This window comes from Pigmentiphaga litoralis (assembly GCF_013408655.1).
GTDB lineage: Bacteria > Pseudomonadota > Gammaproteobacteria > Burkholderiales > Burkholderiaceae_B > Pigmentiphaga > Pigmentiphaga litoralis_A.
This window is the reverse complement of record NZ_JACCBP010000001.1, coordinates 4,271,509-4,327,396: the sequence shown is the minus strand read 5'-3', so window position 1 is coordinate 4,327,396 and position 55,888 is coordinate 4,271,509. Positions and strand designations below refer to the sequence as shown.

The 55,888-nt window shown below is 65.3% G+C and carries 55 protein-coding genes, 2 pseudogenes and 1 riboswitch (2 of these 58 running past the window's edge); of the genes and pseudogenes, 21 read left to right on the top strand and 36 right to left on the bottom strand.

Annotation, left to right across the window (positions count from 1 at the left end; genetic code table 11):
- Together HD883_RS19705 and HD883_RS19700 are read left to right on the top strand one after the other, a co-directional pair.
- Positions 1-663 carry the 3' portion of a fumarylacetoacetate hydrolase family protein gene (locus HD883_RS19705; protein WP_218863523.1) on the top strand. 198 nt of this gene lie to the left of the window's left edge, so 663 of the gene's 861 nt are visible here — the last part of the coding sequence; the start codon falls outside the window, past its left edge; the stop codon is at positions 661-663.
- 81 nt (positions 664-744) lie between these two features.
- The gene (locus HD883_RS19700) at positions 745-1,689 is read left to right on the top strand and encodes a Bug family tripartite tricarboxylate transporter substrate binding protein (RefSeq protein WP_179582323.1); all 945 of its coding nucleotides are present in this window, start codon (positions 745-747) and stop codon (positions 1,687-1,689) included.
- Between the two features lie 14 nt (positions 1,690-1,703).
- Here HD883_RS19700 and metW read toward each other — a convergent pair whose 3' ends face one another.
- The 3 genes and pseudogenes from metW to HD883_RS19685 form a co-directional block, all read right to left on the bottom strand.
- Positions 1,704-2,306: a methionine biosynthesis protein MetW gene (gene metW, locus HD883_RS19695; RefSeq protein WP_179582325.1), complete on the bottom strand. Its 603-nt coding sequence runs from the start codon at positions 2,304-2,306 to the stop codon at positions 1,704-1,706.
- Positions 2,303-3,574, bottom strand: a complete 1,272-nt coding sequence (gene metX / locus HD883_RS19690; protein ID WP_179588442.1) for a homoserine O-succinyltransferase MetX — start codon at positions 3,572-3,574, stop codon at positions 2,303-2,305. Before metX ends, metW begins: the two co-directional genes overlap by 4 nt.
- Before the next feature lie 10 nt (positions 3,575-3,584).
- Positions 3,585-3,665: riboswitch (SAM riboswitch) on the bottom strand.
- 120 nt (positions 3,666-3,785) lie between these two features.
- Positions 3,786-4,589 (bottom strand): annotated as a pseudogene (locus tag HD883_RS19685) (LysR family transcriptional regulator); the annotation flags it as partial.
- A 153-nt stretch (positions 4,590-4,742) separates the two neighbouring features.
- On the opposite strand from HD883_RS19685, the gene HD883_RS19680 reads away from it, so the two are divergent.
- From HD883_RS19680 to HD883_RS19665, 4 genes are read left to right on the top strand one after another with little or no spacing between them, the layout of a single operon-like run.
- Complete coding sequence (locus HD883_RS19680) at positions 4,743-5,297, top strand: TRAP transporter small permease (RefSeq protein ID WP_179582327.1); 555 nt, start codon at positions 4,743-4,745, stop codon at positions 5,295-5,297.
- On the top strand, positions 5,294-6,571 hold the full coding sequence (locus HD883_RS19675) for a TRAP transporter large permease (protein WP_179582329.1): 1,278 nt from the start codon (positions 5,294-5,296) through the stop codon (positions 6,569-6,571). The genes HD883_RS19680 and HD883_RS19675 overlap by 4 nt, the downstream gene beginning before the upstream one ends.
- A gap of 41 nt (positions 6,572-6,612) precedes the next feature.
- A complete protein-coding gene (locus HD883_RS19670) occupies positions 6,613-7,620 on the top strand; it encodes a TRAP transporter substrate-binding protein (protein WP_179582331.1) in 1,008 nt (335 codons plus the stop codon).
- Positions 7,621-7,622: 2 nt separating this feature from the next.
- Positions 7,623-9,314 carry a GMC family oxidoreductase gene (locus HD883_RS19665; protein ID WP_179582333.1) on the top strand — a complete coding sequence of 564 codons (1,692 nt, stop codon included), beginning with the start codon at positions 7,623-7,625 and terminating at the stop codon, positions 9,312-9,314.
- Here the strand turns inward: HD883_RS19665 and HD883_RS19660 are convergent.
- The 21 genes from HD883_RS19660 to HD883_RS19560 all read right to left on the bottom strand — a co-directional run bounded on the left by HD883_RS19660 (position 9,262) and on the right by HD883_RS19560 (position 30,025).
- A complete protein-coding gene (locus tag HD883_RS19660) occupies positions 9,262-10,053 on the bottom strand; it encodes a helix-turn-helix transcriptional regulator (protein WP_257022329.1) in 792 nt (263 codons plus the stop codon). The genes HD883_RS19665 and HD883_RS19660 overlap by 53 nt on opposite strands.
- Before the next feature lie 69 nt (positions 10,054-10,122).
- On the bottom strand, positions 10,123-11,856 hold the full coding sequence (ptsP, locus tag HD883_RS19655; protein WP_257022328.1) for a phosphoenolpyruvate--protein phosphotransferase: 1,734 nt from the start codon (positions 11,854-11,856) through the stop codon (positions 10,123-10,125).
- 2 nt (positions 11,857-11,858) lie between these two features.
- Positions 11,859-12,128, bottom strand: coding sequence for an HPr family phosphocarrier protein (locus HD883_RS19650; protein ID WP_179582335.1), 270 nt, complete (start codon positions 12,126-12,128; stop codon positions 11,859-11,861).
- Between the two features lie 2 nt (positions 12,129-12,130).
- Positions 12,131-12,544, bottom strand: a complete 414-nt coding sequence (locus HD883_RS19645; RefSeq protein WP_179582337.1) for a PTS sugar transporter subunit IIA — start codon at positions 12,542-12,544, stop codon at positions 12,131-12,133.
- Complete coding sequence (gene gshB / locus HD883_RS19640; protein WP_179582339.1) at positions 12,544-13,518, bottom strand: glutathione synthase; 975 nt, start codon at positions 13,516-13,518, stop codon at positions 12,544-12,546. Before gshB ends, HD883_RS19645 begins: the two co-directional genes overlap by 1 nt.
- Before the next feature lie 116 nt (positions 13,519-13,634).
- A complete protein-coding gene (locus tag HD883_RS19635) occupies positions 13,635-14,942 on the bottom strand; it encodes a methyl-accepting chemotaxis protein (RefSeq protein WP_179582341.1) in 1,308 nt (435 codons plus the stop codon).
- A 231-nt stretch (positions 14,943-15,173) separates the two neighbouring features.
- Complete coding sequence (locus tag HD883_RS19630) at positions 15,174-15,881, bottom strand: ABC transporter ATP-binding protein (RefSeq protein WP_179582343.1); 708 nt, start codon at positions 15,879-15,881, stop codon at positions 15,174-15,176.
- On the bottom strand, positions 15,874-16,638 hold the full coding sequence (locus tag HD883_RS19625; RefSeq protein ID WP_179582345.1) for an ABC transporter ATP-binding protein: 765 nt from the start codon (positions 16,636-16,638) through the stop codon (positions 15,874-15,876). The genes HD883_RS19630 and HD883_RS19625 overlap by 8 nt, the downstream gene beginning before the upstream one ends.
- Positions 16,635-17,723 carry a branched-chain amino acid ABC transporter permease gene (locus tag HD883_RS19620; RefSeq protein WP_179582347.1) on the bottom strand — a complete coding sequence of 363 codons (1,089 nt, stop codon included), beginning with the start codon at positions 17,721-17,723 and terminating at the stop codon, positions 16,635-16,637. Before HD883_RS19620 ends, HD883_RS19625 begins: the two co-directional genes overlap by 4 nt.
- Complete coding sequence (locus HD883_RS19615) at positions 17,720-18,580, bottom strand: branched-chain amino acid ABC transporter permease (protein WP_179582349.1); 861 nt, start codon at positions 18,578-18,580, stop codon at positions 17,720-17,722. Before HD883_RS19615 ends, HD883_RS19620 begins: the two co-directional genes overlap by 4 nt.
- Positions 18,581-18,622: 42 nt before the next feature.
- Positions 18,623-19,426, bottom strand: coding sequence for a GntR family transcriptional regulator (locus HD883_RS19610; protein WP_179588445.1), 804 nt, complete (start codon positions 19,424-19,426; stop codon positions 18,623-18,625).
- Between the two features lie 306 nt (positions 19,427-19,732).
- A complete protein-coding gene (locus HD883_RS19605) occupies positions 19,733-20,473 on the bottom strand; it encodes an ABC transporter ATP-binding protein (protein ID WP_179582351.1) in 741 nt (246 codons plus the stop codon).
- Positions 20,457-21,401 (bottom strand): ABC transporter ATP-binding protein, encoded by a 945-nt coding sequence (locus HD883_RS19600; protein WP_179582353.1) that lies wholly within the window; start codon positions 21,399-21,401, stop codon positions 20,457-20,459. The genes HD883_RS19605 and HD883_RS19600 overlap by 17 nt, the downstream gene beginning before the upstream one ends.
- A 19-nt stretch (positions 21,402-21,420) precedes the next feature.
- Positions 21,421-23,301, bottom strand: a complete 1,881-nt coding sequence (locus tag HD883_RS19595; RefSeq protein WP_179582355.1) for an ABC transporter permease — start codon at positions 23,299-23,301, stop codon at positions 21,421-21,423.
- Positions 23,302-23,325: 24 nt separating this feature from the next.
- The gene (locus tag HD883_RS19590) at positions 23,326-24,459 is read right to left on the bottom strand and encodes an ABC transporter substrate-binding protein (protein ID WP_179582357.1); all 1,134 of its coding nucleotides are present in this window, start codon (positions 24,457-24,459) and stop codon (positions 23,326-23,328) included.
- A gap of 108 nt (positions 24,460-24,567) precedes the next feature.
- Positions 24,568-25,470 (bottom strand): LysR family transcriptional regulator, encoded by a 903-nt coding sequence (locus HD883_RS19585; protein ID WP_179582359.1) that lies wholly within the window; start codon positions 25,468-25,470, stop codon positions 24,568-24,570.
- A gap of 21 nt (positions 25,471-25,491) precedes the next feature.
- Positions 25,492-26,457, bottom strand: a complete 966-nt coding sequence (locus tag HD883_RS19580; protein ID WP_179582361.1) for a tripartite tricarboxylate transporter substrate-binding protein — start codon at positions 26,455-26,457, stop codon at positions 25,492-25,494.
- A 9-nt stretch (positions 26,458-26,466) separates the two neighbouring features.
- Complete coding sequence (locus tag HD883_RS19575) at positions 26,467-27,255, bottom strand: alpha/beta fold hydrolase (protein WP_179582363.1); 789 nt, start codon at positions 27,253-27,255, stop codon at positions 26,467-26,469.
- 202 nt (positions 27,256-27,457) lie between these two features.
- Entirely contained in the window at positions 27,458-28,864 is a 1,407-nt protein-coding gene (locus HD883_RS19570; protein ID WP_179582365.1) for an ammonium transporter, read from the bottom strand.
- A gap of 21 nt (positions 28,865-28,885) precedes the next feature.
- Positions 28,886-29,224 (bottom strand): P-II family nitrogen regulator, encoded by a 339-nt coding sequence (locus HD883_RS19565; RefSeq protein WP_179582367.1) that lies wholly within the window; start codon positions 29,222-29,224, stop codon positions 28,886-28,888.
- 54 nt (positions 29,225-29,278) lie between these two features.
- On the bottom strand, positions 29,279-30,025 hold the full coding sequence (locus HD883_RS19560) for a TorF family putative porin (RefSeq protein WP_179582369.1): 747 nt from the start codon (positions 30,023-30,025) through the stop codon (positions 29,279-29,281).
- A gap of 269 nt (positions 30,026-30,294) precedes the next feature.
- Between HD883_RS19560 and HD883_RS19555 the strand changes: the two genes are divergently transcribed.
- Entirely contained in the window at positions 30,295-30,627 is a 333-nt protein-coding gene (locus HD883_RS19555; protein ID WP_179582371.1) for an accessory factor UbiK family protein, read from the top strand.
- Between the two features lie 104 nt (positions 30,628-30,731).
- On the opposite strand, the gene dmpG is transcribed toward HD883_RS19555, so the two are convergent.
- Together dmpG and HD883_RS19545 are read right to left on the bottom strand one after the other, a co-directional pair.
- On the bottom strand, positions 30,732-31,745 hold the full coding sequence (gene dmpG / locus HD883_RS19550) for a 4-hydroxy-2-oxovalerate aldolase (RefSeq protein ID WP_179582373.1): 1,014 nt from the start codon (positions 31,743-31,745) through the stop codon (positions 30,732-30,734).
- 9 nt (positions 31,746-31,754) lie between these two features.
- Positions 31,755-32,705 carry an acetaldehyde dehydrogenase (acetylating) gene (locus tag HD883_RS19545; RefSeq protein ID WP_179582375.1) on the bottom strand — a complete coding sequence of 317 codons (951 nt, stop codon included), beginning with the start codon at positions 32,703-32,705 and terminating at the stop codon, positions 31,755-31,757.
- 123 nt (positions 32,706-32,828) lie between these two features.
- On the opposite strand from HD883_RS19545, the gene HD883_RS19540 reads away from it, so the two are divergent.
- On the top strand, positions 32,829-33,320 hold the full coding sequence (locus HD883_RS19540) for an Lrp/AsnC family transcriptional regulator (protein ID WP_179582377.1): 492 nt from the start codon (positions 32,829-32,831) through the stop codon (positions 33,318-33,320).
- Between the two features lie 6 nt (positions 33,321-33,326).
- On the opposite strand, the gene HD883_RS19535 is transcribed toward HD883_RS19540, so the two are convergent.
- The 3 genes from HD883_RS19535 to HD883_RS19525 all read right to left on the bottom strand — a co-directional run bounded on the left by HD883_RS19535 (position 33,327) and on the right by HD883_RS19525 (position 36,467).
- Positions 33,327-34,466 (bottom strand): DSD1 family PLP-dependent enzyme, encoded by a 1,140-nt coding sequence (locus HD883_RS19535; RefSeq protein ID WP_179582379.1) that lies wholly within the window; start codon positions 34,464-34,466, stop codon positions 33,327-33,329.
- A 54-nt stretch (positions 34,467-34,520) separates the two neighbouring features.
- Positions 34,521-35,552, bottom strand: a complete 1,032-nt coding sequence (locus HD883_RS19530; protein ID WP_179582381.1) for a tripartite tricarboxylate transporter substrate-binding protein — start codon at positions 35,550-35,552, stop codon at positions 34,521-34,523.
- Positions 35,553-35,834: 282 nt separating this feature from the next.
- On the bottom strand, positions 35,835-36,467 hold the full coding sequence (locus tag HD883_RS19525; RefSeq protein ID WP_179582383.1) for an HAD family hydrolase: 633 nt from the start codon (positions 36,465-36,467) through the stop codon (positions 35,835-35,837).
- 247 nt (positions 36,468-36,714) lie between these two features.
- Between HD883_RS19525 and HD883_RS19520 the strand changes: the two genes are divergently transcribed.
- Positions 36,715-37,671 (top strand): LysR family transcriptional regulator, encoded by a 957-nt coding sequence (locus tag HD883_RS19520; RefSeq protein WP_179582385.1) that lies wholly within the window; start codon positions 36,715-36,717, stop codon positions 37,669-37,671.
- A gap of 161 nt (positions 37,672-37,832) precedes the next feature.
- Here HD883_RS19520 and HD883_RS19515 read toward each other — a convergent pair whose 3' ends face one another.
- The gene (locus HD883_RS19515) at positions 37,833-38,684 is read right to left on the bottom strand and encodes a hypothetical protein (RefSeq protein ID WP_179582387.1); all 852 of its coding nucleotides are present in this window, start codon (positions 38,682-38,684) and stop codon (positions 37,833-37,835) included.
- A gap of 223 nt (positions 38,685-38,907) precedes the next feature.
- On the opposite strand from HD883_RS19515, the gene HD883_RS19510 reads away from it, so the two are divergent.
- Both HD883_RS19510 and HD883_RS19505 read left to right on the top strand, forming a co-directional pair.
- Positions 38,908-40,446 carry a YifB family Mg chelatase-like AAA ATPase gene (locus HD883_RS19510; RefSeq protein ID WP_179582389.1) on the top strand — a complete coding sequence of 513 codons (1,539 nt, stop codon included), beginning with the start codon at positions 38,908-38,910 and terminating at the stop codon, positions 40,444-40,446.
- Between the two features lie 100 nt (positions 40,447-40,546).
- The gene (locus HD883_RS19505) at positions 40,547-41,191 is read left to right on the top strand and encodes a LysE family translocator (RefSeq protein WP_179582391.1); all 645 of its coding nucleotides are present in this window, start codon (positions 40,547-40,549) and stop codon (positions 41,189-41,191) included.
- On the opposite strand, the gene HD883_RS19500 is transcribed toward HD883_RS19505, so the two are convergent.
- From HD883_RS19500 to HD883_RS19490, 3 genes are all read right to left on the bottom strand, one after another.
- Positions 41,188-42,195, bottom strand: coding sequence for a fumarylacetoacetate hydrolase family protein (locus HD883_RS19500; RefSeq protein WP_179582393.1), 1,008 nt, complete (start codon positions 42,193-42,195; stop codon positions 41,188-41,190). The two genes, HD883_RS19505 and HD883_RS19500, sit on opposite strands and share 4 nt — an antisense overlap.
- 91 nt (positions 42,196-42,286) lie before the next feature.
- The gene (locus HD883_RS19495) at positions 42,287-43,111 is read right to left on the bottom strand and encodes a helix-turn-helix domain-containing protein (RefSeq protein WP_179582395.1); all 825 of its coding nucleotides are present in this window, start codon (positions 43,109-43,111) and stop codon (positions 42,287-42,289) included.
- The gene (locus HD883_RS19490; protein ID WP_179582397.1) at positions 43,108-44,058 is read right to left on the bottom strand and encodes a LysR family transcriptional regulator; all 951 of its coding nucleotides are present in this window, start codon (positions 44,056-44,058) and stop codon (positions 43,108-43,110) included. Before HD883_RS19490 ends, HD883_RS19495 begins: the two co-directional genes overlap by 4 nt.
- A gap of 104 nt (positions 44,059-44,162) precedes the next feature.
- Between HD883_RS19490 and HD883_RS19485 the strand changes: the two genes are divergently transcribed.
- Positions 44,163-45,167: an SDR family oxidoreductase gene (locus HD883_RS19485; RefSeq protein ID WP_306455856.1), complete on the top strand. Its 1,005-nt coding sequence runs from the start codon at positions 44,163-44,165 to the stop codon at positions 45,165-45,167.
- Positions 45,168-45,241: 74 nt separating this feature from the next.
- On the opposite strand, the gene HD883_RS19480 is transcribed toward HD883_RS19485, so the two are convergent.
- Positions 45,242-46,174: a LysR family transcriptional regulator gene (locus HD883_RS19480; protein WP_179582399.1), complete on the bottom strand. Its 933-nt coding sequence runs from the start codon at positions 46,172-46,174 to the stop codon at positions 45,242-45,244.
- 344 nt (positions 46,175-46,518) lie between these two features.
- On the opposite strand from HD883_RS19480, the gene HD883_RS19475 reads away from it, so the two are divergent.
- The 9 genes from HD883_RS19475 to HD883_RS19435 all read left to right on the top strand — a co-directional run bounded on the left by HD883_RS19475 (position 46,519) and on the right by HD883_RS19435 (position 55,176).
- Positions 46,519-46,911, top strand: coding sequence for a PRC-barrel domain-containing protein (locus HD883_RS19475; RefSeq protein ID WP_179582401.1), 393 nt, complete (start codon positions 46,519-46,521; stop codon positions 46,909-46,911).
- A gap of 297 nt (positions 46,912-47,208) precedes the next feature.
- The gene (locus tag HD883_RS19470) at positions 47,209-48,120 is read left to right on the top strand and encodes an AEC family transporter (protein ID WP_179582403.1); all 912 of its coding nucleotides are present in this window, start codon (positions 47,209-47,211) and stop codon (positions 48,118-48,120) included.
- Positions 48,121-48,215: 95 nt separating this feature from the next.
- Entirely contained in the window at positions 48,216-48,767 is a 552-nt protein-coding gene (locus tag HD883_RS19465) for a sigma-70 family RNA polymerase sigma factor (RefSeq protein WP_179582405.1), read from the top strand.
- The gene (locus HD883_RS19460) at positions 48,764-49,504 is read left to right on the top strand and encodes an anti-sigma factor (protein ID WP_179582407.1); all 741 of its coding nucleotides are present in this window, start codon (positions 48,764-48,766) and stop codon (positions 49,502-49,504) included. The genes HD883_RS19465 and HD883_RS19460 overlap by 4 nt, the downstream gene beginning before the upstream one ends.
- A gap of 87 nt (positions 49,505-49,591) precedes the next feature.
- A complete protein-coding gene (locus HD883_RS19455) occupies positions 49,592-50,434 on the top strand; it encodes a DUF4394 domain-containing protein (protein ID WP_179582409.1) in 843 nt (280 codons plus the stop codon).
- A gap of 179 nt (positions 50,435-50,613) precedes the next feature.
- The gene (locus HD883_RS19450) at positions 50,614-51,366 is read left to right on the top strand and encodes a FadR/GntR family transcriptional regulator (protein ID WP_179582411.1); all 753 of its coding nucleotides are present in this window, start codon (positions 50,614-50,616) and stop codon (positions 51,364-51,366) included.
- A 235-nt stretch (positions 51,367-51,601) separates the two neighbouring features.
- Entirely contained in the window at positions 51,602-52,567 is a 966-nt protein-coding gene (locus HD883_RS19445; RefSeq protein ID WP_179582413.1) for a Bug family tripartite tricarboxylate transporter substrate binding protein, read from the top strand.
- A gap of 110 nt (positions 52,568-52,677) precedes the next feature.
- Positions 52,678-53,961 (top strand): amidase, encoded by a 1,284-nt coding sequence (locus HD883_RS19440; RefSeq protein ID WP_179582415.1) that lies wholly within the window; start codon positions 52,678-52,680, stop codon positions 53,959-53,961.
- A 132-nt stretch (positions 53,962-54,093) separates the two neighbouring features.
- Complete coding sequence (locus tag HD883_RS19435) at positions 54,094-55,176, top strand: AbrB family transcriptional regulator (RefSeq protein ID WP_179582417.1); 1,083 nt, start codon at positions 54,094-54,096, stop codon at positions 55,174-55,176.
- 58 nt (positions 55,177-55,234) lie between these two features.
- Here the strand turns inward: HD883_RS19435 and HD883_RS19430 are convergent.
- Together HD883_RS19430 and HD883_RS19425 are read right to left on the bottom strand one after the other, a co-directional pair.
- Positions 55,235-55,489, bottom strand: a pseudogene (locus HD883_RS19430) (YkgJ family cysteine cluster protein); the annotation flags it as partial.
- A gap of 139 nt (positions 55,490-55,628) precedes the next feature.
- Positions 55,629-55,888, bottom strand: partial view of a hypothetical protein gene (locus HD883_RS19425; RefSeq protein ID WP_179582419.1) — the end only. Its footprint extends 304 nt past the window's final position; the window shows 260 of its 564 coding nt (coding positions 305-564); its start codon lies off the right edge, out of view — the gene reads right to left on this strand; its stop codon occupies positions 55,629-55,631.

Below are 55,888 nucleotides of genomic sequence, written 5' to 3'. Positions count from 1 at the left end.
TCCAGCGTCACATTCCTGAGCCCGGTCGCCAACCCCGGCAAGCTGGTCGCGGCACCGGTCAACTACCTGAAGCACCTGGAAGAAGCGCAGACCGATCCGGCGCTGCATCACCAGAACCAGATCGCCACCATCCACCGCGCGGGTCTGTTCCTGAAGGCCACCAGTTCGCTGGTGGGCTCGTCGCACGGCATTGAAGTGGCCCTGCCCGATCGCCGCACCGACCACGAGATCGAACTGTGCGCCATCATCGGCAAGCGCGCCAAGAACGTCAGCAAGGAAGAGGCGCTGGAATACGTGGCCGCCTACAGCCTGGGCCTGGACATCACCATTCGCGGTCCGGAAGAACGCAGCCTGCGCAAGTCGCTGGACACCTATTCGGTGCTGGGGCCCTGGATGGTCACGGCCGACGAAGTGCCCGATCCGGACAACCTGGACTTCTCGCTCGAGATCAATGGCGAGGTGCGCCAGCGCGCCAATACGCGCGATCTGATCCTGGGCGTGGCCGAACTGATCGAGCTGGCCTCCCGCTTCTACACGCTGGAGCCGGGCGACATCATCTACACCGGTACGCCGGAAGGGGTTGCCCCTATCTTGCCGGGCGACACACTCCACGCCAGTATCGAAAAAGTAGGTGAATTTACGGTCGAGGTGCGTGCCGCCTGATCGACACCCACCCCTACAACCAAAATAGAAAGGGATGACATGGATCGGAGACAGTTTGTACAGAGCGGCCTTGGCCTTGCCTTGGCTTCCACGATGGGGCCTGCCTTTGCGCAGGCCACCAGCGGCGCGAAGTGGCCCACCAAGGCCGTGCGCCTGATCGTGCCGTTTCCCGGCGGGTCGGCGCCCGACGTGATCGTGCGGCACGTCGCCCAGGTATTGGGCAACAAATGGCAGCAGACGGTCATTGTCGACAACCGCCCCGGCGGCAGCGGCGTGATCGGGCTCAACAACCTGCTCACGTCGCCGGTCGATGACCACACCTTTGCGTTCACGCAAGGGTCGGCCATTTCCATCGTGCCGCGCACGATCAAGAACATTCCGTTCAACATCGAACGCGACTTCGTGCCGGTGTCGTTCAGCATGCTGGCGCCGCTGGTGCTGGCCGTGCCGGTGGACTCGCCATACAAGTCGGTGCAGCAGTTCATCGACGCCGCCAAGGCCCGTCCGGGCGCCCTGCCGGTGGCCGACGTGGGCGTGTATTCGTATCCACATCTGGCCGGTGAATTCTTCGGCCTGAACGCCAACGTCAAGTTCCTGCACATCCACTTCACGGGGGGCCCGCCGGCCATCCAGGCCACCATCGGTGGTCACACCGAAGCGGTGATCGAAGGCATGGGGCCGATCCTGCCCTTCGTGCAAAGCGGCCGGCTGCGGGTCTTGGGATCGTTCGGCAGCGAAGCCTATCCCGGTCTGGAAAAGGTCGAGCTGATCAGCAAGAGCGCACCCAAGACGGTGATCGACGGGTGGTTCGCCACCATCGCCCGCAAGGGAACGTCGGCATCGGTGATCGAACGTTTGAACGCCGACATCAACCTGGCCATGGACGCGCCCGAAGTGCAGCGCGCGCTCAAGGAACAGGTGCTGTTCGCGCACAAGGGCCCGCCGTCGGACCTGAAGAAGTGGATCGACGACGAAAACGCCAAGTGGGGGGTGGTGATGGACCGGCTGGGGATCAAGCCGGAATAAGGCGGGGCGGGATCCTATCCCGCCGCAAACCGGTACACGGCCAGGGTGCTGCGCAGTCCGGGCGCGACCGTCACTTCGCGATCATTCGCGAACGTGGCGCGTTCCAGGATGCGCAGCCCCAGCTTGCGGGCCAGGTCTTCAAAGTCGGCCAGCGTGCACAGGTGGATGTTCGGCGTGTTGTACCACTCGTAGGGCATCTGCTTGCTGACCGGCATGCGGCCCCGCAGGATCGACCAGCCATGCGTCCAGTGGCCAAAGTTGGGGAAGGACACGATGCCTTCCCGGCCCACCCGCATCATCTCTTGCAAAATGCGTTCGGTGTTGTGCACGGCCTGCAGGGTCTGCGACAGCACCACCGTATCGAAGTGGCCGTCCTGGAACAGGGCCAGCCCGTCTTCCAGGTTCTGCTGGATCACGTTCACGCCGCGACGCACGCAGGCGATCACACTGGCATCGTTGATTTCGACACCGACCGTGCGGGCATGCTGCTTGTCGCGCAAATGGGCGAGCAAGGTGCCATCGCCGCAACCCAGGTCAAGCACACGCGATCCGTCGGCGATCCAGCTCGCAATGCGGGCCAGATCGGGGCGGATGCCATTGCGGTGGCCGCTGCTCATGCGCGATCCCCCAATCCGAGTTGCATCGCAATCTTGTCGTAATAGCCGCTGACCACCGCGTGATAGCGGCTGTCGTCCAGCAGGAAGGCATCGTGCCCGTGCGGCGCGTCGATCTCGGCATACGTGACCGGCAGGCCGTTGCTGAGCAGCGCCTGCACGATCTCGCGCGAGCACGACGGCGGAAAGCGCCAGTCGGTCGCGAACGACGTCAGCAGGAATTCCGCCTTGACCGGCGCCAGCGCCTTGGCCAGGTCGCCCCCGGCATTCTTGGCCGGGTCGAAATAGTCCAGGGCTCGCGTGATCAGCAGATAGGTATTGGCGTCGAAATACTTCGAGAATTTTTCGCCCTGGTAGCGCAGGTAGGACTCGACTTCGAATTCGACGTCGTAGCCGTAATGGAAGGCGCCATCGGCTGCCGGCGCACGCTGCGCGCGGCCGAATTTTTCGGCCATGTCGTCGCCCGACAGGTAGGTGATGTGGCCGATCATGCGCGCCACCGACAGGCCATGGCGCGGCACCGTGTGGTGCGCGTAAAAGTCGCCGCCATGAAAGTCGGGGTCGGTAATGATCGCGCGGCGCGCCACTTCGTTGAACGCAATGTTCTGCGCCGACAGCCGCGGCGTGCTGGCCACCACCACGCAGTGCGCCAGACGGTCCGGATAGGTCACCGCCCAGCCCAGCGCCTGCATGCCGCCCAGCGATCCGCCCATGACCGCGGCAAACCGTTCGATGCCATACAGGTCGGCCACACGCGCCTGGGCATGCACCCAGTCTTCTACCGTCACGACCGGGAAGGCCGCGCCGTAAGGCTTGCCCGTGGCCGGGTCGATGCTGCCCGGGCCGGTCGAACCGAAACACGATCCCAGGTTGTTGATCCCGATCACAAAGAAGCGGCGCGTATCCAGCGGCTTGCCCGGCCCGACCATGTTGTCCCACCAGCCCACGTCCGACGGGTCATTGGCGGCGATGCCCGCCACGTGGTGCGAGGCATTCAGCGCATGGCACACCAGCACCGCATTGCTGCGGTCGGCGTTCAGGGTGCCGTAGGTTTCGACCATGAGCGAATACGGGCCGAACGACGACCCGCTGGACAGCGCCAGCGGCTCGGTAAATTCGATCAGGCGGGCTTCGACCACCCCCACAGAGCCCGGGTCGCGCGCAGGCGATGGCGAGGCAGCAGGAACGTGAGGCTGGGGGGGAGCGGTAGGGACTGGGGCGCCTGGAGCTGGCGCAGCCGGGTGCGGGGCAAGCGCCGCGGACGGGCGCACATCGGGTGAAGACGAAGACACGAAGAGCTCTTTAGCAGGATTTTTATGAGGCGCCCGCAAGCGGGTCAGGCAAATCGGCGCCGGAACCCTGGAATTGTAGCATCGGGGGGTGCAGGGCCTTGTCGAACGGGGTGACCCCGGCCGGGCGGGCGGCCTCCACATGCTGGCGCAGCGCCAGCTGGAAGGGCGAGAACGCCTTGTCTTTGCGGTAGACCAGGTAGAGCGGAATCGTCATCTCCAGGCCCGGCGTGCGCACCGCGCGCAGCTCGCCATGCCGCAGGTCCTGTTCCACCGACGACCTTAAAAAGAAGCACACGCCCACGTCGCGGCGCACGGCTTCCTTCTGCGCTTCGGGGTGGCCCAGTTCCAGCACGATGCGGCGCGACGGCACGCCGTTGGCCCGCAACTGGCCTTCTTCCAGTTGCTGCATGACCGTGCTGTTGGACGTGCTGACGAACGGCAGATCGGCCACCGCTTCACGTTCCACGCTGTCGCCCACCCAGCGGCTGGTGGGCGCGCTGACCAGCCACAGGGGCTCGATCCACAGGGGCTGGGCGGTCAACCCGTCCAGGTTCTGCGTGGGCGCAATGAGGGTGACGGCAAAGTCGCAGGCGCCCGTGCGCGTGGCTTCCAGCGCCACCTGTGGGTTGGAGATCGCCAGCTGCACCAGGCCGTCCGGATGCGCTGCATGAAAGTCGCAGACGATGCCCGGCACCTGGTAGGACCCGGCGCTCATGGACGCAGCCACCACCGCCTTGCCGGGCCCGATGTCGGTCGCGCCGCCCAGTTCGCGTTCCAGCTCGCGCGTGCGCGTGACGGTTTCGCGCGCCCACTTCAGCACGCGTTGCCCGGTGGGCGTGAGCGCAATGCCCCGCCCTTCGCGGCGGATCAACCGCGCGCCCAGCGTGGTTTCCAGGCTGCGGATATGCGCGGTCACGACCGGCTGCGACACGCACAGAAAGTCGGCGGCGCGCGTCACGCTCTGAAGTTCGGCCACGACGCAGAACACTTCCATCTTCTGCAGGGTGAGATGGGAATCGAAGCCACGCACGGACGTCTCCTGGGCGGTGCGCGGTCTCATAGCCGCGCGCCTATGGTTGGTGCCCCCATTTTGAATTGGACGTATGCATCGCGCCTACCTAGGATCGGCCCCATCTATGGAGACACCATGGCACTCGATAACACCAGCAAATGGGTAGAGGGCATCCACCGGGCGGCGACCGTACTCGAGGTCACGCTGGCCGCCGCGCTGATCGCGGCAGTGATCATGAACGTGATCAATATCGTCGCGCGGTATGTGTTCGGTCAGTCGCTGACCGGCGTTGATGAATGGCAGATCTATCTGCTGGTCGCCATGGCCTTTGCCGGCTCGGTGGTGGCGGCGGTACGGGGACAGCATCTGCGCATGGACGTGCTGACGCGCTATTTTCCCCGCACGGCGCAACGCATCGTGGGCGCGGTCGAAGCGGTTGGCGCGGTGCTGCTGTGCGGCTTTGTGTGCGCCGTTTCCACGCATTACGCGACCCGCATGCACGCCATCGGCAGTGTGAGTGAAAACGGGTACATTCCGATGTGGCTGCCGCATTCGATCGTGGCGCTGGCTTTTGCAGCCATGACGCTGGTGGGCCTGGCGGACCTGGTGCTGCGGCTGATGGGGTCACGCCTGGTGACCCGCCCGCCTGCGGTCGAAGCGGCCGCGCCGGTGCCGGAGGCCGCATCATGAGCTTCGCCTTGGGCGTGCTGCCGATTGCCCTGCTGCTGCTTGGCTTTCCCATCTTCCTGGTGTTGCTGGCCGCGGTCAGTTGCGCGCTGGTGTTCTTCATGGACGTGCCGTACACGGCCCTGCACCAGAACCTGTTCGGCGCCATCGACGCCTATGCCTTGCTCGCGATTCCCTTCTTCATTTTTGCGGGCGAATTGATGGGACGGGGATCCGTGGCGGACCGCCTGGTCGGCTTCGTCAATGCGGGCGTGGGGTCGGTGCGTGGCAGCCTGGCCGTGACGACGGTCGGATCGTCGGCACTGTTCGGCGCGATATCGGGCGTCAGTGCGGCCACGGTGGCCACCATTGGCCGGGTGATGCTGCCGGCGCTTCGGCGCAGCGGCTATCCCGAAAAATTTTCGGCCGGCCTGCTGACCGCGGTGGGCGCGATCGACATCATCATCCCGCCCAGCATTCCGATGATCGTGTACGGCGCGGCCGCGCAGCAGTCCGTGCCCCGGCTGTATGCGGCCGGCGTGCTGCCCGGCCTGTTGCTGGCGGGCATGTTGTGCATCTACGTGATGGCCTATGCCCGCAAGCACAAGATCGGCGGTGGCGAACGTTTTTCGTGGAAGGCATTTGGCGCCGCGGCCGCGCGCGGCACGGGGGCATTGGGCGCGCCGGTCATCATTCTGGGCGGCATCTATGGCGGCGTGTTTTCGCCGACGGAAGCCGCCGCCGTGGCCTGCCTGTACGCCATCGTGGTGGCGCGTTATTTCTATCGCGAACTGTCGTGGCGCGACATCCTGGCCAGTGCGGGCACCACCGCGGTATTCACCGGGCAGATCCTGATCATCGTGGCGTGCGCCAATGTGTTCGGCTGGCTGCTGACCATTCACCAGGTGCCCGCCAGCCTGGTGCAATGGCTGACCGAATTGCAGTTGCCGGGCTGGACGCTGCTGCTGGCGATCAATGTGCTGCTGCTGGCGGTGGGCTGCTTCATTGATCCGCTGTCGGCGATCCTGCTGCTATCGCCGCTGCTGGTGCCCCTGGTCACGGCCATCGGCGTGGACCCGATCCACTTCGGGATCATTGTCACTGTCAACTTGTCGATCGGGCTCTTTCACCCGCCCTTCGGCATCAACATTTTCGTTGCGCAAAGCGTGCTGAAGCTGCCGCTGGAAACGATCTATCGGGGCATCGTGCCCTTCGTCTTCATCTACCTGATCGCCCTGGGTCTGATCACCTACATTCCCGCCATTTCGCTGCTGGGCGTGCGCCTGCTGGTGAACTGAACGGATCACGACGCCTATAAAAACCGACTGGAGACACCGCCATGAATCGTCGTCAACATTTGCTGCACCTTGCCGGCCTGGCCGGATCGGCCGCTGCCCTGGGCCTGCCGTCGTGGGCCTGGGCGCAGTCCATGACCATGAAGCTGACCGCCACCACGTCCGAAGACCTGGGCATCGACTGGCTGACCGCCTACAAGGCCAATATCGAAGCGGCCACGCAAGGCAAGGTCAAGGGCCAGGTCTACCCGGCCAGCCAGCTGGGGACCGCGCAGCGCACGATCGAAGGCGTCAGCATGGGCACGATCGAAATGGCCATGAATGCGTCGGGCATGTACGAAGGGCTGGATCCGCGCTTTGGTGCGCTGGCCGTGCCGGGCGTGTTCGACAACATCGACCATGGGCTGAAGCTGCTGGCCGACCCCGAGACGCGCAAGCGGCTGGCGTCGATCGCCACCGGCAAAGGCGTTGAAGTGCTGACCACCTTGATCCATTCCCAATGCAGCATCGTGTCGCGCAAGCCGGTGCGCAAGCTGTCGGATCTGAAGGGCCAGAAGATCCGCGTGCCGGGGTCGTCCATCCTGATCGCGCAACTGAAGCAGCTGGGCGCGAACCCGGTGTCGATGTCCTTGGGCGAAGTGCTGCCGGCTTTCCAGAACGGGACGCTGGACGGCGTGTATTCCGGCACGCCGATTCCATCGGCACTGAAATACTTTGATGTGGCCAAGGCGCAGACGCTGCTGCCGTCGACCTATATCGCCATCGTGGGCCTGGTGAGTCCGACCTTTTTCAAGACCACGGGCGCGCTGGAGCCGGCCTTGCGGCAAGCCGCGCGCAAGACGGATGACGAGGTTGCACCGCGTGTGAATGCCCGCGTGCAGGAAGCGCGGGTGATCTGGGAAAAAGGCGGCGGCGAGATGATCGAGCTGTCGGCCGCCGACGCCAAGGCCTACCTGGATGCCGTGATCCCGGCCGCGCAAAAGGAACTGACCCCGGCCGCGCGCCAGGACTACGAGGCGCTGCGGGCCATTGGCGCCAAGTACCGGAGCTGACCATGACGGATGACGCGTACGACTACATCATCGTCGGGGCCGGGTCGGGCGGCTGCACCCTGGCCTACCGGCTGGGCGCCGATCCGTCCCTGAAGATCCTGGTGCTGGAAGCGGGCGGTCCGGATCGTTCGCCCCTGATCAAGGTACCCCTGACGTGGGGCCTGATCCTGAAGCACCGCCTGTACGACTGGGGCTACTTTACCGAGCCCGAGTCCGGCATGGATCAGCGCCGCATCGAGTGTGCACGGGGCAAGGTGCTGGGCGGCTCCACGTCCATCAATGGCATGGCCTATGCGCGCGGAGCCCGCGCCGATTACGACCACTGGGGGCACGACCTGGGGCTGACGGGCTGGAGCTATGCCGACGTGCTGCCCTACTTCAAGCGGGCGGAATCGTGGGAAGGCGGGGCCGACGCGTTCCGGGGCGGCAGCGGTCCGCTGACCGTGACGCGCATGCACTACGAAGACCCCTTGGTCGACGCGTTCCTGCAGGCGACCGACCAGCTGGGCTACGGCCGCAGCGACGATTACAACGGCGAACGCCTGGAAGGCTTTGGCCCCATGCAGGCCACCATCCGGCGCGGCAAACGGTGGAGCGCGGCGTCGGCCTATCTGCGCCCGGCCATTGCGCGCGGCAACGTCACGGTGCGCACCGGGGCGATGGTGCATCGTGTGGTGCTGGAACACGGCCGCGCAGTGGGCGTGGAGGTCGCGGGCGAATCCGGCACGTCGGTGATCCGCGCATCGCGCGAGGTGGTCCTGGCAGGCGGCGTGATCAATTCCCCACAACTGCTGATGCTGTCAGGTATCGGCAACCCGCAACAGCTGCAGCGGCACGGCATTTCCGTCGCGGTGGACCTGCCCGGCGTGGGGCAGAACCTGCAGGACCATATCGTGTGCGACGTGCGGTGGCGGCGGACCGAACCGGGGCCCATGCACCGTGCCTTGCGCCTGGACCGCATTGGCGTGGACCTGGCCCGCACCTGGATGTTCGGCACCGGCCTGTCGAGCAAGGTGCCGGCGGCGGCGGTGGGGCTGGTGCGCAGCGATCCGTCGCTGGCCCTGCCCGACCTGCAGATCATGCTGGCGGCCGCGCCCATGACGGCGGGGCCGCACTTCGGGCCCTTGTTGAAACCTTACGTGGATGCCTTTGCGTTGAAGGGCATTTTCATCACGCCCGAAAGCCGGGGGCATGTCGGTCTGGCCAGCGCCGATCCACGCGCACCGGCGGTGATCACGCAGAATTTCTTGTCCACCGAGTACGACCGCCGCGCGGTGCGCGAGATGGTGCGCATCATGCGGCGCATCGGCAACTCGGCCTCGCTCGAAGCCTTCAGGGCGGAAGAGCTGGCGCCGGGGCCGGACGCCGCCAGCGACGCGGACATCGACGCCTTCATCCGGCGGGTGGCGATCACGCTGCACCACCCGGTCGGCACCTGCAAGATGGGCGTGGAAGGCGACCCGATGGCCGTGCTGGATACGCAGATGCGGGTGCGGGGGGTGGACGGCCTGCGCGTGGTGGATGGCGCCGCCCTGCCCCGCACGGTGCGCGGGCCGACCAACGCACCCATCATTATGATGGCGGAAAAGGTGTCGGACGCCATGCTGGGGCGGCCGCCGCTGGCAGGGGCCGGCGTGGCCGTCAGATCAGCCCCTGAAGGATTGCCTGCGCGACCGCAGCCTGTTTATTCGTGACGTTCAGCTTCAGGAAGGCGTTGCCCAGGTGGAAGTTGACCGTGCGTTCGCTGACGCCCAGGATGCAGGCCGTTTCCCAGCTGGTCTTGCCGATGGACGCCCAGCGCAGGCATTCGCTTTCGCGGGCCGACAGCGGCGACTTGCGGGACGGCGGATGCGGCAGGCGGCGGTAGGCGTCCAGCGCCAGCGACGCGGCGTGGGCGATGCACGCGGGAAAGTGTTCGTTCTTGCGGGCGGTTTGCGACGCGACGTTGTCGGCGAACGCCAGCAGGATGCAGCCGGCCACTTCGCACGGGCGGCGCGCTTCGGACGGCACCAGCAGCCCGCGGCGCACGCCCAGCTTGCGCAGGCTGGCGTAGTTGGCCGGTTCGTTGTCGCGCCGGTCGGGGCGCACGCAGAACCAGGTGTGGGACAGCGGGGTGACGCCCCCCAGCGGATGGGGCGCCAGCAGGTCGTGCAGCGGCGGGATCAGGTCTTTCCACCAGCCGCCCAGGTCGTCGCACAGCCACAGCGCGGGCAGGTTGTCGGCCGACCGGTCGACCACCAGGAAGGCATGGTGCAAGGCGCCGAGCGCCGATGCAAAGTTGCGCAGGGCGTCGGCAATGTCGACAGCCCCTGCCGCGTCACCCAGCGGACGCAGCGCGGCCAGGGCTTTCAGCTCTTGCCGATGCAGGGCGGCATCGGCTTCGAGCGAGGCGTCTGGCGCCGGATTGATCATGACCTGCGTGAAAGTAAACATTACCGCAACCTGTAAGATTCGGTAACATAGTATTGCAGTTGCAACAGATTCTCAACGTGAGCAGGCGCTTTATCTGTTTAACAACGTCAGGTCCATTTCGGCCGCCCGGTTCAGTACTGTCGCCACTTTCGCGCGCAGGGCGTTGGAATGCGCAGCCAGGATTTCCCGTTTCACGTCCAGCAATTGCGTGGGGTGCATCGAAAAGTGTGTCAGCCCAAGGCCCAGCAACAAGCGGGTCAATTCCGTGTCGCCGGCCATTTCTCCGCACACCGATACCCGTTTGCCCGCCCGGGCACCCGCGTTGATCGAATTGGCGATCAGCCGCAGCACGGCCGGGTGCAGGGGGTCGTATAGCGCGTCCACGTCCGGGTCGGTCCGGTCGATGGCCAGGGTGTACTGGATCAGGTCATTGGTGCCGATCGACAGGAAGTCGAAGGCTTCGATGAAGGGTTCGATGGCGATCGCCACGGCGGGCACTTCGACCATGGCGCCGACTTCGATGTTGGTGGCATAGGCTTCGCCCCGTGCGTCCAGGTCACGCCGTGCCGACGCGATGGCGGCATACGCCGCGCGCACTTCGCGCAGGTGCGCGATCATCGGGATCAGGATCTGCACCTTGCCGTGCACCGACGCGCGCAGGATCGCGCGCAGTTGCGTGGCGAACAGTTCCGGCCGGGCAAGGCAATAGCGGATCGCGCGCTGGCCCAGGGCCGGGTTGGTCGCCACGGTGGCTTCGCCGTCCAGCGTCTTGTCGGCGCCGATGTCCAGCGTGCGGATGGTGACCGTCTTGCCGCCCATGGTGCGCACGACCAGGGCATAGGCTTCGTACTGCTCGTCTTCGTCGGGCAGCGTGTCGCGGCCCATGAACAGGAATTCGCTGCGGAACAGGCCGATGCCATCGGCGCCCGCGTCGGCGGCCGCTTGGGCTTCTTCAGGCAGTTCGATGTTGGCGCACAGGGTGATCTCGACGCCGTCCAGCGTGATCGCGGGCACGTCCTTGAGCGTGGCCAGGTCGGCCCGTTCCAGGGCGTAGTCGGACTGCCGGCGGCGATATTCGTCAAGTACGCGCGGCGCCGGATTGACGAGCAGCACGCCCGCTTCGCCATCGACAATGACGGTATCGCCATCGCGCATCAATGACCGGGCCGAGCCCAGCGCCACCACGGCCGGCACACCCATGCTTCGGGCCACGATGGCCGTGTGCGACGTGCCGCCGCCCAGGTCGGTCGCGAACGCCGCGAACCGGCCGCCGCGCAGCTTGAGCATGTCGGCGGGCGAAATATCGTGCGCCACGACGATCAGGGGATCGTTGTGTTCGGTCAGGGTCGATTCACGCCACGTGCGTTTGGTGTCCGTGCCGGCCAGCGCGTGCAGGATCCGTTCGATCACCTGGCGGATGTCATTGCCCCGCTCGCGCATGTACTCGTCGTCCATCATCGCGAACTGCTCGCCCAGCGCCTGGCCTTGCGCGGTCAGCGCCCATTCGGCGTTGTAGTGGCGGGTGCGGATGATTTCGACCGGCTCGACCGAAATCATCGAGTCGGCCAGGATCATGCTGTGGACTTGCAGGAACGCGCCCAGCTCGCGCGGCACGTCGGCCGGCAGATCGGACGCCATCTGCGCCAGTTCGTCGCGGGCGGTGGCGATCGCGGCCTGGAGGCGCGCGCATTCGGCTTCGACGTCTTCGGGGGCGACCCGGTAGTGCGAGACTTCCAGCGCCGCGGCGCCGATCACCACCACGCGCCCGATCGCGTAGCCCCGGGACACGCCCAGCCCGTGCAGGGCCAGCATCGCGCCGCTCATGGCTAGTCGCTTTCGCCGAACTTGTTGTCGAACAGCGCCCGGATCTGCTCGAGCGCCTCGTCGGCATCTTCGCCTTCGGCATCGACGGTGACGACACTGCCCAGACCCGCGGCCAGCATCATGACACCCATGATGCTTTTGGCATTGACGCGCCGCGAACCGCGCGCGATGTGGATGTCGCTGCGGTGCTTGCTGGCCAGCTGCGTCAGCTTGGCCGAGGCCCTTGCGTGCAGCCCCAGCTTGTTGGTAACGGTGATATCTACGGAGGGCATCGTCAGGGTTCTTCAGGTCCGCCGTCGGTGCGCAATATGCCTTGCGTGCCGCCGGCCAGCGCGCGTTGCGCCGTGTCGTCTAAGGAAAGATGCCGGTACGTGAGTGCCCGCAACAGCATCGGAATATTGGCCCCGGAAATTACCGCCGTCGGGGTGCCGGCGCCGTGCGCCAGGCCGGACGCCTTGCCGGCCAGATTGGCCGGGGTCGCCCCCACCATGTCGGTAATCACCAGCACACCCGTTCCGCGGTCGACCGTCTCGATGCAGCCACGCACCTTGTCGAGCGTTACCGCCGGATCGTCATGCGCTCCCACATCATAGGCCAGCACGTCTGACATCGCACCGAATACATGCGCGACACTTGCCAGCAGCGCGGACGCCAGCGGGGCGTGCGCCACGATGACCACGCCGGGCATCAGTGGGTCGCGCGCCCGGGCGCCGCCACCGCCGCTTCGAGCGCCTGGGCGAACATCGCGCCCACGTCGAAACCGGTCTGTTCAGTGATTTCGGCAAAGGTGGTCGGGCTGGTCACGTTGATTTCGGTCACGTATTCGCCGATCACGTCCAGACCGACCAGCAGCAGGCCGCGCGCAGCCAGAGTCGGGCCCAGTTCGCGGGCGATTTCCCAATCCTTTTCCGACAACGGCTGGGCCACGCCCCGGCCACCCGCAGCCAGGTTGCCGCGCGTTTCGCCGGCGGCCGGAATGCGGGCCAGGCAGAACGGCACCGGCTCGCCGCCGATGATCAGGATGCGCTTGTCGCCCTGGGTAATTTCCGGAATGAAACGCTGCGCCATGATGCTGCTCTGGCCGTAGTTGGTCAGGGTTTCGAGAATGGCGTTCAGGTTCAATTCATCATGGCGCAGGCGGAATATGCCCGTGCCGCCCATGCCGTCCAGCGGCTTGACGATGACGTCCTGGTACAGCTGGTGGAAGGCCTTGATCCGCGACATGCTGCGCGTGACCAGCGTCGGGACGGTCAAGTGCGGGAATTCGGCAATCGACAGTTTTTCCGGATGGTTGCGGATGCTGGCGCCGGAATTGAAGACGCGGGCGCCCTGCGCTTCGGCGCGCTCGAGCATGTGGGTGGAGTACAGGTATTCGATGTCGAACGGGGGGTCCTTGCGCATCAGCACGGCGTCGAAGGCGGTCAGCGGCGCGTCGGCCGCCTCGCTTTCGGTCCACCAGTCGTGGCCGTGCGGGTCGGCCGCGGGCACCAGCGCGATGGGCGTGGCCGATACGCGGACGTCTCCTTCCATGACATACAGGTCGCCCTGCATGGCCACGCTGAGCGTGTGCCCCCGCGCCACCAGCGCGCGCATCATGGCGACGGAGGTGTCTTTGTAGGCTTTTAGCAGGGGAAGGGGGTCGAGAATGAAGAGTACGTGCATGATCGCCTCAGAGTTCCAGCGATAATAACGCAGCCCCATCCGGGGCACAGCGGATCCGGGTCCCCCGGTCCGCCAGTGCCGCCCCTGGGGGAGGCGCGCAGCGCCAAGGGGGGGCCCTACTTCCCGTTGAAGGCTTCGGCGATTTGTTTCGCGCTGGTGCGGATCTTGATGATCGCGTCGCCGGCTGCATTCGCCAGTTCCATGCCTTTGTGGGCCTGGCCCAGGCTGTCGCCCATGCTTTCGATGGCGATGCGGGCGCCGTCCTGGATGGTGGCGACCATGACGCTGATTTCGCCGGTGGACCCGTTGGTGCGTTCGGACAGCTTGCGCACTTCGTCGGCCACGACGGCGAAGCCGCGGCCGGCGTCGCCGGCGCGGGCGGCTTCGATGGCGGCGTTCAGGGCCAGCAGGTTGGTCTGCGAGGCGATGTCGCGGATCGTCTTGACGATGGACGAGATCTGCTGCGACTGGCTGCCCAGCGATTCAAGCACGGCGGACGTCTTCTGGATCGATTCGGTGATCTTGCGCACTTCCCGCACGGCTTCGTCGATCACCTGGGCGCCCTGCTCCGAAATGGCTTCGGTCTCGTTCGACACCCGGTACGCGACGCGGGCATTTTCCAGTTCATTCTTTTGCGTGGACACCCGGTTGGTGATGTCGGCGGCGAATTTGACGACCTTGATCAGCTTGCCCGAGGCGTCGAACACCGGGTTATAGGACGCTTCCATCCACACCACGCGGCCGTCCTTGGTCTGGCGCGCGTATTCGCCCGACATGAAGGTGCCGGCGTTCAGCTGTTCCCAGAAGCGCGCGTATTCGGCGCTGGCCGTGAATTCCTTATTACAGAACATGCGGTGGTGGCGGCCCAGGATTTCACCGGACGAATATCCCGTCACGCGCAGGAAGTTGTCATTGGCGGACATGACGGTGCCATCGGGCGTGAATTCGATCACGGCCATGGACCGGTTCAGGGCGGCCTGGCGGCTGGCCAGTTCGCGTTCGCGGTGCTCGGCGCCGGTCACGTCGGTGGCGATCTCGATCACGCGGCTGACACGGCCGTCGGGGTCGACGACCGGGTTGTAGGTGGCGTCCACCCAGATGATGCCGCCGCTGGCCGACAGGCGTTGATAGCGGCCGGTCACGGTTTCGCCGCGCCGCACCCGGTCCCACACCTCTTTGTAGGCGGCCGATTTGCCGGTGGCCGTGTCACACAGCACGGCATGGGGCTGGCCGCGAAGTTCGGCGGGGTCGCACTCGAACAGCGTCGCGTAGCGGGCGTTGGCCTGGAGGACGATGCCTTCAGGCGTGAATTCGGCCATCAGGACGGATTGGTCGATCGCGCGCAGCAAGGCAGCCTGCTCGGCACTGCGGCGCTCGCTGGCCGCGAGCTCGAGGCGAAGCTTTTTTGTCAGAATGGCAAACATGGGTTCCCCGGGGGCGCGTGGCAAAACAGAGGGTGATCGGACGACGATGGCCAACGACGGGCGCAAGGGTGGGAACACCCCACGCTACAGACCGCTCGAAAGCTGAAACATATCGTCGCAAGTCAACGTCCCACTGTCGTCCCACTGCCGTCCTAATAGCGTCGTAACCGCGACACGCTGCGGGAAAGCCCCAAGGATGAGCCAGGAACAGCGGCCCATCAAGATGCACCCTCAGTGCCGCGCCACCCCCAGCAGTCCGTCCAGCAGGCCCGGGTCGTCCAGCAAGGTTTTTGCCGGCGCGGCGTGCACCACACTGCCCCGCTCCAGCACGATCGCGTCGTGCGTGATGCCCAGCGCCTTGCGGGCGTTCTGCTCGACCAGGATCACCGACATGCCCTCGTCGCGGATGATCTGCTGCAGCACGGCCAGCAACTCCTGCACGATGATGGGCGCGAGGCCTTCCAGCGGCTCGTCCAGCAGCAGCACCTGCGGGTTCAGCATCAGCGCCCGGCCGATCGCCAGCATCTGCTGTTCGCCACCCGACAGCTGGTTGCCCAGGTTGGCCTTGCGTTCCTGCAATCGCGGAAACATCTGATAGATGCGCTGCACGGTCCAGGGGCCGGGAACGGCTACGGCGGTCAGGTTTTCTTCCACCGTCAGGGACTTGAAGATATTGCGTTCCTGCGGGACCCAGCCGATGCCGGCCAGGGCGCGCTGGTCGGGCCGCAGCTTTGTCAGTTCCTTGCCGTTCAGGGTGATGCTGCCCGCGAACCGCCGCGTGTGGCCGACGATCGTGTTGATCAGGGTCGTCTTGCCCGTGCCATTGCGGCCCAGCAGGGCGAGCGCCTGGCCTTGCCCCAGCGTGACGTCGATGCCGGCCAGCACCTTGGCCTCGCCATAACCGGCCACCAGGCCGGACACTTTCAACAACTCAGGCATATGCGCTCCCTGCCAGTTCTTCGCCGAGGTACACGGCCTTGACCCGCGGATCGCGGGCAATGTCGGCATTGCTGCCTTCGGCGAACACGGCGCCGTTGACCAGCACCGAGATGCGATTGGCAAAGCTGAAGACCAGGTCCATGTCGTGTTCAATCAGCAGGATGGTGACGTCGTCGGGCAGCGCCGCGACCGTGTCCAGGATCTCGCGGCGTTCGCCGTCGGGCACGCCCGCCACGGGCTCGTCCAGCAGCAGGACGCGCGGCTTGGCGGCCAGCGCCAGGGCGATTTCCAGCAGGCGCTGCTTGCCATAGGGCAGCACGCTGGTGCGGCGATCCATCACATCCGTCAGGTTGCATTGTTCGAGCCACGCGCCGCACTCATCCATGATTTCCCCGCGCCGGCCCAGCGCGCGGAACCATGACGACCCGATGCGCTGCCGCTCCGAAATCGCCACGGCCAGCGCTTCGGCCGGGGTCATCTCCGGAAACAGCTGGTTGATCTGGAAGGTGCGGACCAGGCCGCGGCCGGCGCGCGCATGCACCGGCAGCGCCGTAATGTCTTCGCCTTCCAATTCGATGCGGCCGCTGCTGGGCGGAATCACACCGGTCAGCAGGTTGATGAGCGTGGTCTTGCCCGCGCCGTTGGGGCCGATCAGGGCCTGGCGCGCGCCGCGTTCCACGGTCAGGGACACGTCATTGGTGGCGACCAGGCCGCCAAAGCGGCGCGTCAGGTTGAAGGTTTGAAGAACGATGCTCATGACGATGTGCTCCCGCCGCTGCGCTTGAACCAGGTCCACGGACGGACCAGGCGGTCGTGGCCGACCACGACGATGATCACCAGCAGCATGCCGATCCAGAACTGCCAGTATTGAGGGGTGATGCCGGACAGCCAGTCCTGCATGAGCTTGAAGACGATGGCGCCGATGATGCCGCCATACAGGTAGCCCGCGCCGCCGATCACCAGCATCAGCAGCACGTCGGCCGACCGGTGAAAGTCCAGCACGTCGAGCGACGCGAAGCCCGTGGTCTGCGCGAGCAAGGCGCCCGCGACACCCGCATACGCACCCGCCATGGTGTAGATGGCGGCGCGGCGGCGGTTGACGTTGACCCCCATCGCGGCGGCGCGCAGCGGGTTCTGGCGCACCACCTGCAAGGACATGCCGAAGGGCGATTTGATGACGAAGCGCGCCAGGAAGAACAGGATGGCCAGCACCGTCAGCGAGTACAGGTAGGCCGTGCGGCCGAACAGGTCGAACTCGAACGTGCCGAACAGCGGCACCATGGTGACACCGGTCAGGCCGTCGGCGCCGCCGGTCAGCCAGTCCAGTTTGTTCGCGACTTCGTACATGATCAACGCGACGCCCAAGGTCACCATCAACCGGGTCAGGTCGGTGCCGCGCATGACCAGCACACTGCTGACCAGGCCCAGCATGGCGCTCAATCCGGCTGCCGCCAGCAGGCCCAGCACCGGGTCGATGCCAAAGTGTTTGGCGAGCAGTGCGGCGGCGTAGGCCCCCAGCCCGAAGAAGGCGGCGTGGCCCAGCGAGACGATGCCGGCGTACCCCAGGATCAGGTCGAGCGACACGGCAAACAGCGCAAGAATGGTCAGTTCATTGAGCAGCAGGAAGCCGCGCGGCAGCACAAAGGCAGCGGCAAAGGCCACGACCCAGAACAGCACTTCGAGCGGACGCAGACGCGACCAGCGCGCGCCGATCGAACGGATGGCGGTGGTGTCGGACAGGGGCTTGGGGCCTGCGGTGTTGATGGCGGCGGGGGCGCCAGCGGGGCCCACCGCGCGGGGCACGGCGGGCGTCGTCGCAGCGGAATCGAGGGGACGGTTCATTTCGACCCCCCACGCGCGAAGAAGCCCTGGGGACGCCACATCAGGGCGATGATCATGACGCAGTAGATGATGAATGCTCCCATGGTGGGGATGTAGTACTTGCCGGCCACGTCGGCGATGCCCAGCAGCAGCGACGCCAGCAGCGGTCCGGTGATCGTTGTCGTTCCGCCCACCGCCACCACGACCAGGAAATAGATCATGAACTTGAGCGGGAAGGTCGGATCCAGGCCCAGCAGGTCGGCGCCCAGCGCCCCGCCCAGCCCGGCCAGGCCGGAACCGAACGCGAAGGTCGACAGGAACACCAGGTTGATGTTGATGCCCAGGCCGCTGGCGGCGCGGGGGTCGTCCACGGCCGCGCGCAGGCGGCTGCCAAAACGCGTCTTGGTCAGGATCAGTTGCAACGCGATCACCAGCGCCACGCAGATCACGATCACGAACAGGCGGTAGTGGCCGATGCCCACGCCGCCGATTTCGGACCGGCCGCTGAGCCATTCGGGCAGCTGCAGGAACTGCTGCTGCGAGCCCAGGAAGTAGTCCACCGCCGCCATCGCCATGAAGGTCAGGCCGATGGAAAACAGCACCTGGTTCAAGTGCGGCTGCCGGTACACGCGCCGGTACAAGGAGCGTTCAAGCACCGCGCCCAGCAGCGCCGACACGATGAACGCGATCGGCAGGCACAGCAGGAAGGGCACGCCGAACCGCGACATGAGCAGGACGGTGACATACCCGCCCGCCATCGCGAAGGCGCCGTGCGCAAGGTTGATGAAGTTCATCAGCCCCATCGTCACGGCCAGCCCGCAGGCCAGCACGAACAGCAACATGCCGTAGGCAATGCCGTCAAAAAGAATCGTAAGCATGGATCTCCACCACCAAGGTGTTCGGGAAAACGAAGCGCGCGGTCATCGCCGGACGGGGGTCCGGATCAACCGCGCGCCGGGTATCTGGTCCAGCGCCTGCTGGTTGCGCAGCACCGCCTGCTGGTTGCGCAGCACCGCCTGCATGTTGCGCAGCGCGATGCGGGCGTGTTCGCGCATCAGCGCTTCGGCGCGCGCACCTTCGCGGCCTTCGATCGCGGCCAGCACCATCCAGTGCTGGTCCTGCGCGACGGTCAGGGTGCGCCAGGCTTCCAGGTCGCTGGCTTGCGCCAGCAGAAAGCCATTGGGCGATGCGAACGGCAGGCTGCTGGCGCGGCTGATCTGCCGCGCAATCACGGTGCTGCCGGGCAGGTGCATCAACATGCGGTGGAACTGGCGGTTCAGTTCGACATAGCTGGACAGGCTGTCGACGCTCTTGTCGGCATTGCCCAGCACGGCATCGATTTCGGTCAGGCAGTCGCGCATCGCGGACAGGTCGCCGGGCGACACGCCGCGCTCGGCCGCCATCCGGACCGACAGGCCTTCCAGCGTGCCGCGCACTTCGATCGCATCGCGGATCTCGTCTTCAGTAAACGCGCGCACGGCATAGCCGCCCGACGGAATGACTTCAAGCAGGCCTTCGTCTTCCAGACGGGCCATCGCGGCGCGGATGGGGGTGCGGGAAATCGCCAGGCGCTCGGCCAGGCTGGGCTCCGACAGGCGCATGCCGGGCGCCAGGTCGCCCGACAGGATCAGGTCGCGCAGGCGCAATTCGGCCGCCGTGGTCTGGGTGCCACCCGCCTTGGGGGTGGCGTCGGCGCCGCGCAGGTCGGCAAGCGAACGCGGCATCATGCGGCGCCTTCAATGCCGGAATGGCAAGAGCGCGGGCAGGACGTACTGGAGTACGTCCACCAGGTACAGGAAAGGGGATGCGCCATGGTTGTCTCGGACCGGCTGCGTGTTATGAACCGAGACTGTATACAGGCAGGCGCGGGGCGCGCAACGAATTTGGCGTGCTGCTAGGGAAAACGCGCAGAAAACGGCGGTGTGTATACAGCTGCAGTACACACCGTGTTTGATCGGCGATCAACACCGTGTTGCCCCAGGCCGCCGCGTTGGAAGACGCGATCGACTGAACAGCAGCCCTGCCCTCGCCTACGCGGCGCCCAGGTACGCCTTCTTTACCGCCGGGTCGGCCGCCAGGTCGGCTGCCTTGCCTTGCAGGATCACGTGGCCGTGCTGCAGCACATAGGCGCGGTCGGCCAGTTCCAGCGCGATGCGTGCGCTCTGCTCGACCAGCAATATCGTCTGCCCTTGCGCCTTCCACTGGAACAGCACTTCGTAGACCATGTCCACGAATTTGGGCGACAAGCCCATGGACGGCTCGTCGATGCACACCAGCCGGCCGCGCCGCAGCCACGCGCGGCCCAGCGCCAGCAGTTGCTGTTCACCGCCCGACAAGGTGCCGGCGGCCTGCTTGCGCCGTTCGGCCAGCCGCGGAAAGGCGGTCAGCACCGCGTCCAGATCGGCGGCGACGCCCGCCTTGTCGGCACGGCGCGGATAGGCGCCCATCATCAGGTTGTCGATCACCGACATTTCCGGAAAGACGCGGCGGCCTTCGGGCACGCTGGCCACCCCCAGATCGATCACGTCGGCCGGCGCCATGCCCTGGATGGGTTTGCCTTCGAACAAAATGCGGCCGCGTGACGGGTGCACCAGTCCCAGCACGGACTTGAGGGTGGTGGACTTGCCCGACGCGTTGCCGCCCAGCACACCCACCACTTCGCCGGCCTGCACATGCAGGCTGACGTTGAACAGGGCCTGCACGGCGCCGTAATGCACGTCGATGTCGTCGACCACCAGAAAGGATTGAGCGTGTTCAACCAAGATGCGCATCCGACGAAGCAGGTCTGAAAGAGGTGGCCCCAGGCGTTCCGGGCGCCCCGCTGCCCCGGCTGCGCCCCAGGTAGGCCTCAACGACTTCGGGGTGATCGAGCGCGGCCTCGGGCGTGCCTTCGGCCAGCATGCGGCCATGATTCAGCACCATCACGCGATCAGCCACGCGCCGCACCAACGACAGCTTGTGTTCGACTACCAGGATGCCCAGCGCCGGACGCAGCCGCCGCAACTCGAGCACCAGGTCGGTCAGCTCGGCCGTTTCCGTCGGGTTCATGCCGGCGGCGGGTTCGTCCAGCAGCAGGTAGTCGGGGCGCGCGGCCAGCACGCGTGCGATTTCGAGCCGGCGGCGATTGGCGTATGACAGCGTATAGGCGGGCTGGTCGCGGCGCGGCCACAGGCGGTCGCCAAACAGCTGCAGGGTGTCGCGTACGATCGCTTCCTGCTCGGCTTCGCGTTGACGCCATCCTTTCAGGCCCAGCAGCGCACCCGCGATTTCATGCAAGGGATTGGCCATGCGCGACCCCGTGCCGCGCAGCAGCCGCGCCTGGACGCCGAGCAAGGTGCTCTGCCACACGGTCAGCGCCGGGAACACGCGCGACGTCTGGAAGCTGCGGCCCACGCCCAGGCGCGCGATGCGTTCGGCCGACAGGCCGTCGATCCGCCGGCCGTCGAGCCAGATGCGGCCGCTGGTGATGCGGTCCACGCCGGTGGCCAGTTGCAGCAGGGTCGACTTGCCGGCGCCGTTGGGGCCGACCAGCGCCAGCGTCTCGCCAGGCGCGAGCCGCACGGTCACGCCATCGACGGCCTTCACGCCACTGAAATGGCGCGCGACATTCTCGAGAAAGAGCCCCCGGGCCGGGCCCGCGGCGGCCTGCGAAGTTGCCTGCAACGCGGCCTGCGAAGTTGCCTGAGCCGCCGGTTCCATGATCTGTTCCGCCATCGCCTTACCTTGCCCCCAGCAGGCCCTGCGGACGCCACCGCAGCATCAGCAACAGGACCAGGCCATAGGCAATCATTCGCCATTCGGCAAACGGCCGCAGCACTTCAGGCAGCAGCGTGAGCAAAAAGCCGGCAAGCGCCGCGCCGGTCACGTTGCCGAGGCCGCCCAGCACCGCCATGGTCAGCAGCAGCATCGACGCCTGCACCGTAAAGCTTTCGGGGCTGACCACGTTCTGCACATAGGCGAACAGGCCGCCCGCCGTGCCGGCCAGCAGGCCCGATACGGCAAAGCCCATCAGCAGATAGCGCCGCACCGGAATGCCGGCCACATGCGCGGCCAGCCGGTCTTCGCGAATGCCGCGCCACACGCGCCCGATCGACGATTCCATCAGCCTCTGCACCAGGAACAGACCGACCGCGGCCACGATCGCCACCAGCCAGAACTTGTCGGTGACCGACCCCAGGCGCAACCCGCCCAGCAGCGCAAACTGCGGCGCCGGAATATTGACGAAGCCCATCGGCCCGCGCGTGACGGACAGCCAGGTCATAAACACCAGAAACAGAATCTGCCCGATGGCCAGCGTGCCCAATGCGGCGGTATGTCCACTGAGCCGTGCCAGGGGCAAGGCGGCCACCGTGGCCACTACCGCTGTCAGCAAGGCCGCACAGGGCAAGGCGAGTTCGGCCGGCAAGCCATAGGTGTGCGACAGCACCGCCACCCCATACGCCCCCACGCCATAGAAGCCGGCGTGCCCGATGGACAGAATGCCGATCGACCCGGACACCAGCGTCACACTGGCCGCCAGCAGCGTAAAGATCATGCCGTAGATCACCGCTTGCAACAGGTAGCCGCTTTGCGTGATCAGCGGCAGCAGGCATAGCACCGCGCCCGCCACCAGGAAGCCCCACGGGGGCAGTTCCCATACACGGTGCACCCCGCGCTGGCTGGACGCGGACGCAAGCAGACTGGTGGTGGGCATGGACCCGCTGGCCGCGCCTCCGCCGCCCAGCGCATCCAGCCGCCGGTCGCCCAGCAGGCCCTGCGGCCGGAACACCAGGAACACCAGCACCAACGAAAACGCCACCAGGTCACGAAAGCCTTCGCCGATATAGGCGCTGGCCAGGGTCTCGACAATGCCCAGCAACAGCCCGCCCAGCACCGCGCCCGGAATGCTGCTGAGCCCGCCCAGCAAGGCCGCGGCAAATCCCTTGAGACCAAACGGCAGCCCCATTTGCGGGAACACGCTTTTGAAGTACAGGGCCACCAGCACGCCGCTCAGTGCGCCCAATGCGCCGGCCAGGCCGAAGGCCAGGCGTTTGACGTCGCCGGTGCGCACGCCCAGTTGCGCGGCGGCGTCGCGGTCCTGCGCGGTGGCGCGCAGGGTGCGGCCCATCCAGGAACGCGACAGGAACAGGGTCAGCGCCAGCGCGGCCAGCACGCCGAAGCCGAAGATCATCAGGTCGGTGCTGGTCAGGTAGGCCCCGCCGAAAAAGAAGGTGACCTCTTCAAACGGCAGCGGAAACGGCTGCCCTTCCGGCGACCAGATGATTTCGGCCAGCTGGTCGATGATCATGCTGATGGCCAGCGTGGACAGCACGGGCGCTACCCACGGCCCGTTTTCCAGCGGCCGCAGCGCGACCCGTTCCAGCAGCATGCCCAGGCCCGTGACCAGCAGCACCGACAGGACCGCCGCGACCACCAGCGGCAAGCCCAGCCAGGTCACGCCGCTGAACGCAAAAAACGCCCCGAGCATGAACAGGGCGCCTTGGGCGAAGTTGATCAGGTTGGACACCCCGAACACCAGGCTGAAGCCCAGTGCGATCAACGCATAGACCTGCCCGATGGCCAGGCCATTGAGCAGTTGACTGAAGAACAGTTCGATCATGACAACGACGGCATCCGGCGCCCTTTATTGGAACAGTGCGAATTCGCCGTTGCGCACGGTGATGAAGGTCGGCGCCTTCTTCACGTTGCCGTTTTCATACTTGGTGGTGCCGGTCACGCCTTCGTAGGCGGGGCCATTGGCCAGTTCGTTGCGCACGGCTTCGCCGGTCAGGGGCTTGCCCGATTTGACGACCCGGCGGATCGCCGCAACACCCACGCCGGCCGCGTCGTAGGCCAGCGCCGCGAACTGGTCGGGCAGCTTGCCGTACTTGGCCTTGTAGGCATCCGTGAATGCCTTCTTGGAAGGGTCCTGCGCAAAGAAGATGGTGTGCAGCACGACGCCTTCGGCTGCCTTGCCGCTCAGTTCCACGAACTTGGGCGACGTCAGCGGAATGCCGCCGCCTACCGGAATGGTGACGCCGGCCTGGCGCAGCTGCTGGATGAAGATGGACGCTTCCTGATACGGCAGCGCCAGGAACACGCCTTCGGGCTTGAGCGATTTGATCTTGCTGACGAAGGGGCGGAAGTCCTTGGCATTGGGCATCACGCTTTCCAGCAGCAGCACCTTGCCGCCGGCCTTTTCGATCGCGGCAGCCGTGGCCTTGCCGGTGTACACGCCCCAGTCATCTTGCGAGTATGGAATGACGACAGTGTTGGCCTTCAGCTTCTTCTGGATGGTGTCGGCGTTGTACTGCGCCAGCACGTCATCGGTATTGTTCTGGCGGAACAGGTAGTTGCTTTGCTTGGTGAAGTCCGGGTGCGATGAGGTCGGGCTGATCTGCGGAATCCTGGCTTCAATGAACACCGGCGCCGCCGCTACCGAGGCGGTCGTCGACCACGATCCGATGGCCAGCACCACGCCCTTGGTGCCTGCGATCTTGCGCGCCACCGAGGCGGCTTCCTGCGGCGAATTGCGGTCGTCTTCCACGATCAGGTTGACCGGCCGGCCTTCGATCCCGCCTTGCGCCTTGACCTGGTCCAGGTACAGCTCGACCGCGTTCTTGAAGCTCGCGCCATATTCGGCAAAGTTGCCCGACAGGTGCGAAAAGAAGCCGATGCTGATGGGGTCGGCCGCGTGCGCGGAAGGCGCCGCGAGCAGCAGGGGGAACACCGCAGCGAACAAGGACGAGCGGAACAGGCGGGGGCGGGACGAGCGCATGCGGGTGACCTCGGAGTTAGGATCGACACGTTAAGACTAAATTGACGAAACGCTAACGTTTTATTGGCAATATGCAAATGTGATGGTGCACGGAAACGGCCGGACGGTCTACGGCTTTTCCAGCTTGCGGGTCAGGTGCTGGCCCAGGTATTCGACCAGCACGTGTAGCCGCGACGGCGTCGGATCGGCGCTGCGGTAGAACAGGTAGACAGCGCGCGGATCGGCCACCATGTGCCCCGGCAGCACGCGCACCAGCGCGCCGCTGGCCAGATCGTCGCGCACCAGGAAGTCGGGCAGCCGGCCGATGCCGACGCCCCCGCGAGTGATGGCGTAGACGGCGTTGGCAAAGCCGCCGAAGTTGCCGGCCACCGTGATCGGTTCGACCTTGCCGTCCACCTTGAACAACCACTTGTCGCGCGTTGCGCCCGATGGGCCGACGCTCAGGCAGTTGTGCCGGGTCAGGTCGTGCGGATGGGCGGGCGTGCCGTGGGTGCCCAGATAGGCGGAGGTCGCGCAGAGCACCCACGGGTTGTCGCCCAGCTTGCGGCTGACGTAGTTGGGCAGCGGCGCGCCGGCCGCGCGGATGATCACGTCGGCGCCGTCGGACTCGGCCGTCTCGACGTGATCGCTCAACATCATCCTGACGTGCACCTTGGGGTGCTGCGTCAGGAAGTCCGGCAGCATCGGCAGAATGAAGCGCTCGGCAATGCCGGCATGGCAGCTCAGGCTGACCTCGCCTTCGGGCGCGTTCGACAGGTGCCGCACCCCATGTTCCAGCGCCCGCAGATCGTGCAGCAGCACGCGTGCGCGGTCCAGGTAATGCCGGCCTTCGGGCGTGATCATCAGCTTGCGGGTGGTGCGTGCGATCAGCGTGACGTTCAGGCGCGCTTCCAGTTGCGTGATGCGCTTGCCGATGGCCGAAGGCGTCAGGTGGTGCACGGCGGCGGCCGCGGCAAAGCTGCCGCGGTCGGCCACGGTCACGAACAGCTGCATGTCGTCAGTGGAGTCCATGCGGCATTATCCCGCGCCGGCTTACTCCGGCTTCACGCCCGCATTCTGCAGCAGTTCCTTCCACTGCGCGGTGTCGCGCACGACGCGGGCCTGCAGGGCTTCGGGGTTGCCCTGGCCGTCCATGACCACGGTGCCCAGGTCCTTCATGCGCTTGCGAAAGGCCGGGTCGGCCTGCGCGGCCTGCACCGCGGCGGCGAGCTTGGCAATCACAGGCTGCGGGGTGCCCTTGGGCGCCCACAAGGCATGCCAGATGCCCATCTCGAAGTCCTTCAGGCCGGATTCCTGCATGGTCGGCACGTCGGGGATTTCGGCCAGGCGCACCTTGGTCGTGACCGCAAAGGTCTTGACCGCCAGGCCGGGGGTGTAGCCCGACACGCACATGGCGTCGATGCGTTTGCCCAGCACGTCGGTCATGCCCGGGGCGATGCCCTTGTACGGCACGGGCTGGTATTCGGCGCCGATGGCGTTCATCAGCAATACGGAACACAGGTGCGATGCCGAGCCGACGCCCGCATTGGCGATGGTGATGCCGCCGGGCTGCTTGCGGGCGTGCGCAACGAATTCCTGGAAGTTCGACGCCGGGAAATCCTGGCGCGCCAGCAGCAGCATGGGCAGGTCGGCCACCAGACCGATCGGTGCAAAGTCCTTGACCGGGTCGAAGCGCAACTTGGCGTACAGCGCGGGCGCCGTCGTCAGGCCGACATGGCCCAGCAGCAGCGTGTACCCGTCGGCCTGGGCCGCGGCCACCCGGGCCGCGCCGATGGTGGCGCCGGCACCGCCCACGTTTTCGGCGACCACGGTCTGGCCCAGCGTCGCGCGCATGGCTTCGGCCAGCGACCGGGCCACGGCATCGGTCGGCCCGCCCGCCGCGAACGGCACGATCATGGTGATGGGCTTGGTGGGGTAGGCATCGGCGGCAGACGCGCCCTGCATCAGGGCCGCGGCGGTCAGTCCGGCAAGCAGGGGCACAAGGCGAAGTTTCGGCATGATCTGGTCTCAGGAAGGAAGGGAAGAAGTGGCGGGCACCGGGGTTTCCAAAAACGCCCGCAAGCGCGACGTGTAGAGGTCGGTCTGTGTCGTCGGCGGAAAATGGCCGCCGCTCAGCACCGTCAGTTCCGCGCCGCGTATGGCCTGCGCCAGCTGCTCGGCGTGATGGAACGGCACGATCGGATCGTCCATCGCGCCCAGCACCAAGGTGGGGGTCGTGATCCGGTGCAGGTCGTCGGCGCGCGAGTACGAGACCAGCATGTCGATCCGTTCCGCGGTCACCGCGACTTCGGCCGGGTCATCGCCTTCGCGGCCGCGACCCCGCGGCGGCAAGGTCGCGGCGTAGCGGTCATACAGATGCGCGGGGTAGGCCAGCAGCGCGCCCTGCGCCTTGTACAGGCCCAGCCCGGCGTCGATCAGGGTGCGGCGGCGGATCTCGAACAGGTCGCGAAAGCGGCGGTCGGCGGCGGCCCAGGTCGAACTCAGCACCAGCCGGTCCAGCACCTGGGCATGGTCCAGCGCCAGGGTCTGCGCGACCAGCCCGCCGGTCGAATGGCCGACCACATTGAAGCGGGCGATGCCCAGCGACGCGGTCACTTCCAGCACCGCGTCGGTCAGGTCGGGAATGGTCTGCGGGCCGCGCCGCGGGCTGTTGCCGCTGCCCGGATGATCCAGGGTGACGACCGTGTAGTCGGCCTGCAGGCGGTCCATGACGGGCGCCCAGAATTTGCCCAGTCCGCCCAGCCCGGCAATGAAGACCACTGCGGGACCGGTGCCGCGACACTCGTGACTCAACATGCTGGCTCTGCCTTCCTTCCGTCGTTTGTGCGTTCAGGCGCGTGTGCGCATGCGTATCAGCATAGGCCGCGTTTCGAGCGGAATTTTCTCGAATCGCGCATCCAATTCCGATGGGCAGGCCGCAGCAAGCCGGACGGGCAGGCAACAAAAAGCCCCGGTCAGCGAAACGCTGGCCGGGGCCAATACCGCAGTCAGGCAGAGATTACGAGTGGTAGGCGGTTTCGCCGTGCGTCGTGATGTCCAGACCTTCGCGTTCGTCTTCTTCCGACACGCGCAGGCCGATCAGGGCATCCACCAGCTTGTAGGCGATGAAGGCAACGACAGCCGACCAGATGATCGTGATGCCGACACCCTTGGCCTGGATCCACAGCTGCGTCACGATCGGGTTCGAACCCACCGTGCCGGCCACCCAGTCGGTGACCAGGCCAGGACCGCCCAGCGACTGGGCGTTGAACACGCCAGTCAGCAGCGCGCCCAGGATGCCGCCCACGCCGTGCACGCCGAACACGTCCAGCGAGTCGTCGACCTTCAGCATCTTCTTCAGACCCGTCACACCCCAGAAGCAGACCACGCCCGAGAGTGCACCGATGACCATCGCGCCAACCAGGCCGACGTTACCGGCAGCCGGGGTGATCGCAACCAGACCCGCCACCGCGCCGGACGCAGCGCCCAGCATGGAAGGCTTGCCCTTGACGGCCCATTCGGTCAGCGTCCACAGCACGACGGCGCAAGCCGTTGCCGAGAACGTGTTGATGAAGGCCAGCGCGGCGGAGTTGTTCGCTTCAAGCGCCGAACCGGCGTTGAAACCGAACCAGCCCACCCACAGCAGCGATGCGCCAATCATGGTCATTGGCAGGTTGTGCGGCTGCATGGCTTCGCGGCCATAACCCAGACGCTTGCCGATCACATAGGCGCCCACCAGACCGGCCACGCCGGCGTTGATGTGCACCACGGTGCCGCCCGCGAAGTCGAGGGCGCCCCACTGCCAGATCAGACCGGCGGTAGCGTTCAGTGCATCGACCTTGGACGCGTCGGTGTACGCATCCGGACCAGGCCAGAACCAGACCATGTGGGCAATCGGGATGTACGCGAACGTGAACCAGATCACCATGAACAGCAGCACGGCCGAGAACTTGGCGCGTTCCGCGAACGAGCCGACGATCAGCGCGCAGGTGATGCCCGCGAACGTGGCCTGGAAGGCGATGAACGTGATTTCAGGAATCGCGACGTCCTTGGTGAACGTGGCGCCATTCGAGAAGGTGCCCGCGACGTTGTCGAACACGCCCTTCAGGAACAGGCGATCCAGCCCGCCAAAGAAGGCGTTGCCTTCGGTAAACGCCAGCGAATAGCCATAGATGAACCACAGCACGACGATCAGCGAGAACGTGACCAGCACCTGCATCAGGACGGACAACATGTTCTTGCTGCGGACCAGACCACCGTAGAACAGTGCCAGGCCGGGCACCGCCATCATCAGGACGAGCAGCGTCGAGACGCTCATCCAGGCGACGTCGCCCTTGTTCACGGTAGGCGCTGCCAACGCCGGTGCGCCATACATGAAGGCGCCCAGCGAAAGCAAGCCCAGCACTACTGCCAGATGTTTTCTCATTTTAAAAATCCCTTGGTCCTATCAAAGCGCGTCTTTGCCGGTTTCGCCGGTACGAATTCGAATGACCTGCTCCAGCGGGAACACGAAGATCTTGCCGTCACCGATCTTGCCGGTGCGGGCAGAACTTTCGATGGCTTCCAGCGCGCTTTCCACCAGCTCGTCGGAAAGCGCGATTTCCACTTTCACCTTCGGCAGGAAGTCGACGACGTATTCAGCGCCGCGATAGAGCTCGGTATGACCTTTCTGACGGCCAAAACCCTTAATTTCTGTCACGGTGATGCCTTGCACGCCAATCGCGGACAGGGCCTCCCGGACTTCGTCAAGCTTGAACGGCTTGATGATTGCGGTAATGAGTTTCATACGATCCCCACGGGAAACGGTTCAGGAAGTGCGGCAAACGCGCCGCACGGACAATTAAAAAGCTCTGGTCAGGTTGACGACGAGACCGAGGCGGCCGGCGTCCTTGCCCTTGGTGGTCTGGTACCAATCCTTCTTGCTGGTGGTCACGAGCGACGCGCCCACGAGCCAGCCGTTCAGGTCCTTGGTCACACCGGCGCGGTAGTCGATGTAGCCGTTGATTTCGCTGCCGTCCGACTTCGTTGCGTTCTTCAACTTCTGGTAGCCGACGTGGGCGTTCGCGCCCCAGCCATTGCCCAGGTCGAACACGGCTGCCGCGTCAAGGTAGAAGTTGTTCTTGCTGCCCGGCGTGCCGAAGAAGTTCGAGACACCGTGCGAATACTTGAGGGTGAAGGGACCCCAGCCGCCCGCACCGTAGATTTCCGTGTTGTCGATCGTGTGGCCGCCCAGGTTCGAGCCCGGATAGTAGTAATACAGAGTACCGATATCCCACGAGAAATCGCCAGTCTTGAACTTATAGCCGCCGTAGAAGTCCATCTCGATGTTGCCGCCGGAATACAGTTCGCTGGCGACGTTCGAGTTCCAGTTGCCCAGATAGAAGCCCGAGCTGTGCGCAAAGTCGAAGCCACCCTGGAACGCCGGACGCATGTTGGTCTGGCTGAAGCCACGGAAACGGTAGTCACTGAACAGGCCGGCGTTGCCGGTGAACGTGTAGTCGGGGGTCGCGGCGACGACGGCGGTCTGCGCCATGGCCGAAGACGAAGCACACAAAGCCAGGGCGGCAGCGATCAATGTTTTTTTCATAGTGCGTTCCGAGTCAGGGTTGTCGACGGCGTCGTAACAGGACAGCCTCCGGGTGTTACAGAGCATTTCCCGTGCCAGGTTGAGCCCCCGGTGTGCGCACCAAAAGCGCGTTCTCGTCGTACCAGTTTGGTGCGCTCGACAGCGCGCCGCCTCGTCGCGCACCAACTCGAGGCGGCCACCGCATTCACACCCCCTTGCAACCCGTCCGAGCATCCTGGCGATCGCCGGACTACACTCCTGCCCAGGGAGCTCGATAAAGGACACGCAACATGATCAACCGCACCGCATGGTTCGAAGACCTGCAAAAGAACATTTCCGACCTGATTGCCCGCAGCCCCGCCGCCGACATCGAGCGCAACGTCAAGGGCATGATGGGACAGGCATTCAGCAAGCTGGACCTGGTCACGCGCGAGGAATTCGACATCCAGACCGAGCTGCTGGCGCGCACCCGCATCAAGGTCGACGCGCTGGAACTGCAGGTCAAGGCGATGGAGTCGCGGCTGGCGGCGCTGGAATCGCCGGCAGCGGCGCCGGCTGGCGCTGCCGCGGGTTCGGCCGCCGGACCGTCGGCGGGCCTGCCACCGGCTTCCACGCCGCTGTAAGGGTCTTGCCGGCCGGCTGCATGCCCCGCTACGGGGCATGGCGCGGCGGGCAACAAAAAAGGGCGGGTATCTTGCGATACCCGCCCTTTTCATTCAGGCCCTGCTTATTTCTTGAGCAGGTCCAGCGCCACGTCGACGATCATGTCTTCCTGGCCGCCCACCATCTTGCGTTTGCCCAGCTCGACCAGGATATCGACCGTCTTCAGGTCGTACTTGGACGCCGCCGCTTCGGCATGACGCAGGAAGCTGGAATACACGCCGGCATACCCCAGCGCCAGCGTTTCGCGGTCCACACGCACCGGGCGGTCCTGCAGCGGCCGCACGATGTCGTCGGCCGCATCCATCAGCTTGAGCAGGTCGCAGCCGTGGTTCCAGCCCATGCGTTCGGCCGCGGCAATGAACACTTCCAGCGGCGCGTTGCCCGCGCCCGCGCCCATGCCGGCCAGGCTGGCGTCGATCCGGTCGCAGCCTTCTTCCACCGCCACGATCGAATTGGCCACGCCCAGGCTCAGGTTGTGGTGGGCATGCATGCCGGTCGTGGTTTCCGGCTTCAGGATGTCCTTGAAGGCACGGAAACGGTCACGCACGTCATTCATGTTCAACGCGCCGCCCGAGTCCACGACGTACACCGTGGTTGCGCCGTAGTCTTCCATCAGCTTGGCCTGCTTGGCCAGGGCCGACGCCGAAGTCATGTGGCTCATCATCAGGAAACCCACGGTGTCCATGCCCAGTTCGCGGGCATAGCCGATGTGCTGCTTCGATACATCGGCTTCGGTGCAGTGGGTGGCGACCCGCACGATCCGCGCGCCGGCGTCGTACGCCGAACGCAGGTCGTGCACGGTGCCCACGCCCGGCAGCAGCAAGGTCGCGACCTTGGCGTGCGAGACGGTTTCGGCCACGGCTTCGATCCATTCCAGATCGGTATGGGCGCCAAAGCCGTAGTTGAAGCTCGAGCCCGACAGGCCGTCGCCGTGCGCGACTTCAATGCTGTCGACCTTGGCTTCGTCCAGCGCCTTGGCGATGTCCTTGACGTTCTGGATGCTGTACTGGTGACGGATGGCGTGGCTGCCATCGCGCAGCGTCACGTCAGAGATATAGAGTTTCTTGTTGGGTGTCATGGTGAATCCTTAGGCCTGCGCCACGAGGCGGGTTTGCGCAAACCGCTCGGCGCACGCCAGCGCGGCCGAGGTCATGATGTCCAGGTTGCCGGCATACGCGGGCAGGTAGTGGGCGGCGCCCTCCACTTCCAGGAAAACGGACGTCTTCAGCCCGGTCAGCTTGCCCAGGCCCGGCACGTTCAGCGGGTTGTCCGCGCCGTATTCGTCGAACTGCACGCGCTGCTTCAGGCGGTAGCCCGGCACGTACTGCTGCACGGCTTCGGCCATCTTGGCGATGCTGTCTTCGATAGCCGCGCGGTTGGCGACTTCGGACAGGGTGAACACCGTGTCGCGCATGATCAGCGGCGGTTCGGCCGGGTTCAGCACGATGATCGCCTTGCCGCGCGCGGCGCCGCCGATCACTTCAATTGCCTTGGACGTGGTCTCGGTGAACTCGTCGATGTTGGCGCGCGTGCCTGGGCCCGCCGACTTGCTGGCGATCGACGCAATGATCTCGGCGTAATGCACCTTGGCGACGCGCGACACCGCGGCCACCATCGGGATCGTGGCCTGGCCACCGCACGTGACCATGTTGATGTTGGGTGCGTCCAGGTGCTCGTCCAGGTTGATCGCCGGGATGACATACGGGCCGATAGCCGCCGGCGTCAGGTCGATCACCTGCACGCCCTTGGCCTGCAGCAATTCGTTGTGGCGCTTGTGGGCGCCGGCCGAGGTCGCGTCGAACACGATGCGGATCTCGTTGAAGTTGGGCATGGCCAGCAGGCCGTCGATGCCGCCCGCCGTGATCGGCACGCCCATGCGCTCGGCGCGAGCCAGGCCGTCCGACGCGGGATCGATCCCGACCATCGCGCCCATCTCCAGATACTTGCCGTGCCGCAAGATCTTGATCATCAGGTCGGTGCCAATATTGCCCGAACCGATGATCGCCACTTTCTGCTTGTTGTCTTCCTGCCGACCCATGAGTCGCTCCTGGTTTTAGGTGGTGCTTCAATCAGTAGTATCTTGCAAATGCACCGAAATAACCTTGCTTTTTCATAGAGAAAAACGATAATCGGCAGAAGAATCCTCTGCTGGTGGCTTTTCATGAAGAAGAATGCTCCATCCGAAACCCTGGACGAAACCGATGTCCAGATCCTGCGCCATTTGCAGGACGACGGGCGGCTGTCCAACGCCAAACTGGCGCAGCGCGTGGCGTTGAGCGAGACCCCCTGCTGGCACCGGCTGCGCAAGCTGGAAAGCGAAGGCTACATCCAGAGCTACCAGGCCATGCTGGATCGCCGCAAACTGGGATTGGGGGAACTGGCCTTCATCAGCCTGAACTTCTCGCCGCACACGGCAGAGGCGTTCGCGAGCCTGGAAAAGCTGGTGGAAGCGTCCGAAGAAGTGCTGACCTGCCACCGGGTGACGGGGGAAGCCGATTTCGTCATGACCGTGGTGGCCGAAGATCTGGATTCCGTGCGCGACTTCATCGACACCGTGCTGCGATCGTTGCCGAACGTGGCAACGATCCGCACCAGTCTGTCATTGCGGGAAGTGAAGTTTTCCAGCCGGCTGCCGCTGCCAGGGGCCCGCTAGAAGCGATTACCAGCCGGAAAAGCGCGGCCAGGTGGCCTCCACTTCCTGTCCGCCCGCAACCACCTGATAGGCCGGGTGCTGCGCGGCGGTGGCGCAGGCGTGGTTCGGCAGAATGCGCAGCAGGGTGCCCACGGGCAGCATCGGCGTCCTTGCCGGATCGCCACTGCGGTGGGCCAGCACACCGTGCTCCTGATTGGCCTGCGCCACGATCAGGTCTTGCAACGGCTGGCCATCCACATCGCACACCACGCCATAGCCCTGGTCGGTCTTCTGTCTGGACGTACCGCGATCCCGCGACAGGGCCATCCAGCCGCCATCGGTAATGATCCAGCCCTTCTCTTTCTGGTGGCCGATCACCGTGCACAGCACCGACACGGCAATGTCGTCCATCGTGCAGACCTCGATCCCGTTCATCACCAGATCAAAGAACACGAATACCCCGGCGCGCACTTCCGTCACGCCATCCAGCGCCTTCGCAAAATGCGCCGTTGGCGAACTGCCCACGCTGACCACCGGCGCGGCATAGCCGGCGTCCCGCAGGCGCTGGGCGGCAAGCACGGCGCCCGCCCGTTCCTGCTCGGCCATGGCCACGATGGCTTGCGTCGAATCGCAGTCGTAGGATGCGCCCGCGTGGGTCAGCACACCGGCGACCCAGGCTCCGCCGTCTTGCTTGGCGCGTCCCAATTGCGCGGCCACGTCCAACAGTTCCGGCGCGGTCGGCACCAGGCCCGATCGGTGACCGTCGCAATCGATTTCGATCAACACCGGCAAGGTCAGGTTCTGGTCCTTGCAGAAGGCGGCCAGTGCCTGGGCGCTGGCCACGTTGTCCAGGATCACCGTCATCTGTGCGCCTTGCTGCATCAGGCGCTGCACGTGGGCAAACTTGTTGGCGGCAATGCCGACGGCGTACAGGATGTCGGTCCAGCCATGCTGCAGAAAGTATTCGGCTTCCTTCAGGGTGGACACCGTGATGGGCGTGCCCGGCTCGCCAATGCGGCGGGCCACGTCGGCGGATTTGTTGGTCTTGACGTGCGGGCGCAGGGACACGCCCAGGCCCGCCAGGCGGTCACGCAGGCGGGCGATGTTGCGGTCGACTTTGGTCCGGTCAAGGATCAGGGCGGGTGTTTCAAGGTCGTGCAGGTGCATGATGAATTCCGTGAAATGCGTGTCTCGGTCGTTGTTGTGGCTGCGGTGATGCGTTCAGTCGATGTGCACGTTCTTCGCAAGCAGGATCGGGCGCAGGCGGGCGATCTCGGTCCGCACCACCTCGGCCAGGTTCGCCGGCGTGTTGGTGGCGGGATCCGGAAAAGTCACGCCCACTGCCCCCATCTGGCGGGTCAGGTCCGGATCGGCCAGCGCCTTCAGGATCGCGCCGTTCAACGCGGTCACGATCGCGGGCGGCGTGCCGCGCGGCGCAAACAACCCGTTCCACGAGCGTACATCCAGCTTGACCAGGCCGCTGGCCTGCGCCGGCGCCACCTTCGGCAAGCCGATCACCGGGTCCCGCGTCAGCGTCGCCACCGCCTTGATGCGGCCACCTTCCAGCTGCGCCAGCGCTGTCGTGGTCTGGTCGCACATGAAATCCGTTTCGCCCCCCATCAGCCCGGTCATTGCCGGCGCCACGCCTTTATACGGCACGTGCATCACATCGATGTCGAGCTCGCTCAACATCATCAGGCAAGCCAGATGCGCAATCGATCCGACGCCCGCGCTGCCATACGACATCGTCGCCTTATGGGTCTTCAGGTGAGCGACGAACTGCGGAAAGTCGGCAACCGGCAGGTCCTTCTTCACCAGCAGCAACAGCGGCGCCGACCCGACCAGGCCCAGCGGCACATGATCGTTGACAGCGTCATACATCGGCTTGCGATACAGGATCATGTTCGCGGCATGCGTGCCGATGGTGCCGAAGCCGATCGTGTACCCGTCGGCCGGCGCACGGGCCAGCTTCTGCAAACCGACCGAGCCGCCCACCCCGCCCACGTTTTCCACAACCACCGGCACGCCCAACGTGGATGCCATCTTCGCGCCCACGGCACGCCCAAGCGCGTCGCTGGGGCCGCCCGCCGGGAACGGCATGATCAGCGTGATGGGCCGGGTGGGAAAGGTGCCCGCCGGCTGCTGCGCCTGAGCGGGCAGCGCGGCAGCAGACAGGATCGTTGCCACCGTCAACCCGATGCGCAGCAGGGGAGCGGGCAAGAGCAGAGTCGGCAGGCAGGGACGTGAACGCATCGAATTCTCCGGGGGATGACGTGGATTCGGAAAGCAGGCAGGTTGTCGGTGGAATGCGGAATGCGGAGTGGGCGACAGGCCGGCTGGCGGGGCGGCGGCGGACAAGCGCGGTGCTGCGTCAGTCAGGCTGCCTGGAGTCGGACAAGCACGGTGCTGCGTTGGTCAGGCTGCCTGGAGTCGGACAAGCACGGTGCTGCGTCAGTCAGGCGGCCCGGCGTCGGACCAGCACGGTGCTGCGTCAGTCATGCGGCCCGGCGTCGGACCAGCGCGGTGCTGCGTTGGTCAGGCGGCCCGATTCGCCAGTGCGACCAGGCCGTCCAACGTCGGCGATTCCTCCAGGGCGGTCGGCGCGCCTTCCGGGCGGGCCAGGCCGACCCGGTTGTGCCAGTACGTGTCCATGCCGACGGCCTGCGTGCCGAACAGGTCAAAGCCCGACCCCGCCACGAACAAGGTGTTGGAAGGCGTTGCGCCCAGCTCATCCAGCGCCAGCTGATAGGGCCGCGGATCCGGTTTGTAGAAGCCGGCGCGCTCCGATGTCACCACCACGTCGAGCGGCACACCCAGGCGGTCAGCCGCCAGGTGGCCAAGCCGTTCAGAGCAATTGGTCACCACCCCCAGGCGATGCGTCTTGCGCAGCGACGCCAGCGCCTCGGCCACGCCATCCCAGGGCTGCAGTTCGGACCAGCGCGCATCCAGGGCGTCGGCGTGCGCGGCACTCAACCCGGTTTCCCCCGCCGCCTCGCGCACCAGGGTCTCGTACGGCCGATAAGCTCCGCAGGCGTAAGTGCGCTTCAGATAAGCGGCGCGCCAGGCGCGGCCTTGGGCCTCGGTCCCGGCCACATCGTTCCAGACAGTCCAGGAATCCAGAAGCGCGGTCAGCAGGTCGAACAGAACAATGTCGTAGTGGCGGGTCATGGCGGTACCTTCAGGAGTGCGTGGAGGCGTGGTGGAGGCGTGGTCGAGCAATGCCGGACGCAGATGGGCGTGGCGGGTGGTGCAGTCAGGCAGCGTGCAACAACAGAACCGCAGCACGCGAACAAAGTGTAGGCATGCCGGGCTATCCTGCGGTTAATGCTGCGTTACTTGTTCATTCACCTTTAGGTGAATAATGGCCAGGGCCAGCCAACCCATGATGGCCTGAAGTCACTCCAGGTTCCACGCCATGACTCTCGACATCGACGACCTGCGTTTCATCCTGAGCCTGGACCGCCTCGGCAGCCTGGCCGCCCTGGCGCGCGAAGACAACGTCACCCCGCCCGCGATCACGAAACGGCTGCACCAGCTCGAAGCAAGAGTGGGTGTGCGGCTCGTTCAGCGCACCACCCGCCGGCTGCAGCTCACGCATGAAGGGCACCTGCTCGCACAACATGCATCCGGTGTCCTCGACCAGATGCGCCGGCTGGAAGAAGCCCTGCACGAACGCACGCAAGTCGTCGCAGGCAAGCTCAAGGTGCACGGCCCACTGGGCTTCGGGCGACGCTACCTGGCGCCGCTCCTCGCCGACTTCCATACCGCCCATCCGGGCGTCGAAGTGCAACTGGTCCTGTCGGATAATCTTGACCTTGCGCAGCAGGCCCCCCACGGCCGCGACGCCTTTGACGTCCTCGTCAGCATCGGCGACCTGCCCGATTCCCGCTGGATCGCCCACCCCATCGCCCCCAACCGCCGCATCGTCTGCGCCGCCCCGCGCTACCTGTCGCGCGTCGCGCCGCCCGCAGTGCCGGCCGACCTTGCAGACCACAGCTGCCTCGTGCTGCGAGAAAACAGCGAAGACGTCTCCCTCTGGCGTTTCGCCGACAAGACTGCCCGCCGCGGCGCCCGTCCCTCCCACACGGTCCGTGTGCATGCCGCCATGGAAAGCAACGACGGCAGCGTCATCCGCGCGTGGTGCGCCGCCGGCAAGGGCATCATGGCGCGGTCCGAATGGGACGTCGCGGCGGATCTGGCCGCGGGCCGACTCGTGCAAGTGTTGCCCAAGTACCGGATGCCCGACGCCGACGTCGTCGCCCTGGTCCCGCAATCGCGCGTCGCCACCCGGCGCGCGTCCTTGTTCATCGAAGCGCTGCGGAAGGCGTTCAAGCCCGTGGCGCCATGGCGGGCGAAAGCGGCTGGCGACTGAAGGGGCGGGGTGGCAACGGGCGCGCAGGGTGACCGGTGCGCGGGGGTGGCCAGTGCATAGGGGTGACCGATCCGCAGGGGTCACCGATCCGCCGGGGTCATCGGTGCCAGGAGTGACCGTTTCGCGGGTGACGGCGGCATCCCCTAGCGCCATGGGTCAGATCAGCTGCTCGAGTCGGCATCGTGGCGGCTCATGCCCAGGCCCATGCCGAGACCTGCCCCGCCGCCACCGCCGGCCCCACCACCGCCGCCACCGCCAGCGCCGCCACCCCGATTTCCACCGCCCCCGCCCTCGCCTTTCGCGCGGCCGGCGCCCCCGCCTTGAACGCGCGTCGGGCCCTGGAAGGGAATGACGACGTCATCGGGAATCGGGCCCAGGTCCAGCGCCGTGCGAACGAAGTCCCGCAACGACACAACAAGCTCCGCCGTGTGGATCGGCTGGCCGGACGCGAGCTCACTCGCTGCCTTGGCGGCCATGCGCACCTGGTCCACGGTGCCCAGCAGCATGATGTCGGACAGCGCCGCCTCGACGGCATCGCGTGTCCGGCGGGACCGCTCGGAACTGTAGGGCGGCGGGTCCTGCGCGCCTTCCAGAGACGTTTCAGGAAGAGCCACCGGGGCCACTTCCCGGGACACATCAACGCGCATGCCAGCGGACGCATCATCGGCCGCACCATCGACCGCATCATCGGACGCCGCGCCGGCGGCAGTCTCGCCAACCGATTGCGCAACCGGAGCGTTCGCATCCCTTGACGTCAGCACAGCCGCCATCCGGATATCGCGCATGTGCGTCGGGTCCACCGTCAACCGCCCCGTGAACGATCCGCCCAGCGTGCGATACGCCGCGATCAGCGTCTTCAGCCGCTCGTTGATCTGCCGGTTCATGCGCTCCCGCCGCTGCTGCACCGTCTGCATCAGCAGCACACGGATCCCCACGCCGATCAGCGTAATGACCGCCAGGCCCAGCACGGTCGAAAACACGCCATGCCACGAATTGAAATCCATGAACCTCACATCGCCCTCCAGGTAAACACGCACGCCTCGACTGTACGGCGCACCCCGCCGCCAAGGCCATTGGCGACAAACAAGATTACGTCCGTTGCGGCATGAACGGGCGGCCGTACCAGGGCAAAAATAGCCTTGGACAGAAGCGTCCCAGTCGGTCCCACAAGGCACTTCCGACCCGCCATACTGGGCCGTCCCTGCTCACCGTTTCCGCCTTCGCCTTGAGGTTTCCATGACACTTTCCGTTATCGCCAGTTGCGCGCTCGCCGGCCTCGATGCACCCGCCGTGCGGGTCGAGGTTCACCTGGCAGCCGGGCTGCCTGCCTTCAGCGTCGTCGGGCTCGCCGATACCGAAGTGCGCGAAAGCCGCGAACGCGTCCGCGCCGCCATCGCCAATGCCGGCTTCGAATTTCCTGCCGGCCGGCTCATCGTCAACCTCGCCCCGGCCGATCTGCCCAAGGAATCCGGCCGCTTCGACCTGCCCATCGCCATCGGCGTGCTGCTCGCCTCGGGCCAGATCGGCCTGCCTGAACTGGCACCCGGGCGTCGCGCCGCAGCCATGGCGTCAAGCCTCTCGCGACTGGTGATGGCAGGCGAACTCTCGTTAACAGGCGCACTGGTCCCGATCGCCGGCGCACTGGCCATCGCTCTTGCCGTCGCCCGGCGCCAGCCCGACGCCGAACTGATCATGCCCGCGGCCAGCGCCGCCGAAGCCGCGCGGGTGCCCGACCTGCACGTCGTGGGCGCCGCGACACTGGCCGACGTCGTCTCGCATCTGGCCGGCACGGCTGTGCTGCCGCGGGCAAAACCCGCACGCGTCGACAAGGCGCCCGCCCCGCCCTGCCTCTCGGACGTCCGCGGCCAGACCGCTGCCTGCCGCGCCCTGGAAGTCGCCGCCGCCGGCGGCCATAGCCTGCTGCTGGTCGGCGCACCGGGCACCGGCAAAAGCATGCTGGCGCAGCGCCTGGGCGGACTGCTGCCGCCGCTGGCCGGTCACATCGCACTCGAAGCCGCTGCGCTGGCCAGCCTCTCGCGTACCCAGGCGCCCCCCTACGGCGCGCGCCCTTTCCGGTCGCCTCACCACTCCACCACCTCGGTGGCCCTGGTCGGCGGCGGCTCGAGGCCCCAGCCCGGCGAAATCAGCCTCGCGCACCACGGCGTCCTGTTCCTGGACGAGCTTCCCGAATTCAATCGTCAGGCCCTTGAAGCCCTGCGCGAACCCCTGGAAACCGGCAAGGTCGCCATCGCTCGTGCACGGCATCGCACCGAATACCCGGCACGCTTCCAGCTGATTGCCGCCATGAACCCCTGCCGCTGCGGCTGGCACGGGCATGCGACCCGCAAATGCCAGTGCACGCCTGATCAGGTCGTCGCCTATCGCAACCGCATTTCCGGTCCCATCCTGGACCGCATCGACATGCAGGTCGACGTGCCCTCGCTCGGCGCAGCCTGGGTCGACGCCTCCGCTGGCCAGCGCAGCGCCGACGTCGCAGAGCGCGTCGCGGCCGCTCTGGCCATCCAGGAAAAGCGGCAGGGTGGCAGCAACGCCACGCTCGACACCAGCGGCACCGACCGCCACTGCACCACCGACCCCGCCGCACGCGAACTATGGAAAGAGTCGATGATCAACCTGAACTGGTCGGCCCGATCGGCGCACCGGGTATTGCGGGTGGCGCGAACCGTCGCCGACCTCGCAGGCGCGCGCAAGATCAACGCGGTGCATCTGAGCGAGGCGGTGCAATACCGCCGGCCGGGCGAACAGCCACGATGACGCGTGGCGCGGCACGGCCTGGCAATGCGGCGCACAGGTAAGCTACGCGCATCAACCCTGCTTCCGGGCAAGCGACCCGGATCCCCTCCTGGATCTCGTCATGTCCCTTGCCGAACTGCTCTCATTTGCTTCCGTGGCCGCCCTGCTGGTGATGTCCCCCGGACCCAACAGCGTGCTGGTCACCAAGACGGTGCCGGCCTCGGGTCGCATCGCCGGCTTCGCCAACATCGCAGGCTTTGTTGCCGCGTTCTATCTGCACGGCGCACTGTCCATCCTTGGCATCTCGCTGATCCTTGCGCAGTCGGCGCACGCGTTCTTCATCGTCAAGATGGCAGGCGCGTGCTACCTGTGCTGGATCGGCGTCAAGGCGTTGATCGGCGCCTGGCGAGGCGACGCCATGACCCCGTCCGCGGATCCCGCAGCCAAGCCGCGCCGCCTGCCCCGTGCATTCGCAGAGGGTTTCCTGACCAACGTGCTCAATCCCAAGGTTTCCATGTTCTACCTTGCGGTGTTTCCACAGTTCGTTCCGCACGGCGCGGACGGACACATGGCCGTCGGCTCGACCCTGACCCTGGTATCGATCCACGCCCTGCTCAATGCGATCTGGTGCGGCCTGCTGGTCCTGCTGCTCGGCCGGGTCGCCAACGCCGCACGCCAGCCCGGCTTTCAGCGATGGCTGAAGGGCATCACCGGCGTTGTATTCCTTGGCTTCGGCGCGAAGCTCGCGACCTTGCGCGCGACCTAGACACTGCGATCCACAGGGTTGCTCAGGGTGCCGATCCGTTCGATCGTCACACTGACCGGCCCGCCCATCTTGTTCAAGTCCGCGTTCTGCACCGCCCTGCCCGGCTTGCCGCCCGATGCCAACGCCGTCCCCATCGACACCACATCGCCCGGCAGCAAGGTCATGTAGCCGGACAGGAAGGCCAGCACCTCGGGCACCTTGTGGAACAGATTGATGGTGTTGTCGCTGGCAAAACACTCATCGCGCACATGGCAGGAAATGTCCAAGCTGTGCGGATCGACGATCTCGTCTTTCGTCACGATCCAGGGTCCCAGCGCCGAGAACGTATCCGACCCCTTGTAGCGACCGCTGTACGAGACATGGCTCTCGACATACCGGATGCCTTCGCCTTGCCCCTCCGCAGCCGGATGAATGGCCCGATAGTGGAAGCTGTCTTCGTCCCGCATGGTGGGCGAGGTCAGATCGTTGTGGATGGTGTAGCCGAACACATGGTCATACGCATCCGCGGCTGCAATGTCAGTGGCCCGTTTGCCGATGATGACAGCCAGCTCCGGTTCAGGATGCACCCGCCCGTAATGGGGTTTGAGGCGGATGGCACTGCCATGCCCGACCAGCGCAGTCAGGGGCTTGGTGAACACCGCCGGATGCGAGGGTCCCTTCACGATACGGTCGACATTCGCACTGTTGTTCAGTGCCAGGCAGGCAAGCTTGGATGGGGTCTGCACGGCAGGAAGGACGATCAATGCAGCAAGATCCAACGGCGCGACTTTCGTGGACGATGTCAACGAAGACCACGAGGTCAACGTGTCCGCAACGCGGGCAAGCTCGTGCCAGACATCGGGCCCGGCCTCGATGGCGTGGTGAATGGTCAAAGGGATCAGCGCGAGAGTCGTGCCAACGGCCTGGCATGCTTCCGTCACGGGAAACCATGTCGTGTCATCAATGACGAAGGCAAGTCGTGCGACGTCGGGTGTATCGGTCAAAGCGAAGCTGGCGAGTTTCATGCAGGTCTCGGTATGTGGGCATGCGTGCACGGGCACTTACGGGTTTTGGCCCAAAGACCAGCGTAGCCAACACCCGCCTGCCCGCAAACCGCTACGGCTCAACATTCCGCGTCACGGAACCCGAACCGTTCACCGCAGCCTCGCGGTGCGGCGCCAGAAGGTGCATGACGTCATCGCGGCACCGTTGCAACACCGCCAGGCACTCCTGCAACCCGTCTTGCACCAGCAACGCGCCGAAGGTGGTCAGCGACACCACCGCCACCACGTCACCGTCCATCAGCACCGGTAGCGCCAGCGTGGCACTGGCGCCACGCCCCTCTGCCGGCCGAAAACCGTAGCCTCTTGCACGCGTTGCCGCGATGGCCTCGCGCACCTGCATCTCGACTGACTGCATCTTGGGCCACTCGCTACCATCGGTGTCCGATATGTCCAGCAGCAGCCTTTGCATCAGGCGGGCTCGTTGCGTCTCGCTGCACCACGCCAGAAACGCTTGTCCCATGCCAGATCGGAGCAGATCGTGCGCGTGACCGATGGTGCTGTGTTCAGACCCGATCGGGCTGTAGGGCATGCTGCTGTACCGCACAACGATGCGGCCCTGGTCAAGCACACCGATCGCCAGCGGCAACCCGGTGCTGCGGGTGATGTGGCGCAACACGGGCGCGGCAATATCGACCACGCCCTCTGGCTCGCCATAGCCTTCACTGAGTTCACGCACCTTGGCGGTCAGCGTATATCGACCTCGGACCACATCGACGCGCACGTACCCTTCGCTCCGAAGCGTTGCGAGCAAACGATGCAGCGTCGATTTGGGCAGACCGGTCGCATGATGCAGGCTGAGCAACGTGCTTTGCGGCTGGTGGTTCATGGCGCGAAGAACGTCCAACGCGCGTGCAACCGGTCCGATGACCTCGCTCATGGCGCGGACTCCATCGGCACGTTGCCGGCGGACAGAGCAACGTAGTCAGGCCGTCTGGTCACTTCACGCGCCAGGTCAATGAATGCACGCAGTTTCAGTTGAGTTTGTGATCGTGCCGGAAAGCACAGATACATCCCGGCGTCGCTCGGAATAAAGGCGTCAAGCACCGATTCCAGAACGCCTCCGTCGACACGGTCTCGCACCTCGACGTGCGACGCGAAAGCCAGGCCAAGACCTTGAGCCGCCAGATCGACCAGCAACTGTCGGTCATCGACGATCAGCTTCCCGCCCACATCCACCACAAAGGAACGCTTGCCGCGGCGAAAGCCCCAACGATGCACCGCACCCGACCCTGGAAAGCGATACCGCACAGCTGAATGCGCTACCAAATCTTCTGGCTTGCGCGGCCGCCCTGCTCGCCCAAAATAGGCCGGCGTGCCAACGATCGACCACCGGATCTCCGGGGTCAACGCCACGGCGATCATGTCCTTTTCAATGGACTCGCCAAGTCGAACGCCCGCGTCAAAGCCGCCCTCAACCAAATCGACAATCGCATCATCGAGCGACACGTCAACGGTCACATCCGGATAAGCCCGCGCAGACTCCGCAATCAGCGGCAGCATGAAGCGGCGCGCCATCATCGGCACCGTCAGACGCAACGTGCCGGTCGGACGATCGCGATAGGTGCCCAACGCAGCAAGCGCATCACCGATTTCCGCCGCAGCCGGTCGCAGTCGCAGCAACAACGCCGCACCCGCTTCAGTCAGCGCCACTCGGCGTGTCGTGCGCTGAAACAGCGCCACCCCGTGCCGCGCCTCCATCACGCGCACCGCCTTGCTCACTGCAGTTGGCGTCACGCCCAGCCGAGCCGCCGCCCCGGTAAAGCTGCGTGCTTCCGCCACGGCAAGAAAAAGCGTCACGCCATCAAGGGCATCGATGGATGTCATGTTCAACCTCCTGGTGGTGCATCTTCAAACCGCGAATCAGGCCAAGTGTTCAGGCAGGCGCCCCGTCCACCAATTTTTAATTATGAACCTCTGGAACAAAGCGCATGGCGTTTTGCAGTCTATATCTTCATAGTTGCCGCGCCTACGATGGGAACCCTGACAACAAGGAGTTCTCCATGACCCAACAACACACATTCGCGACTCACCCGATGCCTTCCGCCATCGCACCGAAACGCAACTGGTTGATCACCGGCACGTCCAGCGGCTTCGGCCGTGCATTGACTGAACAACTCCTGGCGCGCGGGGATAACGTGGTCGCCACCCTGCGGAAGGTGGACGCACTCAACGATCTGAAGGCCGAACATGGTGATCGCCTTCACGTCATGGCACTCGACGTCACCGATGGCGACGCCATCCAGCGTGTCGTCGATGCCGCATTCGCCACCCTGGGCCGGATTGACGTTGTCATCAGCAACGCGGGCTATGGACTGCTCGGCGCAGCTGAAGAAGTGACAGACGCACAGATCCGCCACCAGCTCGATACCAACGTGCTCGGCTCGATACGCGTTGCGCGTGCGGCATTGCCGCATTTGCGAAAGCAAGGCGGCGGCCGGCTCATGCAGTTGTCGTCGATGGGTGGTCACATCGCCTTCCCCGCGCTTAGCCTTTATCACACCAGCAAGTGGGCAATGGAAGGCTTCTACGAATCGCTTGCCCAGGAAGTCGCACCCTTCAACATCCAGACGACCCTGGTCGAACCCGGCAGCGCGCTGACCAGCTTCGGGTCGGCCGGCTTGGTGAACGCGTCTGCGATGGACGCCTACGACGCCACCGCGGTCGGCGATACCCGCCGCATGCTTGCGGCAAGTGCGTTCCCTACGCCAGGAGATGCCGGAAAGATGGCCGCTGCCATGATCGCGTCGGTCGACCAGTCACCTGCACCCAGACGGCTGCTGCTCGGCAGCGACGCATACACCCTCGTGCATGCCGCGCTCACCGACAGGCTGGCCGCGTTCGAAGCGCAAAAGGACGTCGCGTATTCCACGGACGCCGATATCGCTGCCAATGGCACGACCCCGTCAAACGTGCCTTGGTCCGCAGCCCGGTAAGCAACGCGTGTGGCAAAGGTGCCGGGCTTGGGGGACGGCGCGGCAGCAGTAGGGGAACGTCGGGTGGTGGGGTTTCAGTGCAGGTGCGACGGCAAGGCCGTCAGTGCACGGACAATCGCCAGCACCGCCGCGGCCACCCTGTGCCGCGGCAGCGCCTGCCATGAAACCGAGACGTCATAGTCAGGCAAAGGATCCTGAATACGCAGCGGCACGAGACGCGGCGGATCATCGCAAGGAAGGAGCACCGGATGCGGAACGACACAAAGAAGATCGCTGCGCGCGACGACATCAAACAGTGCCGGGTAATCGCTACACTCCACACGGATACGTGGCAGCGCAAGCCGCCGCGCCCGTAACGCCTCGCGAATGACCGTTGCGCCGGCGCCATCGTCGCTTTCCACGGCCCACCCTGCAGCGACGATCTGTTCTAGCGAGGTAGCACGAGTCAAAGGGTGACCCGCGCGGGCACACAACACGGGCTTGGCCGTATGCAACGACTGCGTCACCCGGCCCGCCGAGGGGCGGCCAACAGACTGCGGCGCGATGACGAGGTCGATTTCCGCCCGATCCAGCGCGGCCAACATGCCTTCGGAGTGACTATTAACGACTTGCAGCCTGCCGTCGGGATGGTGACTTCGCCACACCTCTTCAATAACCGGCCCGTAAAGCAATGCCGCCGCTGGCGCCATCCCGACCGTTAGCGTCGACGTCGATGGGGCCGTTGCAAGTGCGCGTATTGCCGAATCGTCTACCGGCTCCGTGGCCAGGGATTCGAGCGCATTACCGATCTCTGCCAATCGATTAAGGACGCGCAGCGCCTGCGCCGTCGGCCGCTTTCGGCGCCCTTCTTTTTCAAACAACGGCATGCACCATTCACGCTCGAGTCTTTTCATCGCCTGGCTGATGGCCGGCTGGCTGATACCCGCAGCAAGGCCCGCAGCGCGGAACGAACCGTGCGCCACCACCAATTGCAGATACCGAAGAGGACGCAGAGATGCCGTGTACATGGATTCAAGTGTAGAGAAGCAAGCCGCCGCATAGTGGCCAAGTGCATGGAAATGTCCTAGCCAAAATAAAGAAGTGGCCCATAGATAAGCACGGGCTTATCTGTCATTGATAAGCAAGAAGTTATCTTTCGCGCCCTATGGCCTGTCAAACGACCGCCCCCGGTCCCTGTCGCGTGGGCGAGACCGGTAACACCTGCAACGATTCCAGCGGTAGGGCGCCAGAACGCCGGTGCTATAAGAACAACGGTCCAGTTCACGTCATTTCACTCATGCGCATCCCCGCCCCCCATTCCGCATCGACGGCCGTCGTTTCTCGTGCCGTATCCCCCTCGGCGCTCGCCGCCATGCTTGCCACCGGAGTCTTCGTGATGGCTTGCCTGGCTACCTCGTCCTACGCCCAGGTGGCCGGGTCGATGTCGCTGGGCAAGGCGTTCACCGATCTTGATCAACCTGCGCCAGGTTGGAGCGTCAAGAAAAGCCTGCTTGGCAAGCCGGTCTACAACGAAAGCGGCGAGCGGCTTGGAAAAGTCGAAGACCTGATCATTGATCCTGCCAAAAGCGTGTCCTACTTGATCGTGTCGGCGGGCGGCTTCATTGGTGTGGGCAAGCACGATGTGGCGATTGAAGCGACCAAGATCCGCGAGCAACAGGGGCGACTGGTCTTGCCTGGCGCGACCAAAGACCTGGTCAAGGCGATGCCTGCGTTTTCTTACGCAACCAAGGCTGACGCCAAGTAGCCCACTTGGCATCCGGGCAAGGGCCATCACGCCGTTTGCTGATCGTCAGGTGCCGCAGTGGACCGTCTGACCCAGACCTGAATACTTGCTGTGGCGGCAGCGCGCCGGCATGAATGCTGCTTGAGAACAACGCCCTCGAACGACGCACCTGTTTTCTCGACAAGTGTTCGCGTTATCCTTGCCGTCGCGAATCGCTTGCCGACCGCCCTCCTCCGTGCCTACTCAGTCTGCAACGATGCCTCCCCTGCCGCACTTCGGATCCGCCCTGTCCCTTGCTCGTGTTGTGCGAGCCGCATGATGGGTGCGGTCCTCCACTTTTATTTTTCGATGCTGTCAGTGCTTGCGCCCTTGGTGGTGTGCGTGGGCGTGGGCGTGGTCTGGGGCAAGAAAAACTATCCGTTCGCGGCGCAGTTCATTACTGTGCTGGCGACGTCGGTATCCACACCGGCTTTGGTCTTCAGCACCCTGGTCACTGCAAAGCTGTCGAATGAAGTTCTGGCCAATGTGGCCGGTGCGACGGCGTTGGCCTTGGGATTGTGTGCGGTGGCCTGTGCGGTGGCTTTGAAGGTCACGGGTCAGCCAGTTCGCAAATTGCTGCAGACGGCGACCTTTCCAAACGCAGGCAATCTTGGCTTGCCCATTTCCTACCTGGCATTTGGCGATGCCGGTCTTTCCACTGCCATCGCGTTTTTTGCCGTGTGCTCGTTCATTCAGCACACGATAGGTGTTCGCTTTCTGCCCAACACGCAGGGGATTGCGGCGCCGTGGAAGAGCCCTATTCTTATCGCGTCGGTGTCGGCGGCGCTGTGCCGGTTGTTTGCCTGGGTGCCGCCAGACTGGATCATCGAGTCGACCAAGCTGCTGGGTAGTCTGACGGTACCGCTGATGTTGCTCAGCCTGGGTCATGCGTTGGCGGTCATCCCTGCGGCCGGGTTGCGCATCGGATCCATCGTGGGCACGATGCGATTGCTGCTGGGGTTGGCGGCGGGTTATGCCGCGGGATGGTTGATAGGGCTGCCGGAAGAGTTCTCGAACATTCTGGCCCTGCAGATGGCGATGCCCTGCGCGGCGGTGAGCTATATGTACGCCCGCCGCTATACCGACATGGGCGATGCGGCTGCGGGCGCCGTGCTGGTGTCGACGTTGAGTTTCCTGGCGCTGGCGCCTGCGCTGTTGTGGCTGGTAGGGTCGACGGCGGGACTGCGCTGAGTCGTAACAAGGGGCACTCGGCTCTTCACTAGGATCGCTGCCCCCGGTACAGTGACGGCGACTCTTGCAAACGCAGTCAACGGGCGACCTCATTCATGCCACCTAGCGCTAACAGCGACATCGATTTCGACTACGAATCCGCCCTGGCCGCCTGTGCCCGGGGCGAGCGGTTTGCCTTGCGCGCGATCTATATGCGCGAATCGCGCCGGTTGCTGGGCGTGGCAACGCGCCTGGTCCGTCGGCGCGAACTGGCGGAAGAGGTGCTGCAGGATGCCTTTCTGCAGATCTGGGAAAAAGCTTCGACCTTTGATCCCAGTCTGGGATCTGGCCGTGGCTGGATCTACAGCGTGGTGCGATATCGGGCGCTGAACGAGATCCGCAAAGACGCACGGATGGACGTCACGGAAGACGAGACGCTGCATTACCTGGCCGATCAGCAGCAGCCGGTGGAGCAGGAAGGTCTGGATACCGATGCGTTTGCCGAATGCATGAAGCATCTCGATGAAAAGCGTCAGCAGTCGATCGTGCTCGCGTTCGTGGATGGCTATTCGCACGAGCAGATTGCCGAGACGCTCAATACGCCGCTCGGCACGATCAAGTCATGGATACGGCGGGGGCTGACCGCGCTCAAGGAATGCATGTCATGAATTTCCAGGACGATGACGAACTGAGCGCCACTGCGGGCGAGTATGTGCTTGGGACCTTGCGTGGCGAAGAGCGCGACGCGTTCGAACGCGAGATGGCCGGCAACTTCAAGGTGCGCCGCGAGGTGTACGAGTGGCAGGACCGGCTGTTCAGCCTGAATCTGGTGGCCAAGCCTGCGGAGACGCCGGCGACGTTGTGGGGTCGGATCGAGCAGCGCTTGCCTGCGTTTTCGCACCGGGATGACCCACGGGGCGCACAGGTCGCGCCGCAGGGTGGCTTCTGGTCGCGCTTGAACGTATGGCGCTGGACCGGCGCCGCGGGCTTTGCGCTTGCTGCCTTGCTGGCGGCAGCGCTGGTGCTGCGTCCGACGATCAATACCGTGGAAACGCAATACGTGGCGGTGCTGCAGTCGCCTGACCGCAGCATGGCGGGCTGGGTGGTGGATGCGTCGAATCCGCGCGAACTGCGGATGATCCCGCTGGTCGACAACACGTTGACCACGCCGAATTCGATGGAAATCTGGACGAAGGCCGAAGGCGCAGCACGTCCTACCTCGCTCGGACTGCTGCCAACCAACGCCGTCACCATCATTCCGAAGGACCGGTTGCCCACCCTCGAAGGTAACCAGTTGTTTGAGATCACACTTGAGCCGCCCAACGGTTCGCCCACTGGTGGCCCCACCGGGCCGATACTCTTCCTTGGCAAGACAGTTTCATTGCCTTCCAAAAAAACGTTATAGCGTTGCATCTAAAGCGTAGTCCCGTGTGTAGAGTCGGATGAGACAGGCAGAACGCTGTCCATACCTACCAACATCAGGGAGAAAACTATGCGGAAGACGAACTTCAAGTTGGGCGCGGCCGGACTGGCGCTTGTGGCGCTGACGGCATGCGGCAGCATGAATGACAAACGCGACGCCATGGCCCCCGTGACCGGCGGCGACGTGGTTGCGCTGACCAGCGGCAATCGGATCGTGACTTTCAACCGCGCCGATCCGTCGATGATCCTGACGTCGATGCCATTGACCGGCGTGCCGGTGGGCGAATTCCTGCTGGGCCTGGACTATCGTCCGTCCGACGGCATGCTCTACACGATGGCCAGCGGTGGCGGCATCTACACCATTAACGCCGCAACTGGCGTGGCGACCAAGAAGTCGCAGCTGACCAGCTCGCCCGACAACAAGACGCCGTTGGCATCGCTGACGGGCAGCCGTTTCGCGCTTGACTTCAACCCGGTGGCGGACCGCCTGCGCGTGGTGAGCGACACGGGCCAGAACCTGCGCATCAACGTCGATAACGGCGTGGCGATCAATGACGGCGCCATCAATGGCGTGGCCAATGCACAGATCGTCGCTGGCGCCTACACGAACTCGTACGCTGGCGCGACCGCCACGGCTTTGTACGTGATCAATGGCATCGACGGTTCGGTCTATCTGCAGAACCCACCGAATAACGGCACGCTGACCACCCCGATGCCTATTGGCGTGGCAAGCAATTCGATCGCCGACTTCGACATCGAGTCGCGTAGTCAGAATGCGTATGCCGTCATGAACGTCAACGGCAAGCCAGGCTTCTATTGGGTCGATCTGACCAACAAGGAACGCACCAAGCTGATTGGCGAATGGAGTGGTGCTGAATCCATCCGTTCCTTTGCACTCTGGCAGGCCAAGTAAGTAGGGTCGGCTTCGGGGCTGCCTGCAAGCGGCGGCGGCTCCGGGTTTGCGGAGTGATTGGGCAGGGGCTAGGGACCCTGCCCTTTTTTTATGGGTGCTCGCGCAGGCGGTGCTCCACGGCCAGGGCCGTGCTTCAGGCGGCCAAAGCTATACTTGGGCAGCACGCACACCGGAACGCCATGACAGAACCCAAGCCCGCCCTCTCCTTCACCGGTCCCAAGCGCCGCGCACGCACGCTCGCGCAGGAAGTGGTGGCCGAGCTGACCGACGCCATCCGCAGCGGCCAGCTCAAGGTGGGTGGCAAGCTGCCGACCGAATCCGAAATCATGTCCAGCATGGGCGTGAGCCGAACGGTGGTGCGCGAAGCGCTATCGAATCTTCAGGCCAGCGGGCTCGTTGAAACCCGTCATGGCATCGGTACCTTCGTGCTGGCGCCGGCCACGGCGCAGGCACCCTTCCGTATCGGTCCAGGCGCCGTGCTGACGGCGATCGATATCCTGGCGATGCTGGAGTTGCGCATCAGCCTTGAAGCCGAAGCCGCGGCGCTGGCTGCGGTCCGGCGCAGCGATGATCACCTTGCCGACATGCGTCAGGCCTTGACCGCCTTGCAGGCCACGGTGGCCGAAGGCGGCGATTCGGTCGAGTCCGATTTCGCATTTCATCTGACCGTGGCGCGCGCCACTGGCAATCGCTATTTCACCGACATGATGATGCACCTGGGCAACGCGCTGATCCCGCGCAGCCGGCTGCAGGTCGAAGGCGCGGCGCGCCGGCAGTACCTGGATCGCCTCGAGCTCGAACACGAAAACATCTTCGATGCGATCGCGCGCGGCGACGCCGAAGGCGCCCGCGCGGCCATGCGCATGCACCTGACGCACAGCCGCGAGCGGTTGCGCGCAGCATCCGAATCCATCCCGTCACCGCATAGCTGATATGCCGCAGAGCCGCGCGTGGCGCGGCTCTTGCACCGGTACCCGACTCCGCGCCCCACGATGGCGACCGTAGCCGCCCCCATGTGGTGCCGCAGCGCGGGCGAGATCGCGTGGCTCCCGCGTGATGCCTGCCTGATGCCTGCCTGACGCCCGAATTCCATCAACTTGGCACGCCTGTTGCTTTGTACGGACAAGAAGACATTTACGTCATTCACTCCGTTACGTTGGACATGCCATGCGCCTCTCGACTCTTGCTTCCGCCCTGTTGATCCTGTCCGCGATGTCTGGTGCTGCCGTGGCGCAGGACGCATATCCAAGCAAGCCCATCCGCTTCATCGTGCCGTTTGCGCCGGGGGGTGGCGCCGACATCTCGGCCCGCGTGATCGCCATGAAGATGGGCGCGGCAATGGGCCAGACGGTGGTTGTCGAGAATCGTCCGGGCGCTGGCGGCGTGATCGGCACGGACATGGTGGCCAAGGCGCCGGCGGACGGCTATACCATCCTGCTTGGCACGATTGGCCCGATTGCGATCAACCCGTCCCTGTACAAGAAGCTGTCGTACAACGTGGACCGCGACTTCACACCGATCAGCCTGGTGGGTAACGCGCTCAATGTGCTGGTGGTCAATCCCACGCTGCCGGTCAAGACCGTGCCCGAACTGATCTCGTATGCAAAGACGCATCCGGTCGCGTTCGGGTCGTCGGGTAACGGCGCGACCGATCATCTGGCGGGCGAGATGTTCAACTCGCTGACCGGCCTGTCGATGCTGCATGTCGCCTACAAGGGCGGCGTGCCGGCCATGACGGACCTGATGGCGAACCAGGTGCAACTGGTGTTCTCGACCGTGTCCACCGCGGCAGGCGCCATCAAGGCGGGCAAGGTGATGCCCATTGCGATGACCGGCTCGACCCGCTTCAAGGGCATGCCCGATATTCCGACCATCAAGGAAGCCGGTGTGCCGGCCTTTGAAGTGAACAACTGGTATGGCGTGCTGGTGCCGCGCGATACGCCCGCGCCCATCGTGGCTCGCCTGAACACTGAGCTGGTGGCCGCGTTGAAGACGCCCGAGGTGACGGCGAAATTGCTGGAGTCCGGCATCGAGCCGGCCTGGACCACCCCCAATGAATTCGGCAGCTACATCAAGAGCGAGACCACCAAGTGGGCGCGCGTCGTTGCCGACTCGGGCGCAACGGTGCAGTAAGCGTTTGCACGCCTGACTTTCAACCGATGCCTCTGCCTGCGATACTCGCGGGCGGAGGCTTTCGCATTTCCGATGCATCCTCCGCTCCCGATCACGCAGCCCACTTATCCATGACCCATCTACATGAACTGACGGCCACCGAAATCGTCCAGGCCATCCATGGCGGACGAACCACTGCGGTCGCCGTTGCAGAGGCGTGCCTGTTGCACATCGAATCCCGCGACGCCGACGTGCAGGCCTGGGAGTATCTCGATCCCGGCCTGGTGCTCGAGCAAGCTCGAGCGCTCGATCGCGCGGGCGGCAAGGGGGCGTTGCAGGGCGTGCCGGTGGGGTTGAAAGACATCATCGATACGGCCGACATGCCGACGGCGCTGGGCACGCCCATTCATGCGGGCCGGCGGCCGACCATCGACGCCGCATGTACCGCCCTGACGCGCCGCGCGGGTGGGATCATCATGGGCAAGACGGTCACCACCGAATTTGCCAATCGTTTTCCGGGCAAGTCGCGCAATCCGCATGACGTCACGCGGACTCCCGGTGGGTCGTCCAGCGGGTCGGGCGCTGCCGTGGGCGCATCGATGGTGCCGCTGGCTGTCGGCACACAGACCACCGCGTCGACCATCCGCCCCGCCTCGTTCTGTGGCTGCGTGGGGTATGTGCCGAGCCGCGGCGACATCCGCACCTTTGGGGTGATGGAGGCCGCTGCATCGTTCGACACGGTGGGCCTGATTGCCCGATCGGTTGAGGATATCAACTTGTTTCGCAACGTGCTGATCGGCACGCCGCCGGCCGCCCTGCCCGAAGTCGCGATCAATGAGGCGCGCATCGGCTTTGCACGCACCGGCTTCTGGAACGAGTGCGACGAGGACACCAAGGCTTTCCTGGAAGGCTTCGCGAAGACACTGGCCGCCGATGGCGCCGCGGTCAGCGACGTGGCCATGCCTGTTGCGCTGGACGAGGTGCAGGAAGCCCATCGATGGGTGTCGAGCTTCGAGTTCGTGCGCAATCGCACATTCGAGATCGACCATCATTGGGAGCGCATCAGCAGCGCGCTGCGCGGCGGCCGCATCCAGGATGGGATGGACTGCAGCTTCGAGCTGTATGGCGAATCGCGCGAGACCTTGCGCCGGTGCGCGGCCCTGCTCGACGATGTCTTCAAGGACTATGATGTCCTGCTGACGCCCGCCGTGGCGGGGGAAGCGCCCGTGGGCTTGACGTCCACCGGCAATGCATCGTTCTCGACGTTGTGGACGGCGCTGAATATTCCGGCGGTCACGCTGCCACTGCACCGTGGGCCGAATGGCATGCCGGTTGGCCTGCAATTTGTGTCGCGCCGGTATGCGGACCGCATGCTGCTGGGCATTGCCCGCGCCGTCTCGCGCAAGCACGGCTGAACTTGCATGACCGCGGGCGGCAGCACGCCGCGGTCGTGACAGCACGCTGCAATACGGCGGCGTCCATCGCAGTACCGCGCAGTCCATCGCCGCCGGGTTTCCGGCGGCGCTTTTTTACTTAGAGATCTTGTAGTGAATCATCTGAAATCCGCGGCGCGCGTCGCCGCGACCCTGGTCGCCGGGCTGATCGGCGCCGAAGTCTGTGTCTGGCTCAAGACCCCCCTTCCCTGGATGATCGGCCCATTGCTGGTGGTCGCCGCGCTCAAGATGGCGGATACGCCGCTGCAGTTCCCTGTCCCGTTCCGCGCGGCCGGCCAGTGGATCATCGGCACGTCGCTGGGCCTGTACTTCACCCCGGTCATCAATGCGCAGCTGGCGCATTACCTGCCGTGGGTGATCGTCAGTGTGCTGTTTGCCATGGCCGCCGGTATCGGCGGCGGGCGGCTGCTGCAGCGCATGACGGGCGTGGATTCCAAGACGGCGTTCTTTGCGGTGGCGATCGGCGGGTCGTCGGAAATGGCGGTGCAGGCCGAACGCAATGGCGGCCGTGTCGATCTGGTGGCTGCCGCGCATTCGCTCCGCATACTGATGGTTGTGTTGATCATTCCAACCATCTTCCGGCTGAGCGACGTGCATGGAACCGATCCTTACACGCCGGGCCTGGGGCACTTCGACCTGCTCGGGCTGATCAAGCTGGGCGGCCTGACCGCGCTGGTGGGCTGGTTCCTGAACCGATACAAGATTCCGAACGCGTGGGTGATCGGACCGCTGCTGTTCACCATTGCGCTGACCGCTGCGGGCGTGGACTGGACGACGCTGCCGCGCTGGATCGTCAACGTCGCGCAGCTTTTCATCGGTTGCGCGCTGGGGATTCGCTTCACCAAGAAGTTCATCCACACCGCGCCGCGCTACATGGCGGGCGTGGCCGTGTCGGTCCTGCTGCTGATGGGTGTCATGGCCGCGTTCGGGTACGTGCTGTCGCTGCTGAGCGGCATCCCCGCGCCGACCGCCGTGCTGGCCACCGCGCCGGGCGGCATTGCCGAGATGAGCCTGACGGCCCAGGTGCTGCATTTTGGCGTGCCCGTCGTGACGGTGTTCCATGTCACGCGCGTGCTGGTGATGGTGCTGTCGGTCGGCCCGCTGTACCGGATCATGAAGCCCTGGCTGGAGCGGGACCTGCCGGTTACCGCGCCGGAAGCGCCGCCCGTGCGGTAACCGGCGGGGTAGCAAGCGCGGTAGCCGGCGCGGAACCCGGCGCGGTAGCCGATGCCGTCGCAGGTGCCGTAGCCGCCTCAAGCTCCGTCAACCACCGGATCGCGTGACTGCGGTCCGGCCCGCACATTTCTGCCGACGGCTGCAGCCCGCCGCACACCGCCGGGCGGCGCGGATCGCCAAAGATCGCGCAGCGCAGGTCCGGCATCAACTGAATACAGGGCACGCCCGCGGGCTTGCCGTCGGGCATGCCGGGGATGGCGCTCGAGATCGACGGCGCGGTGCAACAGGCGCCGCAGCCCGGCCGGCAGGACAGCGTCAGGGCGTCAAGCGTCAAAGCGTCATGCGTCAAAGCGTCATGCGTCAGGGCCTCCTGCCTCAACGCCCCCTGTGCCTCGACTCCTTGCATCACTGCCGCGTGCGTCATCCCGACGTGTTCCTGCATCATCCCCACGTCATTCCGCCTTGACCGACTCGACGAACTGCCTGGCCACATCCGGCGTCAGTTCTGCTTCGGGCCCGAGGGCGACGATCTCGATCAGGCTGTTCCCCAGCACATAGACGCGTCCGAGCAGCCACGACGGCGAGTTCGCGACGGCGCCATGCACTTCCACTTCGACCGCGCGGAACAGCTTGCGGGTGTCGGCCGCCGATTGCTTGAGGGTGACCTCGCGCCGCTGGCGCAGCGTGCCGCGCAGGTTGGCGCGCAGCACCT

Coding starts and splice junctions, on each gene's coding strand:
- HD883_RS19450 (WP_179582411.1), top strand. CDS start 50,614: ATGACAGAACCCAAGCCCGCCCTCTCCTTCACCGGTCCCAAGCGCCGC.
- HD883_RS19475 (WP_179582401.1), top strand. CDS start 46,519: ATGCTTGCCACCGGAGTCTTCGTGATGGCTTGCCTGGCTACCTCGTCC.
- HD883_RS19510 (WP_179582389.1), top strand. CDS start 38,908: ATGACACTTTCCGTTATCGCCAGTTGCGCGCTCGCCGGCCTCGATGCA.
- HD883_RS19660 (WP_257022329.1), bottom strand. CDS start 10,053: ATGTTTACTTTCACGCAGGTCATGATCAATCCGGCGCCAGACGCCTCG.
- HD883_RS19620 (WP_179582347.1), bottom strand. CDS start 17,723: ATGAACCGTCCCCTCGATTCCGCTGCGACGACGCCCGCCGTGCCCCGC.
- HD883_RS19445 (WP_179582413.1), top strand. CDS start 51,602: ATGCGCCTCTCGACTCTTGCTTCCGCCCTGTTGATCCTGTCCGCGATG.
- HD883_RS19560 (WP_179582369.1), bottom strand. CDS start 30,025: ATGAAAAAAACATTGATCGCTGCCGCCCTGGCTTTGTGTGCTTCGTCT.
- gshB (WP_179582339.1), bottom strand. CDS start 13,518: ATGCACGTACTCTTCATTCTCGACCCCCTTCCCCTGCTAAAAGCCTAC.
- metW (WP_179582325.1), bottom strand. CDS start 2,306: ATGAGCAGCGGCCACCGCAATGGCATCCGCCCCGATCTGGCCCGCATT.
- HD883_RS19505 (WP_179582391.1), top strand. CDS start 40,547: ATGTCCCTTGCCGAACTGCTCTCATTTGCTTCCGTGGCCGCCCTGCTG.
- HD883_RS19555 (WP_179582371.1), top strand. CDS start 30,295: ATGATCAACCGCACCGCATGGTTCGAAGACCTGCAAAAGAACATTTCC.
- HD883_RS19460 (WP_179582407.1), top strand. CDS start 48,764: ATGAATTTCCAGGACGATGACGAACTGAGCGCCACTGCGGGCGAGTAT.
- HD883_RS19605 (WP_179582351.1), bottom strand. CDS start 20,473: ATGCGCATCTTGGTTGAACACGCTCAATCCTTTCTGGTGGTCGACGAC.
- HD883_RS19625 (WP_179582345.1), bottom strand. CDS start 16,638: ATGAGCATCGTTCTTCAAACCTTCAACCTGACGCGCCGCTTTGGCGGC.
- HD883_RS19600 (WP_179582353.1), bottom strand. CDS start 21,401: ATGGAACCGGCGGCTCAGGCAACTTCGCAGGCCGCGTTGCAGGCAACT.
- HD883_RS19585 (WP_179582359.1), bottom strand. CDS start 25,470: ATGGACTCCACTGACGACATGCAGCTGTTCGTGACCGTGGCCGACCGC.
- HD883_RS19580 (WP_179582361.1), bottom strand. CDS start 26,457: ATGCCGAAACTTCGCCTTGTGCCCCTGCTTGCCGGACTGACCGCCGCG.
- HD883_RS19615 (WP_179582349.1), bottom strand. CDS start 18,580: ATGCTTACGATTCTTTTTGACGGCATTGCCTACGGCATGTTGCTGTTC.
- HD883_RS19650 (WP_179582335.1), bottom strand. CDS start 12,128: ATGCCCTCCGTAGATATCACCGTTACCAACAAGCTGGGGCTGCACGCA.
- HD883_RS19480 (WP_179582399.1), bottom strand. CDS start 46,174: ATGTACACGGCATCTCTGCGTCCTCTTCGGTATCTGCAATTGGTGGTG.
- HD883_RS19645 (WP_179582337.1), bottom strand. CDS start 12,544: ATGCCCGGCGTGGTCATCGTGGCGCACGCCCCGCTGGCGTCCGCGCTG.
- HD883_RS19440 (WP_179582415.1), top strand. CDS start 52,678: ATGACCCATCTACATGAACTGACGGCCACCGAAATCGTCCAGGCCATC.
- HD883_RS19590 (WP_179582357.1), bottom strand. CDS start 24,459: ATGCGCTCGTCCCGCCCCCGCCTGTTCCGCTCGTCCTTGTTCGCTGCG.
- HD883_RS19485 (WP_306455856.1), top strand. CDS start 44,163: ATGGCGTTTTGCAGTCTATATCTTCATAGTTGCCGCGCCTACGATGGG.
- HD883_RS19595 (WP_179582355.1), bottom strand. CDS start 23,301: ATGATCGAACTGTTCTTCAGTCAACTGCTCAATGGCCTGGCCATCGGG.
- HD883_RS19575 (WP_179582363.1), bottom strand. CDS start 27,255: ATGTTGAGTCACGAGTGTCGCGGCACCGGTCCCGCAGTGGTCTTCATT.
- HD883_RS19525 (WP_179582383.1), bottom strand. CDS start 36,467: ATGACCCGCCACTACGACATTGTTCTGTTCGACCTGCTGACCGCGCTT.
- dmpG (WP_179582373.1), bottom strand. CDS start 31,745: ATGACACCCAACAAGAAACTCTATATCTCTGACGTGACGCTGCGCGAT.
- HD883_RS19545 (WP_179582375.1), bottom strand. CDS start 32,705: ATGGGTCGGCAGGAAGACAACAAGCAGAAAGTGGCGATCATCGGTTCG.
- ptsP (WP_257022328.1), bottom strand. CDS start 11,856: ATGAGCGGCGCGATGCTGGCCCTGCACGGGCTGGGCGTGTCCCGGGGC.
- HD883_RS19630 (WP_179582343.1), bottom strand. CDS start 15,881: ATGCCTGAGTTGTTGAAAGTGTCCGGCCTGGTGGCCGGTTATGGCGAG.
- HD883_RS19675 (WP_179582329.1), top strand. CDS start 5,294: ATGAGCTTCGCCTTGGGCGTGCTGCCGATTGCCCTGCTGCTGCTTGGC.
- HD883_RS19540 (WP_179582377.1), top strand. CDS start 32,829: ATGAAGAAGAATGCTCCATCCGAAACCCTGGACGAAACCGATGTCCAG.
- HD883_RS19470 (WP_179582403.1), top strand. CDS start 47,209: ATGGGTGCGGTCCTCCACTTTTATTTTTCGATGCTGTCAGTGCTTGCG.
- HD883_RS19665 (WP_179582333.1), top strand. CDS start 7,623: ATGACGGATGACGCGTACGACTACATCATCGTCGGGGCCGGGTCGGGC.
- HD883_RS19465 (WP_179582405.1), top strand. CDS start 48,216: ATGCCACCTAGCGCTAACAGCGACATCGATTTCGACTACGAATCCGCC.
- HD883_RS19535 (WP_179582379.1), bottom strand. CDS start 34,466: ATGCACCTGCACGACCTTGAAACACCCGCCCTGATCCTTGACCGGACC.
- HD883_RS19455 (WP_179582409.1), top strand. CDS start 49,592: ATGCGGAAGACGAACTTCAAGTTGGGCGCGGCCGGACTGGCGCTTGTG.
- HD883_RS19490 (WP_179582397.1), bottom strand. CDS start 44,058: ATGACATCCATCGATGCCCTTGATGGCGTGACGCTTTTTCTTGCCGTG.
- HD883_RS19635 (WP_179582341.1), bottom strand. CDS start 14,942: ATGTTTGCCATTCTGACAAAAAAGCTTCGCCTCGAGCTCGCGGCCAGC.
- HD883_RS19495 (WP_179582395.1), bottom strand. CDS start 43,111: ATGAGCGAGGTCATCGGACCGGTTGCACGCGCGTTGGACGTTCTTCGC.
- HD883_RS19520 (WP_179582385.1), top strand. CDS start 36,715: ATGACTCTCGACATCGACGACCTGCGTTTCATCCTGAGCCTGGACCGC.
- HD883_RS19670 (WP_179582331.1), top strand. CDS start 6,613: ATGAATCGTCGTCAACATTTGCTGCACCTTGCCGGCCTGGCCGGATCG.
- HD883_RS19610 (WP_179588445.1), bottom strand. CDS start 19,426: ATGCCGCGTTCGCTTGCCGACCTGCGCGGCGCCGACGCCACCCCCAAG.
- HD883_RS19680 (WP_179582327.1), top strand. CDS start 4,743: ATGGCACTCGATAACACCAGCAAATGGGTAGAGGGCATCCACCGGGCG.
- HD883_RS19500 (WP_179582393.1), bottom strand. CDS start 42,195: ATGAAACTCGCCAGCTTCGCTTTGACCGATACACCCGACGTCGCACGA.
- HD883_RS19530 (WP_179582381.1), bottom strand. CDS start 35,552: ATGCGTTCACGTCCCTGCCTGCCGACTCTGCTCTTGCCCGCTCCCCTG.
- HD883_RS19570 (WP_179582365.1), bottom strand. CDS start 28,864: ATGAGAAAACATCTGGCAGTAGTGCTGGGCTTGCTTTCGCTGGGCGCC.
- HD883_RS19565 (WP_179582367.1), bottom strand. CDS start 29,224: ATGAAACTCATTACCGCAATCATCAAGCCGTTCAAGCTTGACGAAGTC.